The organism is Mesorhizobium sp. M0060 (assembly GCF_040323155.1).
GTDB lineage: Bacteria > Pseudomonadota > Alphaproteobacteria > Rhizobiales > Rhizobiaceae > Mesorhizobium.
This window is the reverse complement of the sequence record NZ_JAMYUP010000003.1, coordinates 111545-165339: the sequence shown is the minus strand read 5'-3', so window position 1 is coordinate 165339 and position 53795 is coordinate 111545. Positions and strand designations below refer to the sequence as shown.

Annotated in this window: 63 protein-coding genes and 2 pseudogenes (2 of these 65 running past the window's edge); 43 read left to right on the top strand and 22 right to left on the bottom strand. The window is 62.5% G+C overall.

From position 1 onward, the window contains the following. A protein-coding gene (locus NKJ94_RS04825) for a tetratricopeptide repeat protein (protein ID WP_352523266.1) crosses the window boundary here: on the bottom strand, positions 1-277 show its start. Its footprint begins 281 nt before the window's first position; only the first 277 of its 558 coding nucleotides appear in the window; its start codon is at positions 275-277; its stop codon lies beyond the left edge, outside the window. A 217-nt stretch (positions 278-494) separates the two neighbouring features. Between NKJ94_RS04825 and NKJ94_RS04820 the strand changes: the two genes are divergently transcribed. The 4 genes from NKJ94_RS04820 to NKJ94_RS04805 all read left to right on the top strand — a co-directional run bounded on the left by NKJ94_RS04820 (position 495) and on the right by NKJ94_RS04805 (position 4017). Continuing rightward, on the top strand, positions 495-920 hold the full coding sequence (locus NKJ94_RS04820) for a DUF3775 domain-containing protein (RefSeq protein ID WP_352523265.1): 426 nt from the start codon (positions 495-497) through the stop codon (positions 918-920). A gap of 112 nt (positions 921-1032) precedes the next feature. Further along, entirely contained in the window at positions 1033-1998 is a 966-nt protein-coding gene (locus NKJ94_RS04815) for an extensin-like domain-containing protein (protein ID WP_352523263.1), read from the top strand. A 118-nt stretch (positions 1999-2116) separates the two neighbouring features. Beyond that, positions 2117-2956, top strand: a complete 840-nt coding sequence (locus NKJ94_RS04810; RefSeq protein ID WP_352523262.1) for an extensin-like domain-containing protein — start codon at positions 2117-2119, stop codon at positions 2954-2956. A 353-nt stretch (positions 2957-3309) separates the two neighbouring features. Continuing rightward, positions 3310-4017, top strand: a complete 708-nt coding sequence (locus NKJ94_RS04805; RefSeq protein WP_352523260.1) for an LssY C-terminal domain-containing protein — start codon at positions 3310-3312, stop codon at positions 4015-4017. Between the two features lie 33 nt (positions 4018-4050). Here the strand turns inward: NKJ94_RS04805 and NKJ94_RS04800 are convergent, their stop codons facing one another. Continuing rightward, positions 4051-5073 carry a zinc-dependent alcohol dehydrogenase family protein gene (locus tag NKJ94_RS04800; protein ID WP_352523258.1) on the bottom strand — a complete coding sequence of 341 codons (1023 nt, stop codon included), beginning with the start codon at positions 5071-5073 and terminating at the stop codon, positions 4051-4053. A gap of 127 nt (positions 5074-5200) precedes the next feature. On the opposite strand from NKJ94_RS04800, the gene NKJ94_RS04795 reads away from it, so the two are divergent. Both NKJ94_RS04795 and NKJ94_RS04790 read left to right on the top strand, forming a co-directional pair. Beyond that, positions 5201-6136 carry a LysR family transcriptional regulator gene (locus tag NKJ94_RS04795; protein ID WP_352523257.1) on the top strand — a complete coding sequence of 312 codons (936 nt, stop codon included), beginning with the start codon at positions 5201-5203 and terminating at the stop codon, positions 6134-6136. Between the two features lie 54 nt (positions 6137-6190). Continuing rightward, positions 6191-7501, top strand: a complete 1311-nt coding sequence (locus NKJ94_RS04790; protein ID WP_352523255.1) for a hemolysin family protein — start codon at positions 6191-6193, stop codon at positions 7499-7501. A gap of 132 nt (positions 7502-7633) precedes the next feature. Here the strand turns inward: NKJ94_RS04790 and arr are convergent, their stop codons facing one another. Continuing rightward, positions 7634-8041 carry an NAD(+)--rifampin ADP-ribosyltransferase gene (arr, locus tag NKJ94_RS04785; RefSeq protein ID WP_502896062.1) on the bottom strand — a complete coding sequence of 136 codons (408 nt, stop codon included), beginning with the start codon at positions 8039-8041 and terminating at the stop codon, positions 7634-7636. Positions 8042-8256: 215 nt separating this feature from the next. Between arr and NKJ94_RS04780 the strand changes: the two genes are divergently transcribed. After that, the gene (locus NKJ94_RS04780) at positions 8257-8550 is read left to right on the top strand and encodes a hypothetical protein (protein ID WP_352523252.1); all 294 of its coding nucleotides are present in this window, start codon (positions 8257-8259) and stop codon (positions 8548-8550) included. Positions 8551-8601: 51 nt separating this feature from the next. On the opposite strand, the gene NKJ94_RS04775 is transcribed toward NKJ94_RS04780, so the two are convergent. Continuing rightward, a complete protein-coding gene (locus NKJ94_RS04775) occupies positions 8602-8907 on the bottom strand; it encodes a hypothetical protein (protein WP_352523251.1) in 306 nt (101 codons plus the stop codon). Positions 8908-9090: 183 nt separating this feature from the next. Between NKJ94_RS04775 and NKJ94_RS04770 the strand changes: the two genes are divergently transcribed. From NKJ94_RS04770 to NKJ94_RS04745, 6 genes and pseudogenes are all read left to right on the top strand, one after another. Next, positions 9091-9933 (top strand): N-acyl homoserine lactonase family protein, encoded by an 843-nt coding sequence (locus NKJ94_RS04770; RefSeq protein ID WP_352523250.1) that lies wholly within the window; start codon positions 9091-9093, stop codon positions 9931-9933. Further along, the gene (locus tag NKJ94_RS04765) at positions 9930-10403 is read left to right on the top strand and encodes a MarR family winged helix-turn-helix transcriptional regulator (protein ID WP_352523248.1); all 474 of its coding nucleotides are present in this window, start codon (positions 9930-9932) and stop codon (positions 10401-10403) included. The genes NKJ94_RS04770 and NKJ94_RS04765 overlap by 4 nt, the downstream gene beginning before the upstream one ends. Positions 10404-10410: 7 nt before the next feature. Beyond that, positions 10411-10818, top strand: a complete 408-nt coding sequence (locus tag NKJ94_RS04760; protein WP_352523246.1) for an SRPBCC family protein — start codon at positions 10411-10413, stop codon at positions 10816-10818. A gap of 81 nt (positions 10819-10899) precedes the next feature. Further along, the gene (locus NKJ94_RS04755) at positions 10900-12930 is read left to right on the top strand and encodes an ABC transporter ATP-binding protein/permease (RefSeq protein WP_352523245.1); all 2031 of its coding nucleotides are present in this window, start codon (positions 10900-10902) and stop codon (positions 12928-12930) included. 268 nt (positions 12931-13198) lie between these two features. Then, on the top strand, positions 13199-13672 hold the full coding sequence (locus NKJ94_RS04750; protein ID WP_352523401.1) for a VOC family protein: 474 nt from the start codon (positions 13199-13201) through the stop codon (positions 13670-13672). 225 nt (positions 13673-13897) lie between these two features. Next, a pseudogene (locus NKJ94_RS04745) lies at positions 13898-14005 on the top strand (alpha/beta hydrolase); the annotation flags it as partial. 171 nt (positions 14006-14176) lie between these two features. On the opposite strand, the gene NKJ94_RS04740 reads toward NKJ94_RS04745, so the two are convergent. Continuing rightward, positions 14177-14386 carry a LysR substrate-binding domain-containing protein gene (locus tag NKJ94_RS04740; protein ID WP_352523400.1) on the bottom strand — a complete coding sequence of 70 codons (210 nt, stop codon included), beginning with the start codon at positions 14384-14386 and terminating at the stop codon, positions 14177-14179. 9 nt (positions 14387-14395) lie between these two features. On the opposite strand from NKJ94_RS04740, the pseudogene NKJ94_RS04735 reads away from it, so the two are divergent. From NKJ94_RS04735 to NKJ94_RS04725, 3 genes and pseudogenes are all read left to right on the top strand, one after another. After that, positions 14396-14611, top strand: a pseudogene (locus tag NKJ94_RS04735) (SDR family oxidoreductase); the annotation flags it as partial. Positions 14612-15018: 407 nt separating this feature from the next. After that, positions 15019-15453 (top strand): FKBP-type peptidyl-prolyl cis-trans isomerase, encoded by a 435-nt coding sequence (locus NKJ94_RS04730; RefSeq protein ID WP_352523244.1) that lies wholly within the window; start codon positions 15019-15021, stop codon positions 15451-15453. A 307-nt stretch (positions 15454-15760) separates the two neighbouring features. After that, a complete protein-coding gene (locus tag NKJ94_RS04725) occupies positions 15761-16438 on the top strand; it encodes an HAD family acid phosphatase (RefSeq protein ID WP_352523243.1) in 678 nt (225 codons plus the stop codon). Between the two features lie 161 nt (positions 16439-16599). Here the strand turns inward: NKJ94_RS04725 and NKJ94_RS04720 are convergent, their stop codons facing one another. After that, positions 16600-17580: a quinone oxidoreductase family protein gene (locus tag NKJ94_RS04720; RefSeq protein WP_352523241.1), complete on the bottom strand. Its 981-nt coding sequence runs from the start codon at positions 17578-17580 to the stop codon at positions 16600-16602. A 98-nt stretch (positions 17581-17678) separates the two neighbouring features. Here NKJ94_RS04720 and NKJ94_RS04715 point away from each other — a divergent pair, with 98 nt between their 5' ends. Beyond that, complete coding sequence (locus NKJ94_RS04715) at positions 17679-18071, top strand: winged helix-turn-helix transcriptional regulator (RefSeq protein WP_352523239.1); 393 nt, start codon at positions 17679-17681, stop codon at positions 18069-18071. 74 nt (positions 18072-18145) lie between these two features. Here NKJ94_RS04715 and NKJ94_RS04710 read toward each other — a convergent pair whose 3' ends face one another. Continuing rightward, entirely contained in the window at positions 18146-18751 is a 606-nt protein-coding gene (locus NKJ94_RS04710; RefSeq protein ID WP_352523237.1) for an NADPH-dependent FMN reductase, read from the bottom strand. 90 nt (positions 18752-18841) lie between these two features. On the opposite strand from NKJ94_RS04710, the gene NKJ94_RS04705 reads away from it, so the two are divergent. Next, entirely contained in the window at positions 18842-19210 is a 369-nt protein-coding gene (locus tag NKJ94_RS04705) for a winged helix-turn-helix transcriptional regulator (RefSeq protein ID WP_352523235.1), read from the top strand. Between the two features lie 49 nt (positions 19211-19259). On the opposite strand, the gene NKJ94_RS04700 is transcribed toward NKJ94_RS04705, so the two are convergent. The 4 genes from NKJ94_RS04700 to NKJ94_RS04685 all read right to left on the bottom strand — a co-directional run bounded on the left by NKJ94_RS04700 (position 19260) and on the right by NKJ94_RS04685 (position 21998). Beyond that, the gene (locus NKJ94_RS04700; protein ID WP_352523233.1) at positions 19260-19580 is read right to left on the bottom strand and encodes a hypothetical protein; all 321 of its coding nucleotides are present in this window, start codon (positions 19578-19580) and stop codon (positions 19260-19262) included. A 143-nt stretch (positions 19581-19723) separates the two neighbouring features. After that, complete coding sequence (locus NKJ94_RS04695; RefSeq protein WP_023678380.1) at positions 19724-20119, bottom strand: acyl-CoA thioesterase; 396 nt, start codon at positions 20117-20119, stop codon at positions 19724-19726. A gap of 137 nt (positions 20120-20256) precedes the next feature. Next, positions 20257-20919, bottom strand: coding sequence for a hypothetical protein (locus NKJ94_RS04690; protein ID WP_352523232.1), 663 nt, complete (start codon positions 20917-20919; stop codon positions 20257-20259). 125 nt (positions 20920-21044) lie between these two features. Further along, entirely contained in the window at positions 21045-21998 is a 954-nt protein-coding gene (locus tag NKJ94_RS04685; RefSeq protein WP_352523231.1) for a LysR family transcriptional regulator, read from the bottom strand. A 105-nt stretch (positions 21999-22103) separates the two neighbouring features. Between NKJ94_RS04685 and NKJ94_RS04680 the strand changes: the two genes are divergently transcribed. The 5 genes from NKJ94_RS04680 to NKJ94_RS04660 all read left to right on the top strand — a co-directional run bounded on the left by NKJ94_RS04680 (position 22104) and on the right by NKJ94_RS04660 (position 28216). After that, complete coding sequence (locus tag NKJ94_RS04680; RefSeq protein WP_352523230.1) at positions 22104-22895, top strand: alpha/beta fold hydrolase; 792 nt, start codon at positions 22104-22106, stop codon at positions 22893-22895. Between the two features lie 869 nt (positions 22896-23764). Next, positions 23765-24322, top strand: a complete 558-nt coding sequence (locus tag NKJ94_RS04675; protein WP_352523229.1) for a hypothetical protein — start codon at positions 23765-23767, stop codon at positions 24320-24322. 149 nt (positions 24323-24471) lie between these two features. Then, positions 24472-26088, top strand: coding sequence for a GMC family oxidoreductase (locus NKJ94_RS04670; RefSeq protein WP_352523228.1), 1617 nt, complete (start codon positions 24472-24474; stop codon positions 26086-26088). Next, entirely contained in the window at positions 26085-27296 is a 1212-nt protein-coding gene (locus tag NKJ94_RS04665) for a mandelate racemase/muconate lactonizing enzyme family protein (RefSeq protein WP_352523227.1), read from the top strand. Before NKJ94_RS04670 ends, NKJ94_RS04665 begins: the two co-directional genes overlap by 4 nt. Next, positions 27293-28216 (top strand): NAD(P)-dependent oxidoreductase, encoded by a 924-nt coding sequence (locus NKJ94_RS04660; protein WP_352523226.1) that lies wholly within the window; start codon positions 27293-27295, stop codon positions 28214-28216. The genes NKJ94_RS04665 and NKJ94_RS04660 overlap by 4 nt, the downstream gene beginning before the upstream one ends. Before the next feature lie 92 nt (positions 28217-28308). Here NKJ94_RS04660 and NKJ94_RS04655 read toward each other — a convergent pair whose 3' ends face one another. Then, positions 28309-29247, bottom strand: coding sequence for a diacylglycerol/lipid kinase family protein (locus NKJ94_RS04655; protein ID WP_352523225.1), 939 nt, complete (start codon positions 29245-29247; stop codon positions 28309-28311). 735 nt (positions 29248-29982) lie between these two features. Here NKJ94_RS04655 and NKJ94_RS04650 point away from each other — a divergent pair. From NKJ94_RS04650 to NKJ94_RS04640, 3 genes are all read left to right on the top strand, one after another. Next, the gene (locus NKJ94_RS04650; protein WP_023719157.1) at positions 29983-30417 is read left to right on the top strand and encodes a DUF4383 domain-containing protein; all 435 of its coding nucleotides are present in this window, start codon (positions 29983-29985) and stop codon (positions 30415-30417) included. 6 nt (positions 30418-30423) lie between these two features. Beyond that, on the top strand, positions 30424-31554 hold the full coding sequence (locus NKJ94_RS04645; RefSeq protein WP_352523224.1) for a hypothetical protein: 1131 nt from the start codon (positions 30424-30426) through the stop codon (positions 31552-31554). 160 nt (positions 31555-31714) lie between these two features. Further along, positions 31715-32227 (top strand): hypothetical protein, encoded by a 513-nt coding sequence (locus NKJ94_RS04640; protein ID WP_352523222.1) that lies wholly within the window; start codon positions 31715-31717, stop codon positions 32225-32227. Positions 32228-32234: 7 nt separating this feature from the next. Here NKJ94_RS04640 and NKJ94_RS04635 read toward each other — a convergent pair whose 3' ends face one another. The 3 genes from NKJ94_RS04635 to NKJ94_RS04625 all read right to left on the bottom strand — a co-directional run bounded on the left by NKJ94_RS04635 (position 32235) and on the right by NKJ94_RS04625 (position 36276). Continuing rightward, complete coding sequence (locus tag NKJ94_RS04635; protein ID WP_352523221.1) at positions 32235-33857, bottom strand: FAD-binding oxidoreductase; 1623 nt, start codon at positions 33855-33857, stop codon at positions 32235-32237. 345 nt (positions 33858-34202) lie between these two features. Continuing rightward, a complete protein-coding gene (locus tag NKJ94_RS04630; RefSeq protein ID WP_352523219.1) occupies positions 34203-35162 on the bottom strand; it encodes a hypothetical protein in 960 nt (319 codons plus the stop codon). Between the two features lie 73 nt (positions 35163-35235). Further along, positions 35236-36276: a CapA family protein gene (locus NKJ94_RS04625; protein ID WP_352523217.1), complete on the bottom strand. Its 1041-nt coding sequence runs from the start codon at positions 36274-36276 to the stop codon at positions 35236-35238. 172 nt (positions 36277-36448) lie between these two features. Here NKJ94_RS04625 and NKJ94_RS04620 point away from each other — a divergent pair, with 172 nt between their 5' ends. From NKJ94_RS04620 to NKJ94_RS04585, 8 genes are all read left to right on the top strand, one after another. Further along, positions 36449-37702: a hypothetical protein gene (locus NKJ94_RS04620; RefSeq protein ID WP_352523216.1), complete on the top strand. Its 1254-nt coding sequence runs from the start codon at positions 36449-36451 to the stop codon at positions 37700-37702. 114 nt (positions 37703-37816) lie between these two features. After that, positions 37817-40984, top strand: coding sequence for an excinuclease ABC subunit UvrB (uvrB, locus tag NKJ94_RS04615; RefSeq protein WP_352523214.1), 3168 nt, complete (start codon positions 37817-37819; stop codon positions 40982-40984). Positions 40985-41040: 56 nt separating this feature from the next. Further along, entirely contained in the window at positions 41041-41376 is a 336-nt protein-coding gene (locus NKJ94_RS04610; RefSeq protein WP_352523213.1) for a hypothetical protein, read from the top strand. A gap of 28 nt (positions 41377-41404) precedes the next feature. Further along, complete coding sequence (locus NKJ94_RS04605) at positions 41405-41866, top strand: hypothetical protein (protein WP_352523212.1); 462 nt, start codon at positions 41405-41407, stop codon at positions 41864-41866. Positions 41867-42192: 326 nt separating this feature from the next. Next, positions 42193-43716, top strand: coding sequence for an ABC-F family ATP-binding cassette domain-containing protein (locus NKJ94_RS04600; protein ID WP_352523210.1), 1524 nt, complete (start codon positions 42193-42195; stop codon positions 43714-43716). Between the two features lie 104 nt (positions 43717-43820). Next, positions 43821-43994: a hypothetical protein gene (locus tag NKJ94_RS04595; RefSeq protein ID WP_352523209.1), complete on the top strand. Its 174-nt coding sequence runs from the start codon at positions 43821-43823 to the stop codon at positions 43992-43994. A 141-nt stretch (positions 43995-44135) separates the two neighbouring features. Beyond that, complete coding sequence (locus NKJ94_RS04590; RefSeq protein ID WP_352523208.1) at positions 44136-44564, top strand: VOC family protein; 429 nt, start codon at positions 44136-44138, stop codon at positions 44562-44564. Positions 44565-44645: 81 nt separating this feature from the next. Continuing rightward, entirely contained in the window at positions 44646-44999 is a 354-nt protein-coding gene (locus NKJ94_RS04585) for a DUF1428 domain-containing protein (RefSeq protein WP_352523207.1), read from the top strand. A 13-nt stretch (positions 45000-45012) separates the two neighbouring features. Here the strand turns inward: NKJ94_RS04585 and NKJ94_RS04580 are convergent, their stop codons facing one another. The 3 genes from NKJ94_RS04580 to NKJ94_RS04570 all read right to left on the bottom strand — a co-directional run bounded on the left by NKJ94_RS04580 (position 45013) and on the right by NKJ94_RS04570 (position 47288). Next, complete coding sequence (locus NKJ94_RS04580) at positions 45013-46647, bottom strand: tetratricopeptide repeat-containing sulfotransferase family protein (RefSeq protein WP_352523206.1); 1635 nt, start codon at positions 46645-46647, stop codon at positions 45013-45015. Positions 46648-46829: 182 nt separating this feature from the next. Continuing rightward, the gene (locus NKJ94_RS04575; protein WP_352523204.1) at positions 46830-47096 is read right to left on the bottom strand and encodes a DUF1488 family protein; all 267 of its coding nucleotides are present in this window, start codon (positions 47094-47096) and stop codon (positions 46830-46832) included. Between the two features lie 9 nt (positions 47097-47105). Then, positions 47106-47288, bottom strand: coding sequence for a hypothetical protein (locus tag NKJ94_RS04570; RefSeq protein ID WP_352523202.1), 183 nt, complete (start codon positions 47286-47288; stop codon positions 47106-47108). A gap of 336 nt (positions 47289-47624) precedes the next feature. Between NKJ94_RS04570 and NKJ94_RS04565 the strand changes: the two genes are divergently transcribed. The 4 genes from NKJ94_RS04565 to NKJ94_RS04550 are packed head-to-tail and all read left to right on the top strand — an operon-like array spanning position 47625 to position 48575. After that, positions 47625-47891 (top strand): hypothetical protein, encoded by a 267-nt coding sequence (locus NKJ94_RS04565; RefSeq protein WP_352523201.1) that lies wholly within the window; start codon positions 47625-47627, stop codon positions 47889-47891. Next, positions 47888-48133 (top strand): hypothetical protein, encoded by a 246-nt coding sequence (locus tag NKJ94_RS04560; protein ID WP_352523199.1) that lies wholly within the window; start codon positions 47888-47890, stop codon positions 48131-48133. The genes NKJ94_RS04565 and NKJ94_RS04560 overlap by 4 nt, the downstream gene beginning before the upstream one ends. A 45-nt stretch (positions 48134-48178) precedes the next feature. Further along, positions 48179-48316: a hypothetical protein gene (locus NKJ94_RS04555; RefSeq protein WP_352523197.1), complete on the top strand. Its 138-nt coding sequence runs from the start codon at positions 48179-48181 to the stop codon at positions 48314-48316. 34 nt (positions 48317-48350) lie between these two features. Next, a complete protein-coding gene (locus tag NKJ94_RS04550) occupies positions 48351-48575 on the top strand; it encodes a hypothetical protein (RefSeq protein WP_352523196.1) in 225 nt (74 codons plus the stop codon). Between the two features lie 10 nt (positions 48576-48585). On the opposite strand, the gene NKJ94_RS04545 is transcribed toward NKJ94_RS04550, so the two are convergent. After that, complete coding sequence (locus NKJ94_RS04545) at positions 48586-48984, bottom strand: Kazal-type serine protease inhibitor family protein (RefSeq protein ID WP_352523195.1); 399 nt, start codon at positions 48982-48984, stop codon at positions 48586-48588. A gap of 509 nt (positions 48985-49493) precedes the next feature. Here NKJ94_RS04545 and NKJ94_RS04540 point away from each other — a divergent pair. The 3 genes from NKJ94_RS04540 to NKJ94_RS04530 all read left to right on the top strand — a co-directional run bounded on the left by NKJ94_RS04540 (position 49494) and on the right by NKJ94_RS04530 (position 50731). Next, entirely contained in the window at positions 49494-49706 is a 213-nt protein-coding gene (locus tag NKJ94_RS04540) for a cold-shock protein (RefSeq protein WP_006202520.1), read from the top strand. A gap of 227 nt (positions 49707-49933) precedes the next feature. Next, a complete protein-coding gene (locus NKJ94_RS04535) occupies positions 49934-50146 on the top strand; it encodes a cold-shock protein (protein WP_292418807.1) in 213 nt (70 codons plus the stop codon). Positions 50147-50320: 174 nt separating this feature from the next. Then, entirely contained in the window at positions 50321-50731 is a 411-nt protein-coding gene (locus tag NKJ94_RS04530) for a BA14K family protein (protein WP_352523193.1), read from the top strand. A gap of 69 nt (positions 50732-50800) precedes the next feature. Here the strand turns inward: NKJ94_RS04530 and NKJ94_RS04525 are convergent, their stop codons facing one another. The 3 genes from NKJ94_RS04525 to NKJ94_RS04515 all read right to left on the bottom strand — a co-directional run bounded on the left by NKJ94_RS04525 (position 50801) and on the right by NKJ94_RS04515 (position 53003). After that, positions 50801-51442, bottom strand: a complete 642-nt coding sequence (locus NKJ94_RS04525) for an MBL fold metallo-hydrolase (RefSeq protein WP_352523191.1) — start codon at positions 51440-51442, stop codon at positions 50801-50803. Positions 51443-51649: 207 nt separating this feature from the next. Next, positions 51650-51964 carry a hypothetical protein gene (locus NKJ94_RS04520; RefSeq protein ID WP_352523189.1) on the bottom strand — a complete coding sequence of 105 codons (315 nt, stop codon included), beginning with the start codon at positions 51962-51964 and terminating at the stop codon, positions 51650-51652. 145 nt (positions 51965-52109) lie between these two features. Next, positions 52110-53003 (bottom strand): branched-chain amino acid aminotransferase, encoded by an 894-nt coding sequence (locus tag NKJ94_RS04515; protein ID WP_352523188.1) that lies wholly within the window; start codon positions 53001-53003, stop codon positions 52110-52112. A gap of 249 nt (positions 53004-53252) precedes the next feature. Here NKJ94_RS04515 and NKJ94_RS04510 point away from each other — a divergent pair, with 249 nt between their 5' ends. Together NKJ94_RS04510 and NKJ94_RS04505 are read left to right on the top strand one after the other, a co-directional pair. Then, positions 53253-53780, top strand: a complete 528-nt coding sequence (locus tag NKJ94_RS04510; RefSeq protein ID WP_023719182.1) for a MarR family winged helix-turn-helix transcriptional regulator — start codon at positions 53253-53255, stop codon at positions 53778-53780. Continuing rightward, positions 53767-53795, top strand: partial view of a response regulator gene (locus tag NKJ94_RS04505; RefSeq protein WP_352523187.1) — the 5' end (the start) only. The gene runs 691 nt beyond the window's last position; the window shows 29 of its 720 coding nt (coding positions 1-29); it begins with the start codon at positions 53767-53769; its stop codon lies off the right edge, out of view. The genes NKJ94_RS04510 and NKJ94_RS04505 overlap by 14 nt, the downstream gene beginning before the upstream one ends.

Here is a 53795-nt window from a genome sequence, read left to right as displayed (position 1 = left end):
TGAGCACGGCGATCGCCTCGTCATAGCGCCCGGCCATCGCCAGATCGTGACCGGCATCATAGATGCTGTCGTCGTCCAGCATGCCTTGCTTCGGCGAGACGCATTTCTTCTGCTTCTTGTCCCAGACCTCCCCCTTCTTGCACTGGGTCTGGCTGCCGCCATTGCCTCCGCCTCCGCCGCCGCCACCTCCCCCACCCTCACCAGCCGAAAACGCCGGGGCCACAAACAGCGGCAGGGCGGCGATAGCCATGACCTGAATCAGCAGTCGTCTGCGCATCGAAGTCTCCTTTGAACCTGACAATGCAACATTAACGCCGGGCCAAAGCCGTTTCGTCCCGGAAATGTCATCCTATCCTACAAACGCCATCCATCCCAGGAACGCACGGCATCGGAAATCATGCTTCAACGATTAACGCCGACGCGCAAGATGACGTGACGAGCGCTGCAAATCCGCTATCATCCGGCAAACCGAGCACGAAGTAGGGAGAGCGCCGGTGCAGCAACGCCTTGAACGGGAATGGGAGCTTTCGATCGGTCCCGATACCGTGCGCCTGTTCATCCTCAAGGCGAAGGCGCTCAGCGCCGCCGTCAACGAAGACTATGCCGACGGCGCCGAGCACGAGATAGAGCTCGACGGCAACGCGCACGACAACCACCATCATGACGGCCTTGCCGAGGAAAGCTCCGAAAATCTCACCGAGGAAGAACTGCGCGAGCTGATCGACGACCTCAATGTCGACGAAGCGGCCGAGCTGATTGCGCTGGCCTGGGTCGGGCGCGGCGACTATGACGCGACGGAATGGACGGACGCGCTGACCGCCGCCCGCGAGCGCGCCAACAAGCGCACCGCAAAATATCTGCTCGGCATGCCGCTGCTGGCGGACTGGCTCGAGGAGGGCCTTGAAGCGATCGGCGCATGACAGCGCGGTTACCGATTGTGATCGGCAGCGCCCCTCGCCCAAAGCAACTTCCCTGCACGCTGGCCGTTGCGAGCTGATGGCGGCGTTTGGTTTTTCCAGATTGTGCAGACTGATGCTCGCCGTTGCGGCGGCGTCGCTGCTGGCCGGGTCCGTATCGGCCGAGGCGCCCAAACTACCGCAAACTGCACCCGTTCCCGAGTTCAACCAGGAAGCCACCCCGCCATCGCCGGCCGACATCCCGGTCCCCGAACCGCGCCCGGCCGCAGAGGCCGAGCAGCCCCAAATCGAGCAGCCGCAAAACGGGCAGCCGCAAAACGGCCAATCCCAAAACGGCCAGTCCCAAAACGGCCAATCCAAGACCGAGCAGCCTGAGCCGCCGGCGATCGCACCACTACCTCCTGAAAAGCCGGCACAGTCAGTGCCGCTGGCAAGCGCACCGGTCGCGCCACAAAACCCGACCGAAGCCGAGGACAAAAAGGAGGAGAAAAAAATCCTTCCAGATCCTCGATCGGCGGCTATTGCCGATAAAGAAATGCCGGACGAGGAGTTGGCCTGCCGCAGGCGGCTGAAGTCGATGGGCGTCGATTTCGAGGAGCGCAAGCCCGAGCAGGATGCGGCGGTCGGTTGCTCTATCCCCTACCCGATCGTGCTGAAGACGCTCGGCAAATCCATCGCCATCGGCCCCAAAACCGAGCTGAATTGCCAAATGGCCGAGGCCACCGCGCGCTTTGCCGCTGCCGTCATCCAGCCCGCGGCCAAGGCGGAGTTTGGCGAGGATCTCAAATCGATCGGCCAGGCCTCCGCCTTCGTCTGCCGGCCGCGCCACGCCGGCGGCAACCTATCGGAGCACGCCTTCGGCAATGCGCTCGATATCGCCAGCTTCAAGCTTTCGGACGGGAAGGAGATCGATGTCGGCCCGGCGCCGCCGCAGAAGGACGCGAAATTTCTGGACACGGTGCGCAAGGCGGCCTGCGGACCGTTCAAAACCGTGCTTGGCCCTGGCAGCGATGCCGATCATTCGCTGCATCTCCACGTCGACCTCGAACCGCGCCGCAACGGCGGTACGTTTTGCCAGTGACATCGAGCCCGCCGACATCGGGCGCCGCAATTTGGCCGCAGGCGTGAACGGCGCCGCTGATGTTTCCTTTACCCTTGGCGATTAAACTCTGTGCCATCTGGGGACAGGATACCTGCCGATGGCCGGAATATTTCGCGCTGCGCTTGCCGCCGCGCGGCAAACAAGGCGCGCGCGTATGGCCGGCAGGCTTGCCGCCATGCTTGCCATTGCGGGGGTCTCCGCCTGCAATACCAGCAGCGTGCTGTCGCTGCAGCCGGCCGTCGATGTCGGCAGCCAGACCGCTGCCGTCCCGCAAACTTCCGGCCCACAAAGTTCCGGCCCAGAATATTCCGGCATGCAGCGCCTCGTCCCATCCAACCCCTACATGACGGCCGCCTATCCGCGCATGGGCGACCCGATGTCGCCGGCCGAACAGATGCCGGCCACCGAGATCGATTGCCGAAAGGAACTGAAACGCCTCGGTGTCGTCTACACCGACATTGCGCCGATCCATGAAGGCCAGTGCGGCATCGATTATCCCGTCAAGATCTCGGCCATCGGCAGCGTCGAGATGAAGCCGGCCGCGACGCTGACCTGCGACATGGCCGCCACTTTCGCCGGCTGGACCAGGAACGAACTCGTCCCGTCGGCCCGCTGGCGCTATTTTTCAGGCGTCAAGACCATCCACCAGGGCTCGAGCTATTCCTGCCGCAGGATCGCCGGCGAAGGCGTGTTGTCGGAACACGGCAAGGGCAATGCGCTCGACGTGATGAGCATCGAGCTCAACAATGGCGACGACATCGACGTCCGCAAGCCCGGCCTGTTCGCCTTCCGCACTCGCGGCTTCCTCAACAATGTGCGCGCCGACGGCTGCCAATATTTCACCACCGTGCTCGGCCCCGGCTATAATTACGACCACCGCAACCATTTCCATTTCGACATCAAGAACCGCAAGAACGGCTATCGCGCCTGCCGCTGATTGGCAGTCTTTCAGATTGGCCGAAACCATATATCCCTTGGTCATCCTTGGGCGGAGCGTGAGCGAAGCGAAGCGCGCAGACCCGAGAATCCATGCCCGTGACCGGCGAGCGTCGCTGCGGTGCGGAAGCTGGGATTTTTGTGAAGACGACGACAATGGCGGTGAAGCCGTCCTTTGTCCGGATGGCAAAGAACAATAAGGACAATGCCCGTTTTCTGGACCGTTGCGCACTTCGTTCCACCTCATGGCATGGATCCTTGGGTCTCCGCGACGTCGCTTCGCTCCTGCTCCGCCCGAGGATGACGAAGGCGTGGTAAGCTCTAGCCAGATACACTTAGGCGCTAAGTTTTCGCATGAGCAAACGAAGCCTTCGACGACGCGCAACGACCTGGCTGGTGGCATGCTGTGCCGCCTATCTATCGCTCGCCTATTTCGCCGCGCCCGAGTTCTGGACGTTGCGGGACCGCAATTTTCGCAGCCGCCAATTCGAGATGGTGACGCATACGCCGCAAGGCATTCCGGGCGATCCGATCAATGTCGGCCTCGTCGGCACGAAGAAGGAGCTTGTCCATGCTTTTGCCGTCGCCGGCTGGGATACGGCAGACGCAATCACGCTGAAGACCGCGATCGAGATCGGCGAAAGCGTGCTGTTCGGCCGCCCCTATCCCGACGCGCCGGTCAGCCGGCTGTTGTTCGAAGGTCGCGCCCAGGACTTCGCCTTCGAAAAGCCGGTCGGCGACAGCGCCGACCGGCGCCACCACGTCCGCTTCTGGCAGACCGATGCGACCGGCGACGACGGCCGACCGCTTTGGCTGGGCTCGGCCAGCTTCGATCGTGGCGTCGGCCTCAGCCACGATACCGGCGCGATCACCCATCACATCGGCCCCGACATCGACGCCGAGCGCGATGGGTTGATGCGCGACCTCGCCGCCGCCGGCATGCTGATCTCGACCAGCGAGATACCAGGTGTCGGCGCCACAAAGACCGGGCGCAACGGCGAAGGCGATCCCTATTTCACCGACGGCAAGGTCATCCTCGGCATCCTGCTGCAACTGCCGTAGGCGCGCCGTATGACAGCCTTCGTCCCGACGGGGTCAGGGCACGGTGATCACGATCTTGCCGAACGGTCCCGTCTCCAACCGCTCGAATGCCTGCGGCACCTCGTCGAAGCCGAAGACCTTGTCGATCACTGGCTTGATCGCGAGCGTCTCGATCGCCTGGTTCATCCGCTCGAAGGCGCGTCGATGGCCGATCGATATGCCCTGTACGACGATCCGGTTGCGCAGGAACGGAATGATCGGGAAACTGAGTTCCATGCTGCCCAGAAGGCCTATCACCGACATCCGGCCGTCGGCGCCGAGCGCATTGAGCGAGCGCCGCGCATTGTCGCCGCCGACCATTTCCAGCACGTGCCTGACGCCGGTGCCGTCTGTCAACTCGCGGGCGACCTCGTCCCATGCCGGATGGCTGCGATAGTTTATCGCTTGCCAGGCGCCGAGCGCCTTCGCCCGTTCGAGCTTCTCGTCGCTGCTCGAGGTGACGATGGCGCGCAGGCCGAAGGCGGCGGCGAACTGCAGCGCAAATAGCGACACGCCGCCGGTGCCCTGGATGAGAACGGTCTCGCCCGGGATCGGCTTGGCCGCCTCGACCAGCGCGAACCACGCCGTCAGCGCCGCGATCGGCAGCGTCGACGCCTCGACATCGCTGAACGACGGCGGCGCCGCCACGGCGGCATCTTCATGAAAAAGCACATGCTCGGACAGCGTGCCGGGCAGTGACGATCCCAACGTATGCTTGTGCAGCACCGGCGGTGCGCCGCCGTCCGGCCAGTCGGCGATCACCTGGCCGAGCACGCGCTGCCCGACCCGGAAGCGGCTGACTTCGCCGCCGGTGGCCACCACCTCGCCCACCGCGTCCGATGTCGGCACGAACGGAAAGGTGAGGTCCGGCATCAGCACGCCATCGACGATCATCCTGTCCTTGTAGTTCAAAGATACCGCTGTGACGCGTACCAGAAGGTCATGTGGCCCGGGTTGGGGCACCTTTCCCTTAGCCGGCTTCATCCTGGACAGGCCGAAACCGTTCATCTCCCAGGACGTGTTGTTTTCGGTGCTCATTCGGTTCGCGCTCCGCTGTTGATGGCTGCGCCAGATATTTACGCCGTTTCACTATCGAGAAAAGTGCTTCCATGTGGCATGTTCCGCAACAAATTTAGGAACAAAACTCTACAATAGGAGAGCTTCATTGGAATCGGCCAACCTGCAAGGCATCGTCGCATTCGTTCATACGGTGGAGGCCGGCAGCTTCACCGGCGCCGCTGTCCGGCTGCATGTCACCAAATCGGCGGTCGGCAAATCGATCGCGCAGTTGGAACAACGATTGGGCGTTCGCCTGCTCAACCGCACCACCCGCAGCCTGAGCCCGACCAGCGAGGGCTTGAGCTATTACGAAGCCTGCGTCAGGGCGCTGGCCGAGATCGAAGCCGCCCGGTCGCTGTTGGCATCGCGCAAGCAGGTGCCTTCCGGGCGGCTGCGCGTCGACCTGCCTTTGGCCTTCGGCCGGCGATGCGTCGCCCCGCTGCTGTTCGACATTTCCAAAAAATTCCCGGACCTGACGATGGAAATCTCGTTCAACGACCGGCGCGTCGACCTGATCGAGGAAGGCATTGACCTGGCGGTGCGTATGGGCGACCTCGACGACAGCCTTTCCATCGCCGCGCGCCGCATCTATGCCCAGCGCTCGGGCATCGTCGCCGCCCCCGCCTATCTCAATGCACATGGCAGGCCGCGATCGATCGAGGAGATCGCCAGGCACAGCCTCATCGGCTACGGCCGCGACGGCACGGTCCATCCCTGGACCATCAGGCATGCCGACGGCCGTCTCGAAAAGTTCGCGCCCAAGGCGCGGCTGGTGCTCGGTCACGGCGAACCGATGCTCGATGCAGCACTGGCGGCCTGCGGCATCGTCTTTCTGCCGACATGGCTGACGGCCGATAGCGTCAGGCGCGGCGAACTCGAAATGGTTCTGTCGGACTGTCTTGTCGAGAACGCCGTGGTGCATGCCATCTGGCCGGTGACGCGCAACCTCGCGCCGAAAGTCCGCGTCGTCGTCGACACCCTGATCGAGCATTTTTCCGCGCCGCCTTGGGATGTCGGAGATCAGCTCCGCGCGCTATCTTGAAAAATCGCGGCCGTCCTATTTTCGAAAACCGCGCGGCAATGCTATGGACCCGGCATGCTTTATGCTGAAATTGCCATCGTGGTCGTCCTCATCTGCGTGAACGGCCTTCTGTCGATGTCCGAGCTCGCTATCGTCTCGTCGCGGCCGGCCCGGCTCAAAGCGATGATCGACCGCAATGTCAAGGGTGCCGGCCGGGCTCTGGCGCTCGGCGCCAATCCGGGAAAGTTCCTGTCCTCGGTGCAGATCGGCATCACTTTGGTGGGCGTTTTGTCCGGCGCCTTTTCCGGCGCCACGCTCGGCCAGCGGCTGGCTACCTTCCTGGCGTCGGCCGGCGTCCGCGAAAGCCTCGCCGATCCCCTCGGCGTCGGCATCGTCGTCGCTGTCATCACCTATGGCTCGCTGATCATCGGCGAACTGGTGCCCAAGCAGATCGCATTGCGCGACCCCGAACGGGTCGCCGTCAGGGTCGCCCCGGCGATGACAATCCTCGCCAGCGTCTCGGCGCCGCTGGTCTTCCTGCTCGATTTTTCCGGCCGTGCCCTCCTGTGGCTGCTTGGCCAGCGCGGCCAGAGCGAGGAGAAGGTCACCGACGAGGAGATCAAGATGCTGGTCGCCGAAGCCGAGCACCATGGCACCATCGAATCCGACGAACGGCGCATGATCGCGGGCGTCATGCGGCTCGGTGATCGTGCCGTGCGTGCGGTGATGACGCCACGCACCGAGGTCGACTGGATCAATTTGCAATCCGACGAGGCGACCATCAGGAAGCTGTTGATGGAAACCCAGCATTCGCGCCTGCCGGCCGGCGACGGCGGCGTCGACGCCATGATCGGCGTCGTCCAGACCCGCGACGTGCTGGCGGCGATGCTGGGCGGCCGCGCGCTGGACCCGCGCCGGCACGTGCGCGCCGCGCCGATCGTGCATGACCAAGCCGACGCGCTGGACGTGCTTGCGACGCTGAAGGAATCCGACGTGCCGATGGCGCTGGTGCATGACGAATACGGCCATTTCGAAGGCATCGTCACCCCGGCCGACATACTGGAGGCGATCACCGGCGTCTTCCGTTCGGACCTCGACGCCGGCGAAGAGGAAAACGCCGTCAAGCGCGAGGACGGCTCATGGCTGCTCGCCGGCTACATGCAGGCCGACGAGATGGCGGAGGTTCTCGGCATCGACCTGCCCGAGAACCGCGACTACGAAACCGTCGCCGGCTATGTGCTGTCGCATATGCACCATCTGCCGGCGACCGGCGAATGCGTCGACGCGCAAGGCTGGCGCTTCGAGGTGGTCGACCTCGACGGCCGCCGCATCGACAAGCTCATCGCCACCCGCCTGCCCGGCGGCCACCGCGAGGTGGTGCGGTAAGACGCGGTGCGGGGTGGGCTGTTCGAATGTCAGCTCTTGACCCAATTGCGGACGTGGAGCCGTATTTTTCGCGCGGCTGCGACGCAGAAATGCGATTGCCGCCGACCGTACGCCAAGGCCAAGCTTGGCAATTCAATCGATCGCCTCGATGCCTTGCGCCTTCAGGCGTTCGAGATGATCCTTCATCTCCTTCAGCCGCTCGGGGGAGTGGCCCTGCCACTCGGTGACCTCGCCGGTGATCCTGAGCGGCTCGCGGGCGCGATAGGACTGCGTCGGATTGCCGGGGAATTTCTTGTCGGTAAGGTTTGGGTCGTCCATGATCGGGCCGGTTGGCTCGACGATGTAGATCCTTTCCCGTCCGTCACCAGTGGCCAGCTCGGCACCCCAGATGGCCGCATCCAGAGTGCCACTCAGATAGACCCAGGCCGCCTGCTTTCGCGCGCCGTAATTGGAACTGTAGCCGGCTTCGATCAGGTCTCCCGGTTTAAGGTCGGCCCGGGTGCCGTGGTAGAATTGGCGCGGGTTGTCGGAGGCTGTCATCGGCTCGCTACTCATCCTCGTTGTCTCAAGCGTCATGGTGTCGTGGTGCGCACTATTTCATGCACGTCACCGAATCAAGCGTCTGGCCGTGCGGTTATCGGACGTCCGCTCTCAGCGCTCCTGACACCCATTCCAGTCATCCCGCCCAATGCACGCTATCGGTCGGCTGCCGGTGCGGCTATTATCGGCGCTCTGCATGTCACCACGGTGGAAAAATGGATCTGCAAACCTTCAGGGATTCGATTGCAAAACCACAGCCACCAGCCGGCTTGAGCCCTGCCCTGCAGGCGCTGTGGTGGGATGCAAAGGGCGATTGGGCTAAGGCGCACGAATGCGCGCAGCAGCGCGACGATACGGCGGGCATGCACGTGCATGCCTACCTCCATCGCAAGGAAGGCGACCAGTCGAATGCGGAATATTGGTATCGCCGCAGCAACGCCGCGCCGTCGACCTCAACGCTTGACGAGGAATGGGAAGAGTTGGCGCGTGCACTTCTTGGGCAAAGCTGACGCGGCTCGGTCCCTCGCAAAATAGCCGGTCCTGCATCCACTCGCCGGGGTTCAGTTGGCGCCCTGTGGCTTGTCCCTGTCGTTCCATTCCGCATTGCGCGCTCGCGCTTCTTCGGCGATCAGCTTGAACTCCCGCATCTTCGCACCCTCGATGGCGAATGCGCGGCTTGGCAGGACGCCGGGGTCCTCCTGACTGTTCTGAAACTGAAAACGGGCCTCCAGTTCGGCCCATATCCGCTCGGGTGGCGTGTCCAGGCGGGCAAGTAGCGCGATGACCAGCGCCAAAGTCTCGCGCTGGGCATTCAGCCGCCCTTCGATCTCTTCATTAGGCAATTCGGACATGCGGATCGCTTCCAATTTCTGGCTCAACGGCAAAATCGCGCCCTTGTTCCGGAATTCAGCGCCGGCATGGCGTCAGCGGCGAGCAGCAGATGCTCGCGATTCTCATAGCGCAAGCGCGCCGATCTTTCTCCTCGGCCCATATTGACACCTAATACACGACGCGTCATATAATGACACGTCATCTAATGGAGAATGAAAATGAAGGTACATGCCATCCGGACCGGATCGGTCCGCATCAAGACGGCCCAGATCGAGGGACGCGGCCATGGGCTTGCCAGCATCTTTGCCGACAGGAACTGGTCCGACTGGCTGCCGACCTTCGCCTGGGCCATCGAGCACGACGAGGGCGTCATCGTTGTCGACACTGGACAGGCGGCACATCTGCTGAACGGGCACGGACGCTCGCTGCATCCGTTTTTTCGCTGGGAAGTACGCTACCGTATCGAGCCGGAAGAGGAGATCGGGCCGCAGCTGCGCAGCCTGGGCATGGGACCGCGCGACGTCAAGTGGGTGGTGCTCACGCATCTGCACATGGACCATGACGCGGGTCTCGTGCACTTTCCACATAGCGAGATACTCGCCGCCCCCAGTGAGATCGACACGGCGTCGGGTTTCATGGGAATGCTCCGCGGCTACCTGCCGCAACGCTGGCCCGACTGGTTCAACCCCACACGGCTCGAGCTCGACGATGGACCATTCGGTCCATTTGCGGCGAGCAAGCGCTTGACCATCGCGGGCGACGTCATAGCGATCGCTACCCCTGGTCACACTGCCGGTCATCTTTCGGTGCTGGTGGAGGACGGCGACGCGACGCTCTTTCTCGCAGGCGACACGTCGTACAACCAGGCACTGATGCTTGCCGGCAAGGTGGACGGGGTGGGACCCGATACCAAGGTTGCCGCTGCAACCCTGAGAGCCGTCCGGCACCTCGCTGAGCAGCGGCCGACGATCTATCTGCCAACCCATGATCCGGAGGGCGCCGTGCGGCTGGCGACGCGTCAGCTGGTGACCGCTCCGTTCGAACTGGGAGCGGCGGCATGAACCCGGAAGAGGAGCTGCGATTCCTGATTCTCGGTGCCCAGCGCGAAGGCAACAGGCTGCTTACCGACTTGCTCTCCCCGCTTGGCGTCACCCCTTCCCAGGCTGAAGTCATCAGCTGCCTGAAGGCCGGCGAACCAATGTCGCTCAACGCTGTTGGCAAGCTGCTGGTCTGCGAGACCGGCAGTCCCAGCCGGCTGGTAAGCACGCTGGTCGAGCGGGCGCTCGTCGTCAGGCGGGAAAACGCCGAGGATCGTCGGCAGGTGGAGCTGGAGCTGACACAGGAGGGGCACCGGCTCGCCGCCGAAATCCGGCAGGTCGAATCCCGGCTTTATGGATGGCTGGGCCAGCGGCTCACCCTGGACGAGATCACAACCGCCGTCGGGCTGCTGCGAACTCTGGTCGCGGGAACAGCTGCCGGCAACGCAATCGCCCGGCGCAATGGGCCATCATCCGATCTCCCGAAGGAGTAAGTCACAAATGTTCGACACATCAATCGAGATCGACAGGCCTGCCCAGATCGTCTTCCGCCATATCGAGGATATCGAAGCCGCTCCGGCCTGGTACTCGGCGGTACAGTCGGTGACCAAGCTCACGGCCGGCCCGGTCGGTCGCGGCAGCCGCTATCGCTTCAGCCGCGACCTTGCCGGGCAGGTCCTCGAAAATATCGTGGAGGTCACGGAGTTCGACGCCGATGCACTGCTGACTTTATCAAGCTTGGACGGGCCGACACCATTTACCTATCGCTTTCGGCTGGTGCCGACGGGAAACAGAACGCATCTCCATCTTGAGGGTTCGATCAGCGGAAAGGGGGCTTCCCGGGCCGATGGCACTTCTCGCGCCGCTTGCGTCCAGCTTCTTCGAACGCGGCATGCGAACGAATCTTGAAAGCCTGAAACGAATTATAGAGACGCCGGCATCTCGAGCGGAGATCATGAAACCTTCTGATTTTTAAGCCGTTATCGCCGGATGTCCGAGGCTAAATTCAAGCCGAAATTGATCGACGGCGCCAAATCGCGCGATACTGAAAAGTCGCGCCAGGAGAAGCAATCGACTGTCGAAGTCGCGTCTGAGGTCGTCGGCGAGGCCGCGCCGCCGCCGGATTTCATCGAACCCGATCCTGAGCTGACACCTGAAGAGGCCGAGCAGGCGCGCAAGAGATACCTGCTGAAGCGTTTCTGGATCAGCGCGCGCGGTTACTGGGGCAGCAGTGGCGATAGGCTCGCTTGGCCGTGCACGATCGGGCTGTTGGTCCTGATCGTCACCAATGTCGGCTTCCAGTACGGGATCAATGTCTGGAACCGCGCGATTTTCGACGCCATTGAGCAACGCAATGCCCATACCGTATATTGGCTGAGCGGCGTATTCCTGCCACTCGTGCTCGGAAGCGCAAGCCTTGTGGTGGCACAAGTCTTCTTTCGTATGACGATACAGCGCCGCTGGCGTTCCTGGCTCACCACCGCGGTCATCGCGCGTTGGCTCGCAAGCGGCCGCTACTATCAGCTGAACCTCGTCGGCGGCGACCACAGCAACCCCGAAGCCCGCATCGCGGAGGATTTGCGGATTGCCACCGAATCGCCCGTCGATTTCATCGCCGGTGTCATCGTCGCATTTCTGTCGGCCTCGACCTTCATCGTGGTGCTCTGGACGATCGGCGGGGCCCTGACCCTGACGATTGCAGGTTCGACCGTCACCATTCCCGGCTTCCTGGTCATCACCGCAGTGCTGTATGCCGCGATCACGTCCACCTCGATGGCGGTCATTGGCCGCCATTTCGTCCACCTCTCCGAGGAAAAAAATCAGGCGGAAGCCGAGTTCCGCTACACGCTGACGCGGGTGCGGGAAAACGGCGAGAGTATCGCATTGCTCGGCGGCGAGGAGGAGGAGCGTAGCGGCATCGACAAGACATTCGCCCATGTGCTCAGGCAATGGGCGCTCCTTGCAGGCCAGCACATGCGCACAGCGCTGGTGTCGCAGGGGTCGAGCCTGTTTGCGCCAGTCGTGCCGGTTTTGCTTTGCGCCCCAAAGTTTCTCGAAGGCAGCATGACACTTGGACAGGTAATGCAGGCTGCCTCTGCCTTTGCCATCGTGCAGGGCGCGTTCGGATGGCTGGTCGACAACTACCCCCGTCTCGCTGATTGGAACGCCTGCGCACGGCGCATCGCCTCGCTGATGATGTCGCTCGACGGGCTTGAGCGTGCGGAACAGAGCAACACCCTTGGACGCATAAAGCGCGGCGAAACAGAAGGCGATGCGATGCTCGGCCTGAACAATCTCTCCGTGTCGCTCGACGACGGCACCGCCGTGGTCAAAGAAACCGAGGTCGTGATCGATCCAGCCGAGCGGGTGCTCGTTGCTGGCGAATCCGGCTCAGGCAAGAGCACGCTGGTGCGGGCCGTCGCAGGTCTGTGGCCGTGGGGTAGCGGCAGCGTCAACATCCACGCCAACCGACGGTTGTTCATGTTGCCGCAACGGCCTTACATACCCACCGGGACCCTTCGCCGCGCAGTCGCCTATCCAGGCGCCGCCGACAACTGGACGCTGGATATGATCAAGGCTGCCCTCGACAAGGTGGGACTCGGCTATCTCAACGATAAGATCGAGGTCGACGCGCCATGGGACCAGACCTTGTCGGGTGGCGAAAAGCAGCGGCTCGCCTTCGCGCGTCTTCTGCTGCACAGCCCCGATATCATAGTGCTGGATGAAGCAACCTCAGCACTCGATGAAAAGAGCCAGGAGACGATGATGGAGATGATCATTCGCGAATTGCCAAAGGTCACCATCATCAGCGTAGCGCATCGCGCCGAGCTGGAAGCCTTCCATAGCCGCAAGATCACATTGGAGCGGCGCGAGGGCGGCGCAAAACTTGTCAGCGATATCGATCTCGTCCGGCGCAAGGGCAGACGGAACTTGCTTGTGCGCCTTCTGAGGCACCGCCGCTCCCAACTGAAAGGCAGCACGACCTTGAGCAAAGCGGCGCTGCCCCAGACAAAAAAGTGAAGTCCGCCGGTCGAGGCCCCGGCGGACCGTCGCCCGTTCGAGTCACTGCCCGCGTCTGGTCTTAAAAGCACCAGCCGTGATACCTTGCTACCGTTCAGGTGTTGCTGTCGGAACGTCAGATGGCACAAGCGCATTCCATGTTCTGGTGCAAAGCCGAGGCTGGCTGTGAAACGGCCCGAGGGTGGGAAAATGGCCGGATCGGCTTCAAAAGCCCGGGTTAACTTCAAAAGCCAGGTTGATTTCAAAAGCAAAGGGACCAGCAATGACAATCGCCAAGAACACGATCTGCCTTTGGTACGACAAGGACGCCGAGGCTGCAGCCCGCTTCTATGCCGAGACCTTTCCTGACAGCTCGGTGAATGCCGTCCACCGCGCCCCCAGCGACTATCCGTCCGGCAAGGCGGGCGACGTGCTGACGGTCGATTTCACGGTCGCCGGCATCCCCTGTCTCGGCCTCAATGGCGGGCCGGCGTTCAAACACAACGAAGCCTTCTCCTTCCAGATCGCCACCGACGATCAGCAGGAGACCGACCGCTACTGGAACGCCATCGTCGGCAATGGCGGCCAGGAAAGTGCGTGCGGTTGGTGCAAGGACAAATGGGGCATCTCCTGGCAAATCACGCCGCGCGTGCTGACGGAGGCAATGGCCGCCGGCGGCGATGAAGCAAAGCGCGCGTTCGAGGCGATGATGGAGATGAAGAAAATCGACGTCGCAGCGATCGAGGCGGCGCGGCGCGGCTAACACTCTTGCGGTGACCCGAGGCGGAAGCCGGTGCATCGCCCGGCTGAGGAGGTCATCGATAAAATCAGAGCGGCGCCAGGAACGCCGCCGAGCCAGACAGGCGTGCGAAGGTGTTGAACTGCGCTGAGTTTTACGACGCCGAACTGCGACGGCACAACGAGGTCTTCAGGGCTGCCGTCAAGGCGGGAACGCATGCTGGCCCGCGCGGATGTGGATGTTGATGCGGCGCTGCGGCGGTTGCGCGATCTGTTGGATGCGCACTTGACCGCGGACGGTGTGCTTTTTGACTCGCGTGCCTGGATCATCACCGCATTTCGGGCGAGCAGATTGTAACCGCTCGGTTTGGCGGACATTGACCGGTAGGCGATCCTGTCCCCTCGGCTCGGCCTTCCCGTCAGTCCATTTGCGGCGTGACTTCTGAAAGCAGCCAATCCCGAAAAGCCCTGACTTTGCGCTGACGGATCGCCTCCGGCGGGTAGACGAGATAGAAGCTGGAGGGGGATTTCAGGGCGTGCCGAAGGGGCGGACAAGTCGCCGGGCGGCGAGGTCGGCTGCAACGAGCATGGTTCGGCCGAGCACTACCCCTTCGCCTTGTGCTGCCGACTCCATGGCAAAGGTGGCAGAGTCAAAGGTAATCCCGCTCTGTGGGTCCACGCCCTCGACCCCGGCGCTCGCCAGCCAGGTCGCCCAGTCGATCGGAAAGCTGTCACGGATCAGCGTGTGATGTTTGAGATCCTGAGGGGTGCGGAGCGGATGAGGGCCGGCGGCTCCATGACATTCACGTCGGGTATCAACAAGGACAAGCCGGCGATTCCGGGAGACTCAGTCGTCTCCGCGATTGCCGGCTCGTTCAGCTTTTTCGCCCGGGCCCTGGCGCTCGAACTGGGTCCGACGCGCGTCAATGTCGTGTCACCCGGATGGGTCGACACACCGATGTGGGATGTCGTTGGAGAAGCCAAATCCGGCTTCTTTGCCGACATGGCTGCCCCGGTTGCCCTCGAGAAAAATTCCGACCGCTGCGGATGTCGCCGCCGCCTACCTCTACCTCATGGAAAGCGACTTCACGACCGGCGAGACAATCCGCCTCGATGGCGGCCATAACCTGATCTAGCCGCCATTTGCACGCCGCCTGAATGGGTAGAGCCGGTATGACTGCTAGACCGGCGCACTCCTGCCGAAGGCGACGAACGCCGGCGGATCATGCCGGCGTAGCCCAATCGGGGTTTACATCGGCAGCCAGGTCCCTAGTTTTAGCGTTTCGCGCCGCGCACCCGAGTGCGTGGATGATCGAGGACGGGACCGTGAGCTCTGGCCGGCCCCTCAAAACCTTTCAAAGGATGACTACCATGACACAGGCCAAGAATGGCGACACCGTGCGCATCAATTACAATGGACGCCTGGCAGACGGCACCCAATTCGATTCTTCCGGCAACGAACCGCTGCAATTCACGCTGGGTGAAGGACAAGTGATCCCCGGTCTTGAAACCCATGTCGAGGGCATGGAGGTGGGCGCGAAAAGCACCGTCACTGTTCCCGCCGACGCCGCCTATGGCCCCCACCGCCCCGAAGCGGTCATGACCATCGACCGCGCCCGCGTGCCAGACAACATCAACGTTGATATCGGCACTCGATTGCAGGTCAGAACCTCAGAAGGGCGCCCCATGCCGGTAACGGTCGTCGGCGTGGACGACGCCAGCGTCAAGCTCGACGGCAATCATCCGTTGGCCGGACGGGATCTGGTGTTCGACGTTGAACTGGTCGAGATCGTTCAGGCGGCGTAGGGCTGGGCCAAGGCCGTGTTGGCTATGATTTCGGGTGACGCACCTCCGCCGGAGATTTCGGCGGTGCGTCACCTGCCGGAGGGAAAGACCGCGAGCAGCGCGGCTACTTTGAGCGGCGATTGTGGAAATCGTGTAGCTTGCAGCAATCATAGAGATATTCGGCGTCTGTTTCGAAATTTCTACTTCGGCGTCGCAGTTTCGAGAACTGTGCCTTGCCTCGCTTGACATGGACTTCTAGCGACCGCAAAGTCTCGTGATGCGGGCGATTGGTTGGAATAGAATTGCGCGTGTCGGGGCAATCGTGCTGATGATTGGCACAAATGTTCCTGCGCCGGCGCGTTCCGACTCGCTCCTTCTCACAAGCCCGTCCCAGCCAGCCAATGTCGGCGATGCGATGCTGGCGGCTGCCAATTATCATGATTCCGGCGACTATGATCGCGACCTTGCCGCAGTGGCGAAGCAGGCAGGTGATTGGGTCGTCAAGCGCGCAATGGAGGTGCCTCGCCCCGCACTGGTGCTCGATATCGACGAGACGGCTTTGGCCAACTGGGAAGTGATCACACGTGACAACTTCGGCCGCCCGATCGGCGGCGCCTGCGACATCGCAATCGACGGTCCCTGTGGCTGGGCCGCCTGGGATCAGCTTGCGAAGGATCCGGCTATCGACCCTGTGCTGGAGGTCTTCCGGCAGGCGCGAGCGGTGAAAGTCGCAGTATTCTTTATCACCGGACGTCCGGAGGATCAGCGTCAGGCAACCGAACAGAACCTGCAGTCGGCGGGCTATGCCGGCTATGAGCAACTCTACATGGTCCAGCCTGGAGCCAAATATGGTTCCGCCGCAGATTTCAAGTCACCCATAAGAGCCGAAATCGAAAAGGCCGGCTACACGATAATTGCCAATGTCGGTGACCAGCCATCCGACCTGTTCGGAGGGCATGCCGAGAAGCTGTTCCTGCTGCCGAATCCGTTCTACAGGGTTCGCTGACGGTCTGTACGGCACAAGCCCCGGACCCTGGGCTCCTTGCCGAGCACCGTGTCTGCGCTGCCAACGAATGCATCGTAACGTCGCAGCATCACGGCGAGAGTGCCGCGCAAAACGGTCAGAATCGACGATCGGCGTGTGGACGGCTCTAGCCGATCACGACACTAAGCTATCAAGACGACCTTGCCGGTCGCGCCGCGCTCCTCCAGCAGGCGATGCGCCTGGCTGGCCTGGTCGAGCGGGAAGCTGCCGCCTTTGGTCATCACGAGCTCACCACCGGCGGCCAGATCGAAAAGCTCCGAAAGGCTGGCTCTCAGCACATCGGCAGACAGCAGCGGCAGCAGCGCAAAACCTCTCAGCGACTGGTTGCGGCCGATCATCGTCTCCATCTCCGGGGCGCCGAGCGCGTATCTACCAAGTGCTGCAAACACCACCTCTCCGCACGGCGCCAGAGCCTCCAGCGCGGCCGCCGTCAGCGGGCCGCCGACAATGTCGTAGACGATGTCGACGCCGGCGCCGCCTGCCGCTTCCCGGACGCGCCCCGGCCAATCCGCGTTGCTGTAGTCGACGGCAGCGTCGGCTCCCAGCGACAAAGCAAGCTCGAGCTTGGCCTTGCTGCCGGCAGCCGCGAAGACGAGGCCTGCGCCCTGGCGCCTCGCAAGCTGGACAAGCAGGGAGCCGACGCCGCCCGCGGCAGCCGCGACCAGCACCGATTTGGCGCTGGGCGGGCTTTGCCGCGATAGATGCAATGCCGTCAGCCCTTGCACCATCAATGCCGTCGCATCTTCGAACGACAGAGCATCGGGCAACGGCACGGCCAGGCTTGCGTCGATCGTCACATAATCGGCATAGCCGCCAAACGGGCGGCTTGAGGCAAACAACGGCGCCGCGACGCGCGCGCCGAGCAAGGAAGCATCCACCCCTTGCCCGAGCGCCTCCACGATCCCGGTAGCCTCGACGCCAAGGAACATCGGCAATTGCGGCGTCACGGCATAGCGATCCGCGCGCATCAGCACTTCGAAGAAATTCACCCCCGCCGCATGAACGCGGACCAGGACCTCGCCGGCTTGCGGCCCAGGCTTCGGCACCTCGACTATTTCGAGAACGTCGGGCCCGCCGAAACGGCTTAGTTGAATGGCTCTCATCGCACGCACCGATCGCTATTGGCATCGGCCGCTGTTTGCCACTATCTGCCTGGCTTCGACTACACACCGATTTGTGCGCTGCTGACCGGGAGGTGACCATGCCCAAGCTGATCAAGAGACTGCCGATGCTGCCGGCGGAGCGCGCGCTCAAAGTGATTTCGGGCCGCTGGAAGGCGGTCATCCTCTACCATCTCTTCGACAGGCCCCGGCGGCTGTCGGCGCTGCAGGCGCTGATGCCCGATATCACCCAGAAAGTGCTGATCCAGCAGCTTCGCGAAATGGAAGAGCACGGCCTCGTCCGCCGCGAAATCTTTGCCGAGATCCCGTCGCGCGTCGAATATTCGGCGACGCGGCTCGGCGTCAGCCTCGAGCCTATCCTGTTGGCACTTTGCGAATGGGGCCAGCACCACGCCGACGAGCTGAATGAGATGGACCGCCTTGCCGATTGCATCATCAGGCCACGGCAAGCGCAGGGCGCACATGCCGTGTGAACAAAAAGGGCGGCGCATGCGCCGCCCTAATGCTTGGGAGAATTAATCCTTGGGAGGACTGTTCGAACCTGCTCTCAGGCCGCCTTGACTTCCTCGGCGACGGCATCGGCCTGACGCGCCGCTTTCAGCACCCTGGCCCACCATGCAATGTCGTTGACCAGCGCGGTTGCCGCCTGGTTCAGGTGCTCGAAATCGTCGAGCTTCTTGTCACCTTGCTTGACGGCAAGGAAATCGCCCCAGGCGATGTGGACGGCGGACTTGACCGGCGCCATCTGCAATTCGACCGCATGCAGCCTCAGCTGCTCGACCGCACGCGCGCCACCGACGCTGCCATAGCCGACGAAGCCGGCCGGCTTCTTGTTCCACTCGTTGGCGGCGTAGTCGATGGCGTTCTTCAGCACGGCCGTCGGGCCATGATTGTATTCGGCGGCGGTGAAGATGAAGCCGTCGAATCCGGCGACCTTCTTTTGCCAGCGCTGCGCCACTTCGTTCTGCGACGGCGCCCAGGCGGAGGATGCAACCTCATCGAAGAACGGCAGCGGGAAGTCGCGCAGATCGACGACTTCGACGTCGATGTCGGCATGCGACCTGGCGATCTTGGCAATCCATTGGGTCGGGACGTCGGCAAAGCGCGCCGCGCGGGTTGAACCAATGATGATGGCGATTTTGGGTTTTGACATAGAGGGCTCTCCTTGCAGGGAATACTGGTATCATTTAGATACCTGAGCTATATGAGTAACTGGTCGCTCAATGTGCAAGGAGGCACTTTTTTGTTACCAAGGCACCCGCACCGCACCGAGGATTGCCGCGCCGTCTCGGAAATCCTGCAGCGCGTCGGCGATAAATGGACGGTGCTCGTCGTCGGCAAGCTCGGTAACGGACCGTTCCGTTTCAATGAACTGCGCAGCGCCGTCGGCGGCATTTCACAGAAGATGCTGACCACCACTTTGCGCGGGCTCGAGCGCGACGGCTTCGTCACGCGCACGGTGTTCCCGACCATCCCGCCGCGTGTCGATTACGAATTGACCGATCTTGGCTACGAGCTTCTGGTGCCGGTCGGTGCGCTCGGCGAATGGGCGCGCAAGAACACCGAGCGCGTCAAGGTCGCGCGCGAAAAATTCGACGCCATGCATAGCTGAACCCTTGCGCTGCAAGGGGTTCAGCTTGTCGGGACCTTCCGGATGAGCGCTACTTCTTCAGTTGCATCTTGCCCTTCGGCAGCTTCTCGATCTGGTTCAATTTCGGGTTGGGGTTGACCACCCTGCCGCCGACCGTGCAGGTCGTGGTCGTCTCTGTGCGGCAATTGCTCACAGTCGTGCCGCTGGTGTCGCACTTCGTCGCCTTGCAGATCTCGCACTTGGCCGCTTGCCCGTTGATGGTGCGGTTTTCCGACGTGCAGGTGGCGCCTGGATCGCCTTTTTTGACCTCGGCAAAAGCGCTTGCGGACGACAGGCAGAGCAAGGCTGCAAAGGCACCCGCCAGGGCAGCGTTCAGCATGTGTTGACGCATTGTCTTTCCTCCCAAGATCCCGTCGGTCGCGCTGCAGGCGCGCATGCGGGAACCCGTTAGCCAAAGACCACGCGGGATCGCTGTCCGCATCCCCCGCGCGGGAGAGACGGCTGTTTAAATCCGTCTTCTGGAATCAGGCCGGGTCAGCCTTCGGCCGGAACAGCCTTCGGCTTGCCTTCGCCGTCCAGCGCCACCATGACGAAGTCGGCATGGGTGACCTTCTCCATCAGGTCGGAGAGATAGCGCTGCGCCCAGGCCTCGACCTTGAGCGTCATCGAGGTGCGGCCGACGCGTTCGACATGCGTATAGATGCATAGCGTGTCGCCGATCTTCATCGGCTTGGCGAAGGACATTTCCTTCACCGCCGCCGTCACCACGCGGCCCTTGGCGCGCTCGGCGGCGCGGATGCCGCAGGCGAGATCCATCTGCGCCATCACCCAGCCGCCAAAAATGTCGCCTGCCGCATTGGCGTCGGAAGGCATGGCCAGCGTCCTGAGCGTCAGATCGCCGATCGGCCGCCCGTCCGCATAATGCACCATGCTGAAAAACCTTTGCGATCGATTGTCCCGATCCGTATCGGCGGGACGATGATACGTCAACGCGCTCTCCGCACCTGGGTTGCCGGTATGGTGCGCGGCGCACGTACTAACGATAGAGTGCGTAATCGATGGACTTCTCACTTGCTTCTAGGGCGATACACCCCGCCATCACGTGCGAAAGGCTCTATATCTCGACAATCAGGAGCGGCTTTAACGGCGGCCATCCTTGCTAATAGGTATGGGACTCGAAACTCGTCCCTATTACTTTTTTGGATCTTATCCACGGCGTTCGAACTGACATAGTAATCGGGACAGGTGATGAAACCTTGGAGATACCCACCCCATGCCGTCGCCGCTGCGTAGATTTGGTACTGTGAACTGCCACGCGGCGCCGCATTGAGTAGGCTTAGCATCTCGTCGCGGGGATTCGGAGTTCCAATATCGAAATTTAGAATTTCATAGCTAAGGTCATCACACTCTGTTCCGGGTATCCCGCCGCCTTTGGCGCTCCAAGTGGTTTGTGCGTCGGAGTAGTGCTTTTGTACCAGCGCGAGGTCTGAAGGACTAAGGCTCCAAGTCAGCTTCTTGTAGTAATTTTCGAATGCCTTCATGTCTATCAGCGGAACCAAGTCGCACTTGTCGTCAAATTCTTTGTGTCTCGTCAGCGCGTTCATCATGCGGCCGAGTATGTCGGCGCGAGCCAATGAATCTTGGCTGGCCACGTTGTGATAGACCTCCTCCGCCAAAACGGTCGACGACGCGAGAGATGCGAGAAGCGGCAATAAAAAGATGAGGCGCATTTGAGACTCTTCACGTGAGCGTCGCCGATTTTGTCAGATGCAGCAGACCCTAACGAAGGACTGAGATAACAACAATATAGGAATTACGGTTCTACCTACGGATAGACTGAACGGCCTCGAAGAATTCACTCGATGCCGAGCCCTTGCTTTGCGTGCCGGATAGGTGTCCGACGTTCGAGCGCTCGGCGCAACGTCGGCGCCTCTTGCTCGATATAATCCCACAGACGGTTCGAGATCGGCCCGTGCGGCCGGTCGCGGCGGCGCGCCACCACCAACTCCTCAGTACGGCCTGGCAGATGACGACCGGCAATGGATTGCAGGCGTCCGTCGCGCAGTTCTTCCTCGATCAGGAAACGGGGCATGTGGCCCCACCCGAGGCCCTGCAGGATAATTTCCTTCTTCATGCCCTGATCGGCCACCATGCATTGAGGCGCACCCTCGATCATGAAGTAGTCTTGTTGCGGTGAATGGCGGGCCGTGTCGCGCATGACACATTGGGTGAGCGCGTGCATCTGATCCGGTGTGATTGGGTGCTTGATGCGCTCCGGCAGAAAGCCCAACGCCACTACGGGAAGGAATGGCACCTTGCACAGATCGATCCATTCCACCCGCGGGTCGCTCCTGTCGATCCAGTGCAGAATCAAATCGGCTTCGTCATCGAAGAGGCGCTCCCATGGGCCGCCCACCGCCTCGAAATGCAGATGCAGGCGTGTGCCCGGACACTGGGCGAAGAATCGTCCGAGCATGCCCAGTGCCTGCGGGCGCGGGCACAGGTCGCCGACCACCACATGGATCTCGCTTTCTTCGCCCATTGACAGCTGAGCAGCATGAAGCCGCAAGCCCTCGAGCTCGCGCAGCAGCGATTGTGCCCTGCGATGGAACGACAGCCCTGCCTCGGTGGGGCGCACGCGATAGCCGCCGCGATCCAAAAGGACGAGGTCGAGCTGCCGCTCCAGCTTTGCAACGGCTGCGAACACCGCCGGGTGCGAGCGATGCAGCATGGCCGCCGCAGGCTGAAAGCCGCCGCAGCGGATCACGGCATCGAAGCATTGCAGGTCGTGCAGGGTGAATTCAGCCATGTCAGCCTCTATTACAGAGATAGTCCTATCTTTGTAATATAATCAAAAGCGCGCCGCAGCTAGGCTTGCCACATCCAACGCTTCAAAGAGGAAGGTATATTCACCATGAATGAGCTGGATTTCGTGACCGTCGGCGATGGCGCGCGCATCGCCTATCGCATCGACGGCGACGCCGGGAAGCCCGTGCTGATGCTGTCGAATTCCATCGGCACCACGCTGCGGATGTGGGACATGCAAGTCGACGAGCTGTCGAAGCATTTCCGTGTTCTGCGCTATGATTTTCGCGGCCACGGAGGGTCAAGCGTTCCGGCCGGTGCTTATTCGCTCGACCGGCTTGGCCGCGACGTGATCGAGTTGCTCGATGCCCTGAGCATTGAACGCGTACACTTCCTCGGCTTGTCGTTGGGCGGCTTCGTCGGGCAGTGGCTCGGCATCCACGCGCCGGAGCGGATCGAGCGATTGATCCTGAGCAACACCTCATCCTACCTCGGACCGGCAAAGCAGTTTGACGAGCGGATTGCCGCCGTGCTGCAGGCGCCGGACATGTCCGAAACCGCCGAGATGTTCCTGGGTAACTGGTTCCCTGCAAAAATGCTGGCGGCCGGCGAGCCCGTCATCGAGGCATTTCGCACCATGCTGCTGGCCATAGATCGGCAAGGCCTGGCTGGTCTGTTTGCGGCGGTTCGCGATGCGGACCTTCGCCGAACCATAGCGCTGATTTCCAGGCCAACGCTCGTGATAGCCGGCCAGCACGACACTGTGACAGCCGTCAGTCACAGCGAGCTAATCGCGGCGACGGTGCCCGGCGCGAAGCTGGTTGTCCTGCCCGCGGTTCACTTGTCGAACGTCGAGTACCCTGCCGAGTTCATGGAGGCCGTGCTCGGTTTTCTGCGCTGAGTTGGAGCACGACAGGGATGCTGAGTGAAACCCCGTTTTCGAACATCGCGCGCATGGACCGCAACCTATGATGCATTAACGCGTAGCTCAGGCTAGACTGGGTAACATAGGTAGCGGATGACGGTTGATATGGAACTCAGCATTCGCCCATTAACGCCCGATCTGTGGCCGGCGCTCGAGGGCCTGTTCGGTGACAGCGCCGTCTGCAGTCGCTGTTGGTGTATGTACGGGCGGATCGGTCGTTCTTATCGAAAGCGACTCGGCGAGGAAACCAGGGCAGCGTTCCGGCAGGCCGTCCAGCATGGTCCGCCTCCGGGCATCCTCGCCTTCGACGGCGATACGGCTGTCGGATGGTGCCAGGTGAAACCGCGAGATGCCCTGCCCTGGCTCGATCGGCTATGGCAGCTCAAGCGCGTGGACGACAGGCCAGTCTAGTCCCTGTCCTGCCTCTACGTGCGAAAACGATACCGCAAGGCGGGGCGTAACATCCCAGCTGGTTGCACAGGCCCTGGAAGTCGCAAGGCGCGCAAATGCTCCGGCACTCGAAGCCTATCCTTTCGACGCCGACGTATCGCCGAGCGCTTCCGGCAGCGGATACGCCTCCGCCTTCGCGCGCGCCGGGTTCAAGGTCGTTGCCCGCAGGACGCCGGCCCGCCCGATCATGCGCTATCATTTCAAGCAGATTGCCGATCATCGCCCGTGATGCTCGGACGGGCTTGCCGACAAAGCACAGGCGAAGGCGTGGCCAACGTCCTGAGTTCAGATGGCGGGGCTTGAAATTCGGCAATGGGTCGACGCGGTCGCAGTGCCATCGCGCAGCCGACGTGATCCCGGTATACAGATGTTTCAACTTTGGTCAGGGGCACAACGTGGATTGGTTCACACGACGAAAGCCGTTCTCAGGCGTTGCGAAGTGGGCTTTCCCATTCAGCACGTTGACCACCATGGCAGAGGAGGAGCTGACGCCCTTTGTCGACGACACTTACCGAACGACGTCCCGGCATCTCATTTCTGATGGAGCGGGCATCTATATTCCTTATCGGTTACATTTTCTGCCAAGCGTGCGAGAGCATCACCTTGGCTTTTCGTTTCCGTCGCATTGCCTGCTGACACGATCGACAGATGGCTTTTTGCGGCAGAAATCAGCCAGGGTGATCCTTTCGCTGAACGAAAGTTGGAGCATCGCCTTCGTCGTTCTGCTGTTGGGCGAATATGTCGTCGAAATCGCCGAAGATATCTACGCGGCAGTACCTGATCTGGACGCATCAGCCTATGCCAGCTTTGTCCGACAGAACCGAAACATAACGCGTACGATGCGCACCAGGGCCACAAGCTATTGGAATGCCTATTATAGGCATGCTTATCCCAACCGAAAATCCTATCCAGCGATTGCTGTCCTCAATCAACTCGATGCGTGGGCAAGTTAGGTCTTCATCAATCTTCTTGGCGCTGAAAGTCGAAATTCAAACGAAGTTACCAGTCGCTTTTTTCACATCGGATGCCGGAAGACCCGGCGACGCCGCGCCGCGCCCAAGTCTAGGTTAGAGCCCGAATTCCGGAGCCGCCCGTAGCCACTATGCAGACCTATGATTTCATCATCGTCGGCTCCGGTTCGGCCGGCTCGGTCCTGGCCGAAAGGCTGTCGGCTTCCGGCCGCTTCTCGGTGCTGGTGCTCGAGGCCGGCGGCAGCGACCGCCGCTTCTACGTCCAGATGCCGCTCGGCTACGGCAAGACCTTCTTCGACCCGGCGGTCAACTGGAACTACAAGACCGAGCCTGACCCCGGGCTTGCCGGCAATGTCGACCACTGGCCGCGCGGCAAGCTGCTCGGCGGCTCGAGTTCAATCAACGCCATGGTCTGGATCAGGGGCGCGCGCGAGGATTTCGACGCCTGGCGGGATGCCGGCAACCCCGGCTGGGGCTTCGACGACCTGCTGCCCGCTTTCAAGGCGCTGGAGGACAACCAGGCCGGCGCCGATCAATGGCGCGGCGTCGGAGGGCCGCTGCATATCACCGACTGCTCGACCTCTGTCCATCCGCTCACCAAGCGCTATCTCGCAGCCGCCAACCAGGCCGGCCTGCCGCTCAACCCGGATTTCAACGGCGCCACGCAAGAAGGCGTCGGCGTCTATCAAATCACCACCAGGAACGGCCGCCGCATGTCGGCGGCGCGCGCCTTCCTGCGCCCGGCGATGAAGCGCAAAAATGTCCGCGTCGAGATCAACGCGCTGGCGACAAAAATCCTGTTCGAGGGCAAGCGCGCCGTCGGTGTCGAGTATCTCCAAAATGGAGAGACGAAAACCGCCCGCGCCGGCCGCGAGATCATCCTGTCGGGCGGTTCGGTCAATTCGCCCCAATTGCTGCAGCTTTCAGGCATCGGCCCATCGGCGTTGCTTGGTGCGCTCGGCATTCCCGTCATTTGCGCCAACGAGAATGTCGGGGCAAACCTGCAGGACCATGTCGGCATCAACTACACCTTCAAGGGCAGGCAGCCGACGCTCAACCAGATCCTGCGTCCGTGGTGGGGCAAGCTCCTGGTCGGCATGCAATATGTCCTCCTGCGGTCGGGTCCGCTGTCGCTGTCGATGAACAATGCCGGCGGCTTCTTCCGCACCGACCCGGCCGCGGCACGGCCCAACATGCAGCTCTATTTCCAGGCCCTTTCGACCGTCATTCCGAAGAGCGGCGAGCGCCCGATCCTGACGCCCGATCCGTGGCCGGGCTTTTCCATCGGCCTCTCTAATTGCCGGCCGTCGAGCCGCGGCGAAATCATGATCCGCTCCGCCAATCCGCGCGATCATCCCAAAATCGTCGCCAACGCGTTTTCGACCGAGGCAGACGTCGCCGAAATGCTGGCGGCGGTGAAATTCGTCAGGAAGATCGCATCGATGCCGGCGATGGCGGAGATCATCGAGGAGGAGGTTTTGCCGGGTCCGTCGATCACCTCCGATGCGGATCTCATCCAGGATTTCAGGAAGCGCTCCGGCACGGTCTATCATCCGGTCTCGACCTGCCGCATGGGGCCGGACCCGGCGCGCGCCGTCGTCGATCCGCGCCTGAAGGTGCATGGCCTCGAAGCCCTGCGCGTCATCGATGCCTCGATCTTTCCCGACAATATCACCGGCAACACCAACGCCGCCGCTATCATGACCGGATGGAAAGGCGCCGAACTGGTTCTGGAGGATCAAAAATGAAAATCACCGACGTCAAGACCTGGGTGGTCGGCAATCCGCCACCTGGCATCGGCGGCAAGTATTTCATCTTCGTCAAGCTCACCACCGATGGCGGCGTTGTCGGTTATGGCGAGGCCTACAACGCCACTTTCTCGGCCCATGTCACGGCGAGGATGATCGAGGACATGGCCGAGCGTTATCTCGTCGGCCGCGATCCGCACGATGTCGAGAACTTCTTCCGCCGCGCCTATTCGTCCGGCTTCACCCAGAGGCCCGACGTGTCGGGCATGGGCTGTTTCTCGGCGCTGGAAATCGCCTGCTGGGACATTATCGGCAAGGAGGCCGGCAAGCCGGTCTACAAGCTGCTCGGCGGCCAGGTGCACGAAACGCTGCGTTCCTATACCTACCTCTACCCGCACAGCGGCAGCGTCCATTCGGAGGATGCGCGCGGCAAGAACGTCTACAACGATCCTGATCTGGCTGCAGCCTGCGCGCTCGAATATGTCGAGCAGGGTTTCAACGCCGTCAAGCTCGACCCGGCCGGTCCCTACACCGCCTTTGACGGCCACCAGCCGCGCCTCGTCGACATCGACCTCTCCGCCCGCATGGTCAAGGCGATCCGCGAGGCGGTCGGCACTCGCGCCGATATCCTGTTCGGCACCCACGGCCAGTTCACAGCTTCGGGTGCGCTGCGCCTCGCCCGCGCCATCGAACCCTACGATCCGCTGTGGTTCGAGGAGCCGGTGCCGCCCGACATGCCCGAGGTCATGGCTCAGGTGGCGCGCGGCACGTCTATCCCGATTGCCACCGGCGAGCGGCTGACGACCAAGTTCGAATTCGCCCGCGTCATCGAGAACCGTGCGGCGACCATTCTTCAGCCGGACCTTGGGCGCTCCGGCGGCATTCTCGAAACCAAGAAGATCGCCGCCATGGCCGAGGCCTATCACATCCAGGTCGCGCCGCACTGCTATTGCGGACCGATCGTCGGCGCCGCCAACATCCAGCTCGCGGTGACGCTGCCCAACTTCCTCATTCTGGAATCGCTGAAGCAGTGGGACGGTTTTCACGAGAAGCTGCTCAAGAAGAAAATCGAATGGCAGGACGGCAACGTCATCCCGTCTAAGGAGCCAGGCCTCGGCGTCGAGCTCGACGAAGCCGTCTGCGAGGCGCATCCCTGGACCGGCAAGGACCTGCATTTGCAGATGATGCAGACGCCGTTGATGCCGTGAGCGCGCGCCGGAGCTATGCCTTCATCGGTCTTGGCCATCTCGGCAGCCAGCTCGCCGCCAACCTGATCCGCAACGGCTTTGCCGTCACCGTATTCGACCGCGACCCGGCGGCCGTCGAGCGGCTGGTGGTGCTTGGTGCCGATGCCGGCGGGAGCCCGGCCGAGGCCGCCGCTCTGGCCGGCAATGCCATCACCTGCCTGCCATCGCCACAGGTCAGCGAGGCGGTGCTGGCCGGCCCCGGCGGATTGCTCGAAGGCCTCCCCGCAGGCGGCGGCTGGATCGAGATGTCGACCAATGGCCAAGACGAGATCGTGCGCCTTGCATCCCTCGCCTCGGCAAGAGGCGTCGAGACGCTCGAATGCCCGGTCACCGGCGGCGTGCATCTGGCAGCCGTCGGACAGATCACCGCGCTGGTCGGTGGCGACGCAGCACTCTACGCTCGCCACCGCCCGGCCGTCGAGGCGATGTGCGCGCGCTCGTTCCTGATGGGTCCGGTCGGCTCGGCGGCGGTGATCAAGGTCATCACCAACATGCTGGCCTTCATCCATCTGGTCGCCGCCGGCGAAGCGCTGATGCTGGCCAAAAAGGGCGGGCTCGACCTTGCCCAGTCCTATCACGCCATCGTCGCCTCCTCCGGCAACAGCTTCGTCCATGAGACCGAAAGCCAGCTGGTGCTGAACGGCTCCTACGACATCGGCTTCACCATGGACCTGGCGTTGAAGGATCTCGGCTTCGCCCTCGGCATGGGTGAAAAATTCGGCGTGCCGCTCGAGCTTGCCTCGCGCGTCGACGCAATCTTCAGGCAAGGCAAGCAGGCCTATGGCGGCAGCGCCTGGTCGACCATGATCGTCAAACTGCTCGAGGATGCCGTCGGCACCGACCTGCGCGCACTCGGTTTCCCGGCTAAACTCGCAAGTTGATATTGGCCGGATTATCAATCGATTTCAGTCGATTGGAGAGATCGCCGGAACCAGAGCCGCAGTCAACTGAATCAAAGTTTTAACAGCTTGATTCAATATCTCAGCGTCAATGCGCCGGGCAGGATCTCGAAGGTTGCCGGTATGCGACCCGGCGATTCGCCGTCTATGTCGATCAGCGCGGCGTTCTTTTGCACATCGCCGAGCGGCTCGACAACCACTTTCTTGCCGCGCAGGATGGTGATCGCCGGATGGTTGCGGTGCCGCCCGCCATAGAGCAGGCGAATGTCCCAGATCAGCTTCAGCTTGCCGGCGGCGCGCAGGATGACGATGTCGAACTCGCCGTCGTTAAGCTCGGCGTCGGGCGCGATCATCATGCCGCCACCGAAGAATTTTCCGTTGGCCACCGCCACCAGCGCCATGCGCGCCTCGACCGGGGCACCGTCGTCGACGGTGATCGCAACCTCCTGGAACCGGTAGCGGAGGAACTCCCAGACCGTGCGCCAGTAGAACAGTGCCTTGGCCGAAACCTTGCCCTTGCGCTTGTCGGCGTTGACCGCGCGGTCGGTGGCGCCGGAAAGCCCCAGGCTGGCGATGTTGATGAAATGGCGGCTGGCCAGCGCGCCGTGGTCGTCGACATAGCTGGTGCAGCCGGCATCGACCTTGCGCCCTTTGGCCTCGGCAATCCGCTTCAGCGTCAGGTCGACGTTGTTCGACAGGCCGAGCCCGCGCGCGAAGTCGATGCCGGTGCCGCACGGCAGCAGCCCGAGCTCGGCCGTCCGGCCGCTTTCCCGGAAAGCTTTCAGCAGCCCGTCGGCAACCTCGCTGGCGGTGCCGTCGCCGCCGGCCGCGATCACCAGCTCGAAGCCGATGGCGGCAAGGTCGAGCGCCAGCCTTTCGGCATCGCCCTCGGCCTGCGTTTCACGCAGCTCGAAATCGCCGAAATGTCTTTTCAACGAAGCCGCAACCTCGGGCCAATGCCGCTTGAGCCTGCCGCCGCCGGCGATCGGATTGAGAACCACCGCGACCTTCAAGCCTGCCTCCCCAAGGCCATCGAACACGCCTTCCAATCATTTGCCGGCATTGAAGCCCGCGCCGGCCCGCGGGGCAAGATCGAATGTCCGACAATGCGGCTTCCGCATCGAGGCGGCAAATCCCGGCCGGCGGCGGCAGAGATCGGAAAGTCGCTATTTTGGCAGGGTCAGTCCCCGATAATCCCGCTATTCACAGGCTTGCGGCAGTTTCGCCAAACGCTTATCCCCCGTACATTAAACCCATCTCAGGCGGCTACCGATCGCCACGCCGAAAGGCAAAGCGGAACGGCGGATTTCCTGAGGCCCGTACGGCCCTGAACGAGAACAGGCTTGCCTGTTGGAGGGATGGAAGCCGAGACCTACGGGGCCGCGGAAAGCGTGCGAACGCCGACGGCGGACCGATGCTGCCATGAAGGACGGCAAAAACCTTCGATGGCGCGCTGGGCAAAGCTCGCAAGAGTGGAGACCGGCGTGGTCCGGAACGGACGCTGCCCTCGGGCGGCGACTGGCAGGACCGTCAAAATCAAGGCCGGCATGGCGCGACATCTTTCGGGAGTTGCTGCCGCGACCGTGTCCTGATCTGACAGGGAGGCGCTGGGAGAAATCCCGGCGCCGACTGTCTTTGTGGCTCCGCCTGACGATTTTGCCGGCGACGCTTCACCCCACGCCAAAATCAGCTACTATCCATTGGCCGTCGGGGGCCGTTTGAAAGGGCTGACGGCAGGGGGACATTTCATGACGCTCATCCAAAAGCTTGCTGTTGCCTATGCTTTCCTGTTCTTCGGTGTTGTTGCCATCGGCTATGTGCCGGCCTTCAACGATGCCGGCGGCAATCTGTTCGGCCTGTTCTCGCTGCAGTGGTATGATGATTTGCTGCACGCCTTCTCCGGCGTCTGGGCGCTGGCCGCCGCCTTCATCTCGCACCGCCAGGCGGTGTTCTATTTCAAGCTGTTCGGCTCGGTCTATCTGTTCGACGGCGTGCTCGGGCTGGTCACCGGTTCCGGCTGCCTCGATGGCGGCATCTTCATCAACGGCTTCCGCTCCTTGAACGACATCGAATTTCCGGCCCGCTTCTTCGCCAACCTGCCGCACATCGTCATCGGCGGCTTCGCCGTCTATGTCGGGTTCTGGCTGTCGAAACGCGTCTACGACCATTTCGCCACGGCCTGACCGGCCATGTTCCTGTTCCGCTGGCTGAAGCGCATCATCAAGGCGATCCTCTGGCTCGTCGTCATTGTCGTGTTGATCCCGATCGCCGGGCTGGCCTACGGCTTTCTCACGACGCCGTCGCTGGACACAACACCATTGCCGGGCATCGCCGTGGGTGCCCCGCCGAAGGCGCTGGCCGACAAGGTCCGTGCCGAAATCCCCGGCTACCAGCGGCCGGAGGAATCGACCTTTCTCACCTATCCGGAATGGGCCATCGTCTACGCCGCCCGCGAATATGCCGGCTTCGTCGACAAGAACCAGCCGAGCGGTTTTCCCTATCTCTCCTATATCGGCCGCTTCTGGCAGGACTATGCGACGGTCATCCGCGCCAGTTCCGCCTACAAGTTCAACCTCGACAACCACCAGATGCTGGTGATCATCGGCACCAGCCACACGATCGAGCACGCCATCCAGTGGGCGTATGAGAATACGGTCGGCCGCATCACCGAGGCGACCGCCGGCAAGCGAACCGCCGTCGACATCTACCAGGCCAAGGTGGCGGCCGATTATGCCGGCTTTCTCGACCAGGTGCCGTGGTACCAGTTTCCGTACGCCGAAAAGCGCGCCGGCCTGTTTGGCGTCCAGCCGGCAGCGGACGACAGCGCCGTCCGCACCGGCGAACGCAAGCTCGCCTTCGGCCTCGCCGACACGATCAAGCAGGGCTATGCCGATCTGATCAAGTCGGCGCTCGCCGCCACCACCGATCCGGCCTTGCTTGACATTCATGTCTGGGCCAAGGGTCCGGTCGGCGAAGTGACGCGCAACGAACCCGACACCTTGCTGGAGCGCGATCTCGGCGCCGACGGCGCGATCTTCGTCACCAAGCGCTATCAGGTGTTCACCGACATGATCCCGCGCCTGATCGACAAGGGCGTCTCCTTCGTCGAGATCGGCGGCAATGACGAGATCATGCTCACCATGCTTTCCAATGACGAAATCAATGTTCCCGAAGGCGCGCGCGCTTTGTTCAGCTATCCGCTTCCGGCAGAGCCAGCGACGCGCCGCACCGGGCTGACCGTCGCCGTGCGCAAGCTGCACATCGTGCTGCCGGCGCTGATGACGGCAGGCGCCAGGCTCGAACACGTCTACGATTACTGAGGCCTTTCGGTCACAGCCGGCCTCCGCAAGACGTTGCGTGATGCTCCGCCACGCTCATTCCACAATCGCGGCCAAATCCCGCCTTGTTCCGCAACGATTGATGACGCCGTAGCACTTTGATCTTGCGCACATGCGCCAGGCAACTCGAAGGGACAAGACCGTGATCAAGACCGCCCTTGTCGCCATGACCATCGTCGGCTGCGACTGCGACGCCAGGCTTTGCGAGTATATCGGCGAGACGCCCGCCAAATGGTCGACCATCGCAGAATGCGAAGCGGCGATGAAAAGCCAGATGCTGCACGAGCGCAATTTCGATTATCCGCTGGTCTCGGGCATCTGCCGGACACAGAACTCGTCTTCGTCATCGCAGCTCGCGACCGCTTCCGAGCCTGAATTGACGACGGCTAGCACGGCCGCGACAGATCCGCTGCCATCGGAACTGAGCCATCGGCCCAGCGCTGCGGTCGGAACGCAGGCGACGGCGACGGAAACAGAAGCCGTCCGGCCGGTCGCCTACGAAGCGGCGGTCGATGGCGGCCGCGCCATGCTCTACCGCACGACGACCGGTTACGCCGTGGTCAAGAGCGATCTCGGCCGCGCCGCATCGGCAACGATCGGCATCGCCAAGCGCTCGGCGAACTGGCTGGCGGCGAAACTGCCTGACGGTCTGTAACCGGCCCTCAGGCCGTTCCGATCAGTGCTTTGATGGCGCGATAAAAAGTAGACGAAAACAGCTCGCCCGGATCGTATTGCCGCTTCTTCGCCAGGAAAGACGGCAGTTCCGGATAGGAGGCAAGCAGCTCCTTGCCCGTATAATGGAGCTGGTAAGGCAGGAAAAACCGCCCGCCATGCTTGATCGTCACGTCGATCAGCGCCCTTGTCAGCGCCCGCATCCTGGCATTGCCGTCGGCGTCGGTCGGCTGATTGATGTAGAGCACGAGCGAATAGGCCGGCTCCGGCGCATAATTCAGCGCCACATCCTCTTTGTGGACGATGCGCACCGAGGCGTTGAGCACCGGCAGGCTCTGGTTGCGCAGGATCTCGCGCGCTTCCGCGATGAACGGGTTATAGGCTGCCCGCGGGATAAAATATTCATGCAATATGTCGGTTTCGTCGAGCAGGTCGTTGAACAGATAGGGCACTGAATCGTGCATCGGGTTGTTGCGCGTGACCAGGCAGGCCTCGCCTTCGGCCATTGCCGTCGTCCGCGCCACAGTGCAGCTCTCGAATTTCGGCTCCAGCGTCTTTTCGGTGAACCATTTCAGCTCCTGGAACAGGCTGCCCCATTTCGCCAGGTTGATGATCACCCGCTTGAGCCCAACCGAACCCGGTTCGCCGATTGCCGGCTGGTCGGCCGGCGGCTGGTCGGCCACCTTGTCGTAGCGGTAGACGATCATGTCTTCGAGGAAGTTGCCCGGTGCCGTCGACAAATGGCCGTAGAACAGGCCGATGTCCCTGTTGGGCTCCAGCACCTCGGCAAAGAATTTCGGAAAATCGTCCGATTTGATGATCGCGCGCGAGGTCCGGTAGACGGCGTTGTCGACGATGTCGAGCGTCGCCTCCAGCACCACGCCGAACAGGCCGTAGCCGCCGACGACGTGGCGGAACAGCTCGGTGTTTTCGGTCGGTGAGCAGGTCGTCACCGAGCCGTCGGCCAGAATCACCCGCATCGAGCGGATCGAGCCGGCGACCGAGCCGGCCTGATGGTCCATGCCGTGGGCGTTGACCGACAGCGAGCCGCCGACCGAAAAGATGTCGGTCGACTGCATCGCCTTCACAGCGAAGCGCGGGTGCAAAAGGTCCTGGATGTCGTGCCAGCGCGCGCCCGGCTGCAAGGTCATCGTCTTCGCCGCCGCATCGACGCCGACTTTGTTGAATTTGCGCATGTCGAGCACCAGCGCATTGTCGTCGAAGGCGTGGCCGCCCATCGAATGGCGCACCGCCGCGACCGAGATCTTTAGGCCATTGGCCCGGGCAAAGCCCAGCGCGCTCGCAATGTGGTCTTCCTCGCTGACTTCGACGACGCCGTAGACCGGCGTCACCGACAGGCCGCTGGCATCGTTGATGTCGCCACCCTTGGTCAGCCATGGCAGCGATGGATCGTACGCCGGCGCGTTCTCCAGCGGCTTCAGCGCCAGGTCGATGCCGTCAATGTCGGCGATGCGCCCGGAATTCTTCTGCCCCGACGGACCACGCGCCAGCCGCGCCACGGTCGTCCCGCCCCACAGCATCGCGCCGCCGACTACCGCCGCACCCAGCAGCAACCGCCGCGACAGGCGAAACCCCTTGCGTTCCTCGACCATAGCCCCACCCCACTGTCCCATCGATAGCGCCGGATTGAGACAAAAACCATACCGGCGCTTGACGGGAGCGCCGATACGACATGAAATCGGTGGCCAAAGAACAGATAAAGCAAGCATATCGGCTGTCGCGCCGCCCCTCATCCGCCTGCCGGCACCTTCTCCCCGTATAGTGACGGGGAGAAGGGAGTAACTGCAACCTTCGCGCTCATCTTGCGACGTCGAAAACTGGCGAAAGCGTTGATGAAAGCCCCTTTCTCCCCGTCACTATACGGGGAGAAATGCCCGGCAGGGCAATGAGGGGCGGCGCTAACGCGGAAAAACGATGCCTTCCGGCTATTCCACCGCCTAGTCCTTCACACCGATCTTGCGCACCAGCGCCGCGGTCGCCAGGATCGCGCCCATGTCGGCGATCATCGGCGCGACATGCTTGGTGTAGTCGAGGCGCGTGGAGATGTCCGGCAACTCGAAAAAATTCCTTTCCTGCGGCAACAGCAGGAAACCGTCGCTGCCGTTGAGCGCAACGCGTGCCGGATCGTTCGGCCGGGTTTCGCCGAGCCATTGCAGTGCCTGCGCCAGCCGGCCGGTCACCAGCGGCCGCGCCGCCTCGATATTGTCGGTGCGGAACTCGTAGGCGGCATCGAGCTCCGGCACGCCGCAGGACAGCTCCTGCATCTTGCTGCCGAAAATGCCGCGGAAGAAGCCGACGGCCCTGTTGGTCCGGCGCGCGGCCACCAATGTGCCGGGGAACGGCACGATCGTCTCGAAGGCGACGATGACGCCCTTGAACACTGCCGTCGTGCTCTTGCCCGTCCCTTCCCGGAGATCTGCTTCGTAAAGCTCGAACGGAAACTCTTCGTAGCGGCCGGAGAAAACATCGTCGAAAGACTGTCGGTTGAACGGACCAACCGTCTCGCGCGGCAGCCGGTCGAACGAATTCGGCTTGACGTTGTGCCGGTACTGCATGTCCTCGATGAAGCCGAAGATGATCGGCAACAGCGTGCTGCGAAACGACTGCTGCAATTTGCTCGCCGGCTTGATCGCTTGGAAATAGAGCAGGATCGCAGCCAGGAATCCGCCGATATAGAGGAACACATGTGGGGTCGAGAACCACTGCTCGTTGGGGTCGGCAACCCCGTTGAAGAGCCAGGCCACAAACGCGACGAACACCAGCACCAGCCCGATGAACAGCGGCACCCGCCAGCCCGTCTGACGATGGGCCGAAGCCCTTTCGGCCTCATAGGCCTCGATGTCCTTCTTGATGCCGGCGATCACCGCTTCGCTCGGCATGAAATCCGCAGTTTCCATCGCCAACCCGCCGTCACAAGCCTGCCCGTGTGGGGCATGATAGCCGGTTTTGCGGGCTGCGTCAGCGCAGCCATCAACGCGCGGCACCGAGGATCGCATCGAGGCGGGCCTGAGCCTTTTGCCTCGATTTTCCCGCCAGCGCTTCAACCGGCACCAGCCGCTCATGGTCGCCGGCGCGCAGCCGCATGAAGGCATGCAGCCGGTAGGCGGCGATGGCCCCGCGGGTGCTGGGATCGGCGCTGATATCGACGACGAAAATGGCGCCGATGCGGCCGGGCCAGGGCTGGCGCGCCAAGGCAGTGCCGAAGAAATCGCCGAGTCCATAGGCGACGAGCGTCTTGCCGATCCGCTCGATCGGCTGCACGACATGGGCATGATGTCCGGCGACCAGGCCGACGCCATGTTCGGCCAGAAGCCGCGCCAGTGTGCGCGTTTTCGCACGCGGAAAATGTCGGAATTCCCAATCCCAGTGCGGTACCACGCATAAGAGGTCGACACCCTCAGCGGCGTCGCGCGGCCATTGCGCCGGATTGCTTGCCATCGAGACACGGCCCCCGAACTGAGCCGCGTCGGCATTGCGCCAAAGGGTGAAGGCGGCAAAGCCTATTGTCAGCGCTCCGACCGCAAACCGCTCGACTGGAGCCCCAGCACCGATCGTGCGGATGCCGAGCCGCGCCACCGCGGCGACCGTCTCGTCGAAGCCCGCAATGCCCTGGTCGAGCACATGGTTGTTGGCCAGCGACAGCACCAGTTTTTCGCGCGAGATACCGGCGGCTGCCAGCGCCTCGGCAAGAAACCGCTCGCTCATCGCATGGCGCGTGCCAAGCCTGGTGCCCAAGACAGCACTTGGCCGTTCCACCACCGGACTTTCGCAATTGCCGACCACGAGATCGGCCGAGGCGAGCAGTGCCGCAATCGCCGGATCGCATTCCGGCGTATCGCGATTGGCGACTGCCGAGATATCGCCGACGAAAGCCAGCCGCACCACCCGTGCCGGCATCGGCTCGAGCAGGGTCGCTGCCGCCGGCGCGAAGCCGCGGTCGTCGCCGTCGAGCGAAGGCCGGAGGAAGCGCGGCAGCCATGACAGTTTGTAGGAAAGCGGATAATTCGACACGCGACGCCCAATGGTTTGCCCTGTGTAGACCGTCTGCCGGATCGGTTGAAGCGTCGACTCTCAGCACAGATGAAATACAAATGAAATGATGACCGGCCTGTCCGAAGGTAACAGGCACCGTGAACCAAATGGGTGTATGGTTCGTGCGGAGCGACAAAGAGGGGCGACCAAGATGACGCGTTTTTCGAGGCTGATGGCAGGCGCCATCGTTCTTTTCCTGCCGCTGTCTTCGGCCAGCGCCGCGGCTCCCGAACCGGCGGCCCTGTTCGAGGCAAAAACCGTGGCCGAACGCGACAGCGCCCTTGCCGCGCTGGAAGCCGCAGCGCCCGGCGATCCGGCATCGGCCTATGCCGCCGGCGCCGGCGAATTCTTCACCGCGTTGGAGATCCTGGCCAGCGGTCTGCACCGCCACGGTTTCGACAGCCCGCAATCGTTCATGCTGCCGCTGATGCGGCTGCCGGTGCCGGACAATGCCAATCCCGAGCCGCTAACCTACGAACAATTCCGCGCCATTCTCGTCGCCTTCCGCGACCGGTTGGAGAAATCCGCCGCCACGCTCGGCTCCGTGCCCGCCGACGCGGAGATCGGCATGGTCATCGACCTCACCCGTCTCGGCATCGACCTCAACGAGGACGGCACGATTGCGCCGGACGAAAGCGCTGCGGCGATCATGGCGTCGCTGTCACGCGGCGGCGGTGCGCCAGACGCGGCCGCACCCGCCCTCACCTTCCGCTTCGACCGCGCCGACGGCTATTGGCTGCAGGGCTATGCCGAGTTCCTGATGGCGCAGGCCGATTTCTGGCTGGCACATGATTTCAGCAACACGTTCGACGGCTCGTTCCACATGCTGTTTCCGCGCGCAAAACTGCCGCTGCAGGACACGCTCGTGCCGCTGGACGGCGGCATGAATGGCGGCATTCTGTCGTCCGAATGGCGCCTCGCCGATTTCATTTCGCTGGTCCATCTGATCAACTGGCAAGTGGTCGAGCCAGAGCGCCGGCAAGCGGCACGCCGCCATCTCATGGAAATGATCCGGCTGTCGCGCGAGGACTGGAAAGCCATTCGCACCGAAACCGACAATGACCGCGAATGGCTTCCCGGGCCGCAGCAGAAAGGCGCCAGCCCACTCACCGGCCTCGAAGTCGGTGAGCAGCAGGTGCAGGCCTGGCTCGGCGCCCTGGCTATGGCCGAGGATCTTCTGGAGGGCCGCACCTTGCTGCCGCATTTCCGCATCGCCGACAAAGGCATCAACATGAAGCGCTTCTTTGATGAGCCAAAGCCCTTCGACCTGGTGCTGTCGATCACCGGTCCAGCCATCGCGCCCTATCTCGAACGCGGGAAGATTCTCACCAGCGAGGAGTTCAACCAGATCCAGCGTCAGTTCGGCGGCGCCGGGTTTCTGACATTTGCGCTGTGGTTTAATTGAGGGGCATATTTGGACGCGCCTCCTGACACCCTGCTGTCAGCAGCCAAATTGCGCCTCGCGCCCCTCACCACTCCGCTCTTTCCATTTTGGCCGATACCTCCCATATTCGGGGCCATGGCCAGACTCTCCGACAAGAAAACGCCGCCGCCGGCGAATGACGATCGCGCTTCGCCCCCCAAGCGGCGCAGCCCGCTGACCGATTTCCTCGATGCCTCGGAGCCGCTGCACAAGGGCGGCTTTGCCGAAGCGCCGCAGGCCGAGTTCACCGGCGCGCCGCTGACCGGCTCGATCGCCGACTGGGCCGAGCAGATCGAGCAGGAAGCCGAGAAGGAAGGGCGCCTTTCCGGCAAAGACGGCGGCAAATCGCCGAAGCCGGCGAAGAAAATCCCCGAGCGCTCCTCTTCCCCCGGCCGTACGGCACGCGGTACCTCGATGGGCGGGGCGGCCTCGGCGCGGGAGCGCACTGCGGCCGGTCTCAATCCTGTCGCCGGCCTCGACGTCTCACTGGAAGAGGCCGAGACGATGGCCTCGGGCGGCGTCACCGCCACCGTCGCGGCGCTGTCGGCGCTGATCGAATCCGGCAATCCGCTGCACAAGGACGGGGTGCTGTGGACGCCGCACCGCCCTGCCCGGCCGGAGAAATCCGAAGGCGGCATCGCCATCAAGATGGTTTCGGATTTCGAGCCGGCCGGCGACCAGCCTACGGCGATCAAGGATCTCGTCGAGGGCGTCAACAGCAACGACCGCACCCAGGTTCTGCTCGGCGTCACCGGCTCCGGCAAGACCTTCACCATGGCCAAGGTGATCGAGGAGACGCAGCGCCCCGCTCTGATCCTGGCGCCCAACAAGACGCTTGCCGCGCAGCTCTATTCCGAGTTCAAGAAATTCTTCCCGGAAAACGCCGTCGAGTATTTCGTCAGCTACTACGACTATTACCAGCCGGAGGCCTATGTGCCCCGGACCGACACCTATATCGAGAAGGAATCCTCGATCAACGAGCAGATCGACCGCATGCGCCACTCGGCGACGCGTTCGCTGCTCGAGCGCGACGACGTCATCATCGTCGCCTCGGTCTCCTGCATCTACGGTATCGGCTCGGTCGAGACCTATACCGCGATGACCTTCCAGATGCAGATCGGCGACCGGCTCGACCAGCGCGCGCTGCTCGCCGACCTCGTCGCCCAGCAATATAAGCGCCAGGACATCAACTTCGTCCGCGGCTCGTTCCGGGTGCGCGGCGACACGATCGAGATCTTCCCGGCCCACCTTGAAGACCGCGCCTGGCGCATCTCGCTATTCGGCGACGAGATCGAGGCGATCACCGAATTCGATCCGCTGACCGGACAGAAGACCGGCGAGCTGAAGAGCGTCAAGATCTACGCCAATTCGCACTATGTGACGCCGCGCCCGACCTTGAACCAGGCCATCAAGTCGATCAAGGACGAGCTCAAGCACCGGCTGGTCGAACTTGAACGGGCCGGCCGCCTGCTCGAAGCGCAGAGGCTTGAACAGCGCACCCGCTTCGACCTGGAGATGCTGGAAGCGACCGGCTCCTGCGCCGGCATCGAGAATTATTCGCGTTATCTGACCGGCCGCCAGCCTGGCGATCCGCCGCCGACCTTGTTCGAATACATCCCCGACAATGCGTTGGTCTTTGTCGACGAAAGCCACGTCACCATACCGCAGATCGGCGGCATGTATCGCGGCGACTTTCGCCGCAAAGCGACGCTGGCCGAGTATGGTTTCCGCCTGCCGTCCTGCATGGACAACCGGCCGCTCCGCTTCGAGGAGTGGGACGCCATGCGCCCGCTTTCCGTCGCGGTTTCCGCAACGCCCGGCGGCTGGGAGATGGAACAGTCCGGCGGCGTTTTCGCTGAGCAGGTCATCCGCCCGACCGGCCTGATCGACCCGCCGGTCGAAGTGCGCCCGGCCAAGAGCCAGGTCGACGATGTGGTCGGCGAGATCCGCGAAACGACGAGGGCAGGCTACCGCACGCTGGTCACCGTGCTGACCAAGCGCATGGCCGAGGACCTGACCGAATATCTGCATGAGCAAGGCATTCGCGTGCGCTACATGCACTCCGACATCGACACGCTGGAGCGCATCGAGATCCTGCGCGATTTGCGGCTCGGCGCCTTCGACGTGCTCGTTGGTATCAACCTGTTGCGCGAAGGCCTCGACATTCCCGAATGCGGTTTCGTCGCCATCCTCGATGCCGACAAGGAGGGCTTCCTGCGCTCCGAGACATCGCTGATCCAGACCATCGGCCGCGCCGCCCGCAACGTCGACGGCAAGGTCATCCTCTACGCCGACCAGATCACCGGCTCGATGGAACGAGCGATGGCCGAGACCAGCCGCCGCCGCGAAAAGCAGATGGAGTGGAACCAAGCCAACGGCATCACGCCGGAATCGGTCAAGTCGCGCATCTCCGACATCCTGGACTCGGTCTACGAGAAGGATCATGTCCGCGCCGACATCTCGCAGTTCACCGACAGCGCCGGCGCGATGATGGGCAACAATCTGAAAGCCCATCTCGACGCGATGGACAAGCAGATGCGCGACGCCGCCGCCAACCTCGACTTCGAAAAGGCGGCCCGCATCCGCGACGAGATCAAGCGGCTGCGCGAGATGGAACTGTCGATCTCCGACGATCCGCTGGCCAAATATGCCGACATGGAAAGCCCCGTCTCCGGCCGCGAGAAGGGCAAGCACAACAAGGGCGTGGCCAAACATCGTACATCAGAGGAACAGGAGCGTTTCCGCAAACTCGACGAGGCACGTGCCGCCGAAGAGGCGGCCCGGCCCAACCTCTTTCGCAAGCCCGCGCTCGACGAGATGGGCGCCGACGGCGCCGTACCGGTCAAGAAGCCGCTCTTTGCCAAACCGTCGCTCGACGCAATGGGGCCGGGCACCGACATGCCGACGCCGGCCGGCGCGGTGTCGCGTTCACTGTTCAAGAAACAGTCGGCCGAAGAAGCGCACGGCTCCGATTTCGGCATCCCCGGAGAGCCGACCAAACCGCTGTTCAAGAAAAACTCGCTCGACGAGATGACAGTGCGCCGGACCGAGAAGCCGGTTGAAGGAAAGGTGCCGGCCAAGCCACAGCCGATCTCCCCCCGTGTGGGGGAGATGCCCGGCAGGGCAGAGGGGGGCGCGAAGGATCGCAATGATTCTGCCAAACCCATTGTCCGCGAACGTGCCGGCATCGGTTCCTACGAAGACCCCGCCGACGCCCGCCGCGAAAAGCGCCGGCCCGGCAAGACGGGGCGGCCGGGGCGGTAAGGCTTCGGAGATCAGTAGCGGTTGCGGACTTTCAGCGCCCGCGCCTAGAATGAACGATGGTGGTCGTTCGCAGACTTGAAGAGGAAGAGTTCAAGGCTTGCTTTGTGCAGCCTATGGCAGACGTCACCGCCACGGCGGACGCTGCCGTAGACATTTGGCAGTATGTCGATGCGCTGGATCTCGATGAACTTGGCGTGCCTTATTTGAACGACGTCCACTATGTCTACCGCGACGCCCGGAACCGGTTCGACCAAGTTTTGATCGGCACAGGCCGGTTCAACACCGTTCTCGTGATTGTTGTCGAGCTCGGCAGAAGCACGGTGTTCGGGCATTTCCTGCTTGACCTGAACAAGGAATTCGGAGCAAGCGGTGGCCACTTGAGGTCCGTCTAATGTCGTCCGTTTTCCCTGAGACAATGGTATGATGCTACTTCCAGACAGTTCCACTGAAGTCTCTTTTGAACCGTCGATCGACGCTCGCTTTCCATATGCGGACGCAAGTTCGGCTTCAGCTATAATCGCGCAGGGGTGGTCGATCTCGCTCAACGCAGCCTTTTGTGTTCTCCACGAGCTATGCCGCCCACCGGTCGGCAAGGCAGTTTCGAAGGAAAGATTGCTTGAACTTGTCGAGGAATGGTCGATGGGACCTGATCATCCACTAAAACAACCAGTGCTTCGCTGCGCACAAGCTCTCATTCAGGACGAGCCGCTGCCGTGGCGCGAAGCTTCTGCCGTGATGCAACAAATCGGGCTACACGAAGGCCAGCGGGCGGCACTCGCGATCGCTTACTTTGCTGGCGATAGTTCCAGCAATGAAGGCGATACTACCCTAGGCAACACTGATCATCGCATTCGTCAAACTTGGGCGATCAAAGGCGTCTAGAGAGCGCAAAACCGTCGTGTCGAATCAGCCGGGCCCGACCAGCCGAACACGCCCCCTTGCCATCGACCCTGCCCTTGGTGTAGCCTAGTTCCCACACTGGAACGTCTTGAAAGGGCGTGTTATTTTCTCACCACCGTCAGCGCGGCCCTGTCTCTGCCCTGCGAGCTTGCTTGCAGGGCTGACCAGAGACGGTCCGGGTTTTTCTTCCCGCTTCGATTTTTTGGTCCGCCCTTTGTGGTGCTGCAACGCCGAGCCTGATGGCCAGCCTGCGCACCGTCAAAGTGCATTGAACCGGAACTCACTCCGGCCAGACCAGAGAAATCGACATGGCCCTGATCAGCCTCAAGTCTCTCGGCGTCACCATGCGTGCGCCGCTCTTTTCCAGCCTTGATCTCGGCACCGGCGACCGGCTCGGCATCGTCGCCGCCAACGGGCGCGGCAAATCCACTTTGCTGAAGTGCCTGACCGGCGAGATCGAAGCCACCACCGGCGACATCACCCGCACGCGCGGCCTGCGCGTCGGCTATGTCGAGCAAGTCGCCCCGGCAGCGCTGGCCGGGCGCAGCTTTCATGAGGTGGTGGCAGATGCCTTGCCGTCCGAGCAGGCCGAAAGCGAGCTGTGGCGCGTCGATGTCGTTCTCGATTCGCTCGACGTGCCCGAGCCGATGCGTGAGCGGCCGATGCGGGCCTTGAGCGGCGGCTGGCAAAGGCTGGCGCTGATTGCCCGGGTCTGGGTCACCGACCCCGACGTCCTGCTTCTCGACGAGCCGACCAATCACCTCGATCTCGCCAAGATCAGTCAGCTCGAGATCTGGCTGAACGCGCTGCCGCGCGAGGTGCCGGTGGTGATCGCCAGCCACGACCGGGCGTTTCTCGACGCGACGACCAACCGCACCCTGTTCCTTCGCCCCGAACAATCGCCGGTGTTTTCGCTGCCCTATTCGCGGGCGAGGCTTGTGCTGAACGAGGTCGACGCCTCGACCGAGCGCAAATTCCAGCGCGACATGAAAGTGGCGCAGCAGCTGCGCCGGCAGGCCGCCAAGCTCAACAATATCGGCATCAATTCCGGCAGCGACCTTTTGACGGTCAAGACCAAGCAGCTCAATCAGCGAGCAGAGCGCCTGGAAGACGCGGCAGCGCCGGCACACCGCGAGAGATCGGCGGGCGCCATCAAGCTCGCCAATCGCGGCAGCCATGCCAAGGTGCTGATCACGCTCGACGATTTGGGGGTCGAAACACCTGACGGCACGCTGTTGTTCAGGACCGGCAAGCGCCACATCTGCCAAGGCGACCGCATCGTCCTGCTCGGCCGTAACGGCGTCGGCAAATCACGGCTGATCAGCCTGATCCGGAACGCCATCGTCGAGCCGGAAACGGCGGCGCAAAGCCTGAAGGTGACGCCGTCGACGGTGCTCGGCTATAGCGACCAGGCGCTGTCGGGCATTAGCGGCGACGATACGCCGCTGGCCATGCTGTCGCGCAGATTCGACGTCGGCGAGCAGCGTGCCCGCTCGCTGCTGGCGGGCGCCGGCGTCAGCATCGACATGCAGGAGCGCAGGATCGGCGTGCTGTCGGGCGGACAGAAGGCGCGGCTGATGATGCTGGCGCTCAGGCTCGCCAATCCCAACTTCTATTTGCTCGACGAGCCGACCAATCATCTCGACATCGATGGCCAGGAAGCGCTGGAAGCGGAATTGCTGGAACATCAGGCGAGCTGCCTGCTCGCCTCGCACGATCGCTCCGTCATCCGCGCGGTTGGCAACCGCTTCTGGCTGATCGAAAAACGCCGGCTGACCGAGGTCGACAGCCCGGAGGAATTCTTCCGGGAGATTGCCGAAGCGGGCGGTTGAAGGATTGCGGAAAAAAATTCCGGCGCTCTGTCGGATGATGATCGCATGCCACGTCCTTGGGACGCCGACACGGTGATGCCGGCGCCAATCGAGGAGAAAGCATCATGTCTATTCTGTCATCCATAGGTCACGCCGTGACCCGTTACTCGGCGGCTCGCGCCCGTTATCGCAGCGAACGCGCCATCCTTTCATTGCCGATGGAATTGCGCAAAGATATCGGCTGGCCGGAGATTGTCGTCGACGCGCAAAACAGCCCGCGGATTCGCATCGCAGGATGAAGGAGACCAACTGGCCATCGCGGCAAGCGCCATTTCGAGCCCGCACTCGGCATTTAAAAAAACATCGGCCGTGTAGGACTGTCACCGTCTCATTCGTCCTGTGGTTCGCAAAGGCAAACCAAACGCAAAGAGGAGCACGACATGAATGACCAGCCGCAGACCCAGCCCGCCGCCAAAGTTCTTGGCGGATTGACTCCCTACCTTCAGCTGGACGGCGCTTTCAAAGCCGCCGAATTTTACCAAAAGGCCTTCGGTGCCGAGCAGGTCTTTGCCTATCCGCCGGACGAACAGGGCCGCACCATGCATATCCATCTCCACATCAACGGCTCGACGCTGATGCTTTCCGATTTCTATCCCGAGCACGGAATGGCCGCTGTGAAGCCGCAGGGCTACACAATGCAGCTCCATCTCGGCAGCGACGACATCGACGACTGGTGGAAACGGGCCGTCGAGGCAGGCTGCAAGGTCGCCATGCCGCTGCAAGTGATGTTCTGGGGCGACCGCTGGGGCCAGCTGACTGACCCCTTCGGCGTGGAATGGGCGATGAACGCGCCGGTGAAGAAAGCCTGACCTTTCGCGAATGGCGAGGCGCCCTCACCGGCCGATGCCGGTGAGGCATCTCTTCGAAAAATCTCCCAGGAGGAGTCCCCCATGTCCTATGTCGATGGTTTCGTACTCGCCGTGCCGAAGGCAAAGCTCGATGCCTACAAGAAGCTGGCGGGAACCGCCGGCGCCGTCTGGAAGGAGCACGGTGCGCTTGCCTATGTCGAATGTGTCGGCGATGACGTGCCCTATGGCGAGATCACCTCGTTCCCGCGCGCCGTGCAGGCCAAGGACGACGAGATCGTCGTGTTCTCATGGATCGTCTATGAATCTCGGCAGAGCCGCGACGCGGTGATGGCCAAGGTGATGGCCGACCCGCGTCTCAAGCCGGACTGGTCGACGATGCCGTTCGACGGCAAGCGCATGATCTTCGGCGGCTTTCAGCCGTTCATGGAGCTTTAGGCGCAGCGGCGCTTTAAGCCAGCCTGTCGAGCAGCGGCTTCAGCCGGTCGCCATAGCGCTTCCACAGATCGACCGAGCCCTGGTACATCGGCTGGCGCACCTGCGCGGCGGACGCCGTGCGCACCGGCCGGTCGGTCTGGTGGAACGACAGCACGGCGTCGTCCCACGGCAGGCCGAGATGGGCAATCAGCGCCCGCGACTGGCCTTCCTGGTCGGCGACGAAATCCTCGTAGTGAACGTCGTGCACGACGCCCGGCAGCACGGTGTGCCAATGCGCCATGATGTCGGTGTAGAGATTGTGGAAATCGGCGAGTTCGTCGAGATCGTAGCCGTAGCGGTGGCTGTCGCCGCGGAAGTGCACCTTGTAGATCGACAGGCAGGTCGCCGCCGCATCGCGCGCGCAATGGATGACCTTGGCCTTCGGCAGCATCAAATGGATGAAGCCGACCAAGAGGAAATTGCCGGGCATCTTGTCGGTGACGTGCCGGAAACCCGGATAGCGGGCGTGTAGCATGTCAAGGTAGGCTTGGCCGGCCTCGGCATAGGCCTTGTCGAGCATGTCGGCGATGCCCCAGGGAAAGCCGCCCTTTATGCTGAGCGGAAACTGCTTGCCGACCGCCGTCTTCAATATGCTGAGCTCGCCGGCGCCATAGACCTGCGGATGGCTGGCGATGATCTGCTCGACCAGCGTGGTGCCGGAACGCGGCATGCCGACAACGAAGATCGGCGTGTCGTCGGCGATCCCGCTCGGCCGGTGCTTTTCAAAAAAGGCCCTGTCGAACACCGCCTTCATCGCCTCGAACTCGCCGCGCGTCTTGCCGGCGTCGTAGTCGATGCCCTGGCGGCGGATCGCGTTGCCTTCGGCGAAATAGTCGAAAGCGCGGCCATAATCCCTGAGGTCGTCATTGGCCTTGCCGAGGCCGAAGGAAAGCTGCATGCGCGCCAGGCTGCCTTGCGGCGCCTTGGCGTGCTCCGCCTCCATGCGGGCAAGCTCGGCGTCGCGCTCCTTCTGGCGCTTGACCTGGGTGAGCATCAGCCAGGCCCTGGCCAAGCCGGGATCCACCGCCAGCGCCTGCCTGAAAAGATCCGCAGCCTCGTCGAGACTGCCCTTCTCCATCAGCCCGACGCCTAGGCCGTGCAAAAGATCGGCATCCTTCGGCCGTATCGTCAGCGCCTCGCGGAAGGCGGCGAGCGCGTCATCCAGCCGGCCCGCCTCCTGCAGCGTTTCGGCAAGCCCGATGCGGGCGCGGACATGGAACGGGTTGCGGCCAATCGTGCCGCGATAAATATCCTCGGCGCCTTCGAACTGGCCGAGCTGCTTCAGCGCCGAGCCGAGATTGTCGCGCGCCGCCAGCTGGTCCGGCCGAATTGCCACCACTTTGCGGAAGAGATCGGCGGCGGCCGCGCCCCGGCCGAGGTCGCGCAGCACGGTGCCTAGATTGTTGAGGAAATCCGGATTGTTCGGCTGCAGACGCACCGATTGTTCGATCAGCGCCAGCCCCTCGGCGCTGCGCCCGGTCTGGTGCAGCAAAAGCCCGAGAAAATGCGCCGCCGCGGCATGGTTTGCCTTTTGCGCCAGCACCTGCCGGTAAAGCGTCTCGGCTTCCTGCCGGCGTCCTGCCTGGTGCAGCTGCAGCGCCTGCTGCACGTACTGGTCGAGCCCCAGGGGCGGCTGCCCGCCTGAGCCGTAACGTGCGCCTGCCGGTTGTCTTGGATTTCTGTTGATGGGAAACCTGCCGTGTTGTCTGCCTGCCGCGATCTAGGCCATCGCTGCGGCGCGTGCAAGAGCAGGCGGCGGTCGCTACGAAGCGAATCCCCCGGACCGGCGGCCTAGCGGAAGTCGGCCGGCGTCAGCACATACACGGTCTTGCGGCCATACGAGTAGGCCTTGCGCGCAGCATCGTGGATCGACGAACGCTGCGCATCGAAAGCGCTGAGATATTCGGCTTCGGTTCCGCTTGCAGCCGGGCTTGCAGCCGAAAGTGCCGCAACCTCGACGAAGAACGGGACTTCGGCCATGCCGTCATGGCCCACGAAACGAATGCGCTTAGCCGCCGCGTCATAGGAGCGGCTGGGATTGGGGAAATTCAGTGTCATCGCCGCGCGTCAAATCAGGCGGTTGCTTTCGGCAAGCTGGCGCGCCCGCCGCGCCGTGCCGTCTGTGTCGGCAATCCTTCGCCTTGCCGCCTCGTCGCTTCTTATCGTGAGGCGCGGCGACATGACCTTTGTCGGCTTGACGACAGGATTGACAACAACTGTCGGGACATCCGGTGTTCTTGCGGAATTCATGACTCTATTCCCTTCATACCTAAATAAACACAAATGCCGGAGGAATTCTTCCGGAACTTCTTCAAACAATTTTTGGTGCCCCGGGGGGATCGTATCATCGTTTCGCAAATAACCATAGAAGAGTAATTTTACGCTGGTAGGGGCAAGAAGCCGGAATCTTCTTGAATACGCCGCATTTTCAGACTATTGGTATGGAACCGTTTTTGGGCCATACTTGGCCCCTCGCGGCGTCAGGGGTTCTCGGCCCGCCAAACTCATTCCAGATCGCCGACACCCGGTACCGCAATCCAGGCCCCGTTTTCGGGGCCAGGCCGGAAAGAACTTCAAGGCACAAGAATGTCTGCCCGCACCACTCATTCCATCGCGCATTTCGCGGCACCTTTCGTGCTTGGCGGGCTGGATGGCGTGCAGCCGGCCGGCGACTATGACATCGACCACGACGAGGAACTGATCGACGGCATGTCGTGGCTTGCCTGGCGCCGCGTCGCCACTTTCATCCATCTGCCGGCAAGGACGGTGAAAAGCCCGACCAGCCAGCTTGTCGCCGTCGACCACGCCGAACTCGAAGCAGCGCTTCGGCACGACCAGGAGAATGTCACATGATCCGCTTCCAGCAGAGTGCGCGGCGCACGGACACGCCGGCGCATATCTTCACCGTCGGCCAGACCGTCCGCATGAAGAGCCGCATCGGCCTTGCCCAAAAGACCGCAGAGCTGTTCCAGATCAAGAGCCGGCTGCCGGTCAAGGACGGCTCGCCGCAATATCGCATTCGTAGCGAGCAGGAGACGTATGAGCGGGTCACCACGGAAGACAATCTCGAACCGGTCGACAACCCGGCCGGCTGACCGATAGCAACATCCACATTACCACCCACGCACGAGGGATCAGAAATGGCCAAGGGTCAACAGCGCAGCAACCGCGAGACACGCAAGCCCAAGAAGGACAAGGTGGCTGCAAAGCCGGCCTCGCCCTTCGGCTCAGCGGTCAAGCAGGCGGAGACCGGTATGAAACCCAAGTCCAAGGGCTAGGGTTCGATCGCACGACAATCTGCTGGAGGCGTGCTTGAACTTCATAATCGAGTTCTACCGCTCGCGCGATGCCGACGAAGCGACACTCGATCGAGTGTCGCTGGAGGCGCCGAACCTGCGCGCCGCCCTGCAAGGCGCCGCCACGCTGCTTCACACGCTGATGATGCCGCAGATCCCCGATCGCCTGCGCATCTCCAACGAGGACGGCGCCGAGCTCTACGCCGGCCCCGCCGATGGTGCCTATCCGGCCGAACTGTGAGGCCGGTGCGCTAGCACGGCCCGTCATCGACGACGCGATAATCCGCCGCGCGGGCCTCGCATTCATTGGGGAATGTGCGCAGTTCGCCATGGCGACGGGCACAGACCGGGCGGTATTCGCGGGTGCAGAATGTCTGCTCCTCGCCGCCGCCACCACCGCCACGGCACTCCCCTTCACGGATGATGCGGTATCCGGCCCGTTCAGCAAGGCAGGCATTGGCGAAGGTCTGGCGGTCGCCGCCGCGTCGGGCGCAGACCGGGTCATATTGCTTGGTGCAGAATTGCGGCTCCGGCCTTGGCGGGCGCGGCCCCGGCCCCTCATCGACCACGACGGTGCAGGCCGCAAGAATTGCCGACAGGAACAAGATGGAAAAACCCTGCCGCGAGAAGATTGCCGCAAGAAACCGCATGAATATTTCCTCCCTCGAAACTCCCGCCCCCGCATAAATCGCGCCTGCGTCGGCCGATCTTCGTCAATCTCGCCATTCTGCTGCCGAATGCAACCCCGTTTGCAGCCTGGCGGCATGCAAACCAGGGCGGCCTGCCGGCGCAAACCCAAAAACGGCACAGGCCTCGCTTGCTGGACCATGCCTGGGTGGCTTCTGGCCGATGACCGCGCGAAGAACCGGAACTATCGGTGCGATGCGTCGGGATGTGCCCATTTGGGCGGCCCGCGGCTCTATCTTGCAAGCATCACGTTTCCGTGCGATAAATTTTGTGTTCGGGCATTTGCGACCCGGAGAGCGGAACGTTTTGGACGACCTTTCCCCGATACTGTGAATCTCTGACAGCCCCGTTTTCGGCGGGGGGTTTTACCATGCGCCAATGCATGACTGCCGAAGCAACCACCGGGACTTGCCCACGGCGCCAGGCGGCGGGCGGAACCACCAAGACTGACACGGGTGAAGGAGTTTCCCCAATGGCCCAGACCGGCACCGTTAAATTCTTCAACGCTACCAAAGGCTTCGGCTTCATCACGCCCGATGGCGGCGCCAAGGATGTGTTCGTCCACATCTCGGCGATCGAGGCTTCCGGGCTGCGCACGCTCGTCGACGGTCAGAAGGTCACCTTCGATGTCGAGCCCGACCGTATGGGCAAGGGTCCGAAAGCGGTCAATCTCCGCGCCGCCTGATCCACGGCGTGCCGCGCGTCCTTCCGGGGTGTGAGGATGCTGCAAGGCTTTGGAGTGAATTTGAATTTTATAAAGGCGCGGCGGTTTTCGTCGCGCCTTTTGTGTTCTGGGATGCTTGCAGGCGCCCGCAAAACTTTCTCTTGCCGATAGCACTAAAATAAAGGACAAATTTCCGTCCGGGCATTTGCCGGCCCGAGACTGGACTTGTGGGATCAAAGGAGCTTCCCATGCCGCAGACCGGCACCGTCAAATTCTTCAATCATGCCAAGGGCTTCGGCTTCATCACGCCGGACGACGGGGCAAAGGATGTCTTCGTCCATATTTCGGCCGTGCAGGCGTCGGGTCTTTCCGGTCTTGAGGATGGGCAGAAAGTGACATTCGACACCGAGCCGGACAAGCGCGGCAAGGGTCCGAAAGCCGTCAACCTGTCGATCGGCTGAACCAGTCCTGGACAGAATGGACGCAGGCCGTTTGGCCTGCGGTTTTCGCCGCACGCGTCGAACCGCCAGTCAACTTTCGTTCAGCCCCCGTTCAGCCACGGTCCCATATTAATCTTCGCTAAAGCCGGACCGCATCCCCCCGAAACGACCCGGGCCGGCACGAAGGAGACCGACATGAACCGGATTTTCAAGACTGCCATCCTGTCCGCCGCGGTCGTTGCGACCACGCTTGCGACCTTGCCTGCGGCCAGTGCCGACGAATGGCGCCATCACCGCCGTCACCACGGCAACGGCGACGCCGTTGCGGCCGGCGTCCTCGGGCTTGCGGCCGGTGCCCTCATCGGCGGTGCGCTCGCCAGCCCGCAGCCCCGCTATTACGACCCGGCCTATGATGATGAATACTACCGGCCTGCCCCGGTCCGCCGTTACTACATGCAACCGCGAGTGGCCTATGCCGAAAGCTATGCGGAGCCGTGGACCCGTGGCTGGTACGAATACTGCTCGGACCGCTACCGAACCTTCAACGCCCGCACCGGCACGTTCACCGGCTATGACGGGGAACAGCATTTCTGCACCGCCAATTAACTGAGACAGTTTCCCGTCTGGAAAAGCGCGGTCGCACAGGCCGCGTTTTTTTGTTTCCGGCAAGCGGTTTCAGAGCAGGAACGGATTGCTCCGCCGCTCGTCGCCAAAGCGGCCGCCGGGACCATGGCCGCAGATGAAGCCGATGTCGTCGCCCAACGGCAAAAGCTTCTCCTTGATCGAGGCGATCAGCGCGGCGTGGTCGCCGCCCGGCAGGTCGGTGCGGCCGACCGAGCCGCGGAACAGCACGTCGCCGACATGGGCGAACTTCGCGGCCCGATTATAGTAGACGACGTGGCCGGGCGCGTGGCCCGGACAATGGAACACCTCAAACACATGTGAGCCAAACGAAACGGTCTCGCCTTCGGCAAGAAACCGGTCGGGGACACAGTTGCGCACGGGATCGGTGATGCCGTAGCGCTTCGCCTGGGCCTCAAGATTGGCGAGCAGCGGCCGGTCGGCGGCATGCGGGCCGATGATCTCGATGCCGAGTGCCTCCTTCAGCTCCATGGCGCCGCCGGCATGGTCGATATGGCCATGCGTGATCCAGATCGCCTCGGCAGTGATCGCATTGTCCTTGAGCGCCGCCAGCACCTTGTCGATGTCGCCGCCCGGATCGACGACGACGCCGCTCTTGTCGTCCATGTCGAAGAGGATGGTGCAGTTCTGCTGGAACGGCGTGACCGGCACGATGCTGGCGTTGAGCTTGCCCATATTTGTCCTTTCACTCTGTCGGAGCGCTGTGCGTCCCCTCGGACGCACCAGGAATGCTCTAACCTTGCATCAGGCCTGATGTAGAGACACACGCGAACGGCGTCCACCACCCTCACAAACGGCAGAAGACAAACGACAAAAATCAAAACGGCACAAAAGAAATGGGCGGCCGAAGCCGCCCATTTGGAAAACCTGAAACGTCGAAACTTATTTCTTCATCGCGTTCATGACCGCACCGATGATGCCGGTCAAGATAGCGCCGCCACCGGCACCGCCAATGATGTTTGGAATATTCAACGCGCTGCCGGCCCCTGCCGCCGTAGCGGCTGCTGACGGATCGACCGCGCCACCACCCAGCAGACTGTTGAGAATAGCCGCACCGCCGACACCGCCAACGGCGCCGCCCAGGATTTTGGGAAGCTGACCTATCGCCGCCGTTTTGAGCGCCGCGCCCACCGCCTGACCACCGATGACACCCGTAATCACCTGAATAATGATCGGAAGAAGCGTGTTCATGTCCATATTTCCAGTCCCTCCATAGCTGCCAGCCTCCCGGGCCGACGCCATCATGAGACGCCGAATTGCATGAAAGTCAAATGCAGAAGTGCTTAAATAAAAGGGGCGGCCTGAAAACCGCCCCTACTAGTTAAAAAAGCTGTGACTTTCGTTATTCTGCGGCGATCGCATGCTTGGGCTGAACGGCCGCAGAATAGTCATTCATCAGCGTCTTGGCGATCTCACCGACCTCGAATCGGTACGGACCGATCTCCGAAACCGGCGTCACCTCGGCCGCCGTCCCGGTGAGGAAGCACTGCTGGAAGCCTTCAAGCTCTTCCGGCATGATGGCGCGCTCGATCACCTCCAAACCGCGGTCCATGGCAAGGCCGATGACCGTGCGGCGGGTGATGCCGTCGAGGAAGCAATCGGGTTTGGGCGTGTGGATCCTGCCGTCTTTTACGAAGAAGATGTTGGCGCCTGTCGCTTCCGCCACCTGGCCACGCCAGTCGAGCATCATGGCGTCGGCATAGCCCTTGGCCTCGGCGGCATGCTTGGACATGGTGCAGATCATGTAGAGGCCGGCCGCCTTCGATTTCGACGGTGCGGTGCGCGGATCGGGGCGGCGCCATTCGGCCATGTCGAGGCGGATGCCCTTCAGCTTCTGCGCCGGGTCGAAATAGCTCGGCCACTGCCAGATGGCGATGGCGCAGTTGATCCGGCTGTTCTGCGCCGAAACGCCCATCTGTTCGCTGCCGCGCCACGCGATCGGCCGGACATAGGCGTCCTGGAGACCTTGCTTCTTCAACAGCGTGCGGCAGGCGTCGTCGATCTCGGCGACCGAATAGGGTATCTTGAAGCCAAGCAGGCGCGCCGATTCATGCAGGCGCTCCGTGTGGTCGGTCAGCTTGAAAATCTCGCCGCCATAGGCGCGCTCGCCCTCGAATACCGCGCTGGCGTAGTGCAGTCCGTGGGTCAAGACGTGGATCTTGGCGTCGACCCATTTGACGAATTGGCCGTTCATCCAGATAAAGCCGTCCAGTTGGTCGAAGGGAACGGATGCCATGGTAACCTCCCGCGGGCGGCAGCCCGCACATCATTGTGTCGTTACGTGTTTCGTCTCGGCCGCTCCGGGCGGCCATTGTCTCAAAGCGTAGGCGGATATTTAAGGTCTGGCAAACTCAGGAAGTTCCGGAAAAAAGGGGTTCGCTTGCCTTTTCGTTCGCAATCCGCCGAAAAGCTTGCCAAAAATTACCATCGCGCGGAAAATACGTCAATAGTGCTGACATAATTTCCTGCTTCACACGGAGAAAAGATGACGAGCCACGCAGCCGCAGAGCCGATCAGGACGGCGATCACCGACGAGGACGGCATCGATTTCGCCATCATCGAGTTGTTCTTCTTCGCCTATCGCGACTTTACCTCCGATCCGGACCAGATCCTGGCCGACTATGGTTTTGGCCGTGCCCATCACCGGGTGCTGCATTTCGTCAATCGCAGGCCCGGCCTGACGGTCGCCGAACTCCTCGACGTGCTCAAGATCACCAAGCAGAGCCTGGCGCGCGTGCTCAAGCAATTGATCGACACCGACCATATCGTGCAATTGCAGGGCCCGCGCGACCGCCGTCAGCGCGAACTCTACCCGACCGCCAAGGGCCGTGCCCTGGCGCTGGCGCTGGCGCGGCCACAGTCGCGCCGCATCCATGCTGCATTGGAAGATTCCGGAGCCACCGAACGCGCCGTTATCGAACGGTTCCTGGAAGCGATGGTCAATCCGGAACTAAGGGCGCAGATCGACATTGTGCCCGCAAAGATGTCAGGGAAAAGCCATGGAGACCATTGAGAGGGTTGATCATCC

Excerpts from the sequence above, each read along its gene's own strand:
- NKJ94_RS04530 (WP_352523193.1), top strand. The coding sequence starts at position 50,321 with ATGAACCGGATTTTCAAGACTGCCATCCTGTCCGCCGCGGTCGTTGCG.
- NKJ94_RS04790 (WP_352523255.1), top strand. The coding sequence starts at position 6,191 with ATGCTTTATGCTGAAATTGCCATCGTGGTCGTCCTCATCTGCGTGAAC.
- NKJ94_RS04540 (WP_006202520.1), top strand. The coding sequence starts at position 49,494 with ATGGCCCAGACCGGCACCGTTAAATTCTTCAACGCTACCAAAGGCTTC.
- NKJ94_RS04585 (WP_352523207.1), top strand. The coding sequence starts at position 44,646 with ATGTCCTATGTCGATGGTTTCGTACTCGCCGTGCCGAAGGCAAAGCTC.
- NKJ94_RS04700 (WP_352523233.1), bottom strand. The coding sequence starts at position 19,580 with ATGCGTCAACACATGCTGAACGCTGCCCTGGCGGGTGCCTTTGCAGCC.
- NKJ94_RS04680 (WP_352523230.1), top strand. The coding sequence starts at position 22,104 with ATGAATGAGCTGGATTTCGTGACCGTCGGCGATGGCGCGCGCATCGCC.
- NKJ94_RS04535 (WP_292418807.1), top strand. The coding sequence starts at position 49,934 with ATGCCGCAGACCGGCACCGTCAAATTCTTCAATCATGCCAAGGGCTTC.
- NKJ94_RS04645 (WP_352523224.1), top strand. The coding sequence starts at position 30,424 with ATGTTCCTGTTCCGCTGGCTGAAGCGCATCATCAAGGCGATCCTCTGG.
- NKJ94_RS04780 (WP_352523252.1), top strand. The coding sequence starts at position 8,257 with ATGGATCTGCAAACCTTCAGGGATTCGATTGCAAAACCACAGCCACCA.
- NKJ94_RS04730 (WP_352523244.1), top strand. The coding sequence starts at position 15,019 with ATGACACAGGCCAAGAATGGCGACACCGTGCGCATCAATTACAATGGA.
- NKJ94_RS04760 (WP_352523246.1), top strand. The coding sequence starts at position 10,411 with ATGTTCGACACATCAATCGAGATCGACAGGCCTGCCCAGATCGTCTTC.
- NKJ94_RS04575 (WP_352523204.1), bottom strand. The coding sequence starts at position 47,096 with ATGACACTGAATTTCCCCAATCCCAGCCGCTCCTATGACGCGGCGGCT.
- NKJ94_RS04630 (WP_352523219.1), bottom strand. The coding sequence starts at position 35,162 with ATGGAAACTGCGGATTTCATGCCGAGCGAAGCGGTGATCGCCGGCATC.
- NKJ94_RS04810 (WP_352523262.1), top strand. The coding sequence starts at position 2,117 with ATGGCCGGAATATTTCGCGCTGCGCTTGCCGCCGCGCGGCAAACAAGG.
- NKJ94_RS04765 (WP_352523248.1), top strand. The coding sequence starts at position 9,930 with ATGAACCCGGAAGAGGAGCTGCGATTCCTGATTCTCGGTGCCCAGCGC.
- NKJ94_RS04590 (WP_352523208.1), top strand. The coding sequence starts at position 44,136 with ATGAATGACCAGCCGCAGACCCAGCCCGCCGCCAAAGTTCTTGGCGGA.
- NKJ94_RS04635 (WP_352523221.1), bottom strand. The coding sequence starts at position 33,857 with ATGGTCGAGGAACGCAAGGGGTTTCGCCTGTCGCGGCGGTTGCTGCTG.
- NKJ94_RS04610 (WP_352523213.1), top strand. The coding sequence starts at position 41,041 with ATGGTGGTCGTTCGCAGACTTGAAGAGGAAGAGTTCAAGGCTTGCTTT.
- NKJ94_RS04525 (WP_352523191.1), bottom strand. The coding sequence starts at position 51,442 with ATGGGCAAGCTCAACGCCAGCATCGTGCCGGTCACGCCGTTCCAGCAG.
- NKJ94_RS04555 (WP_352523197.1), top strand. The coding sequence starts at position 48,179 with ATGGCCAAGGGTCAACAGCGCAGCAACCGCGAGACACGCAAGCCCAAG.
- NKJ94_RS04815 (WP_352523263.1), top strand. The coding sequence starts at position 1,033 with ATGCTCGCCGTTGCGGCGGCGTCGCTGCTGGCCGGGTCCGTATCGGCC.
- NKJ94_RS04565 (WP_352523201.1), top strand. The coding sequence starts at position 47,625 with ATGTCTGCCCGCACCACTCATTCCATCGCGCATTTCGCGGCACCTTTC.
- NKJ94_RS04725 (WP_352523243.1), top strand. The coding sequence starts at position 15,761 with ATGATTGGCACAAATGTTCCTGCGCCGGCGCGTTCCGACTCGCTCCTT.
- NKJ94_RS04600 (WP_352523210.1), top strand. The coding sequence starts at position 42,193 with ATGGCCCTGATCAGCCTCAAGTCTCTCGGCGTCACCATGCGTGCGCCG.
- NKJ94_RS04545 (WP_352523195.1), bottom strand. The coding sequence starts at position 48,984 with ATGCGGTTTCTTGCGGCAATCTTCTCGCGGCAGGGTTTTTCCATCTTG.
- NKJ94_RS04800 (WP_352523258.1), bottom strand. The coding sequence starts at position 5,073 with ATGAGCACCGAAAACAACACGTCCTGGGAGATGAACGGTTTCGGCCTG.
- NKJ94_RS04770 (WP_352523250.1), top strand. The coding sequence starts at position 9,091 with ATGAAGGTACATGCCATCCGGACCGGATCGGTCCGCATCAAGACGGCC.
- NKJ94_RS04690 (WP_352523232.1), bottom strand. The coding sequence starts at position 20,919 with ATGCGCCTCATCTTTTTATTGCCGCTTCTCGCATCTCTCGCGTCGTCG.
- NKJ94_RS04560 (WP_352523199.1), top strand. The coding sequence starts at position 47,888 with ATGATCCGCTTCCAGCAGAGTGCGCGGCGCACGGACACGCCGGCGCAT.
- arr (WP_502896062.1), bottom strand. The coding sequence starts at position 8,041 with ATGACAGCCTCCGACAACCCGCGCCAATTCTACCACGGCACCCGGGCC.
- uvrB (WP_352523214.1), top strand. The coding sequence starts at position 37,817 with ATGGCCAGACTCTCCGACAAGAAAACGCCGCCGCCGGCGAATGACGAT.
- NKJ94_RS04570 (WP_352523202.1), bottom strand. The coding sequence starts at position 47,288 with ATGAATTCCGCAAGAACACCGGATGTCCCGACAGTTGTTGTCAATCCT.
- NKJ94_RS04650 (WP_023719157.1), top strand. The coding sequence starts at position 29,983 with ATGACGCTCATCCAAAAGCTTGCTGTTGCCTATGCTTTCCTGTTCTTC.
- NKJ94_RS04665 (WP_352523227.1), top strand. The coding sequence starts at position 26,085 with ATGAAAATCACCGACGTCAAGACCTGGGTGGTCGGCAATCCGCCACCT.
- NKJ94_RS04520 (WP_352523189.1), bottom strand. The coding sequence starts at position 51,964 with ATGGACATGAACACGCTTCTTCCGATCATTATTCAGGTGATTACGGGT.
- NKJ94_RS04710 (WP_352523237.1), bottom strand. The coding sequence starts at position 18,751 with ATGTCAAAACCCAAAATCGCCATCATCATTGGTTCAACCCGCGCGGCG.
- NKJ94_RS04755 (WP_352523245.1), top strand. The coding sequence starts at position 10,900 with ATGTCCGAGGCTAAATTCAAGCCGAAATTGATCGACGGCGCCAAATCG.
- NKJ94_RS04720 (WP_352523241.1), bottom strand. The coding sequence starts at position 17,580 with ATGAGAGCCATTCAACTAAGCCGTTTCGGCGGGCCCGACGTTCTCGAA.
- NKJ94_RS04515 (WP_352523188.1), bottom strand. The coding sequence starts at position 53,003 with ATGGCATCCGTTCCCTTCGACCAACTGGACGGCTTTATCTGGATGAAC.
- NKJ94_RS04715 (WP_352523239.1), top strand. The coding sequence starts at position 17,679 with ATGCCCAAGCTGATCAAGAGACTGCCGATGCTGCCGGCGGAGCGCGCG.
- NKJ94_RS04695 (WP_023678380.1), bottom strand. The coding sequence starts at position 20,119 with ATGGTGCATTATGCGGACGGGCGGCCGATCGGCGATCTGACGCTCAGG.
- NKJ94_RS04510 (WP_023719182.1), top strand. The coding sequence starts at position 53,253 with ATGACGAGCCACGCAGCCGCAGAGCCGATCAGGACGGCGATCACCGAC.
- NKJ94_RS04805 (WP_352523260.1), top strand. The coding sequence starts at position 3,310 with ATGAGCAAACGAAGCCTTCGACGACGCGCAACGACCTGGCTGGTGGCA.
- NKJ94_RS04685 (WP_352523231.1), bottom strand. The coding sequence starts at position 21,998 with ATGGCTGAATTCACCCTGCACGACCTGCAATGCTTCGATGCCGTGATC.
- NKJ94_RS04670 (WP_352523228.1), top strand. The coding sequence starts at position 24,472 with ATGCAGACCTATGATTTCATCATCGTCGGCTCCGGTTCGGCCGGCTCG.
- NKJ94_RS04605 (WP_352523212.1), top strand. The coding sequence starts at position 41,405 with ATGATGCTACTTCCAGACAGTTCCACTGAAGTCTCTTTTGAACCGTCG.
- NKJ94_RS04620 (WP_352523216.1), top strand. The coding sequence starts at position 36,449 with ATGACGCGTTTTTCGAGGCTGATGGCAGGCGCCATCGTTCTTTTCCTG.
- NKJ94_RS04595 (WP_352523209.1), top strand. The coding sequence starts at position 43,821 with ATGTCTATTCTGTCATCCATAGGTCACGCCGTGACCCGTTACTCGGCG.